This window comes from Deinococcus sp. HSC-46F16, from assembly GCF_024171495.1.
In the GTDB taxonomy this organism is placed as follows: Bacteria; Deinococcota; Deinococci; order Deinococcales; family Deinococcaceae; genus Deinococcus.
The window spans coordinates 80,001-137,301 of record NZ_JALJZW010000003.1 but is presented as its reverse complement, the minus strand read 5'-3'; the positions used below and the strand labels follow the sequence as shown (position 1 = coordinate 137,301).

Below are 57,301 nucleotides of genomic sequence, written 5' to 3'. Positions count from 1 at the left end.
CGCGGGCGAGGAGGTCCGGGCGTCCGGCTCCCTCCAGCACGCTCCGGGCACGCCCGAACAGGGCGCGGGCCTCGGGGTAGACGCTGCGGCGGTGCAGGATGCGGGCCTCGGTCAGCAGCGCCGAGCCCAGCAGCACCGGGTCGCCCAGGGTCTCGGCGCGGGCGCGGGCCTCGCCCGCCAGCGCGGAGGCCTGCGCGTGGTCGCCCAGCCGCTGCAAGGTCGAGGCGAGCGCGAGCTGAAGCTCGGTGCGCCGCGCCGCGCCGGGGGCGTCCGCCTCCTCGCCGGGCCGCGCCCGCAGGGCCGCGTGCAGGTCCTCCCGCGCGTCGTACAGGTGGGCGCGGGCCAGGCGGTAGGGCATCAGGTCCAGCAGCGTGCGCAGCAGGGCCGGGTCGGGCGGCGTGGGGGCGTGCAGGTGCCCGGCGAGCAGCGCCCGCAGCGTGGGGGCGTGGAGGTCGAGGTGCGCGAACCACGCCGCGCTCTGCGGCGGGTACGCCCGCAAGACCGCCTGGGCGCGGCGCAGCCCCCGCTGCCGGGCACGCCCCAGGGTGGCGGGGTGTCGGCGCAGGTGGGCCTGCCCCCGGTCCAGCAGTTGCTCCGGCAGGCGGTAGAGTCCGCCGCCCACGGGCCGCAGCAGGTGGCGGTGAATCAGCGCGGAGAGCAGAAAAGAAGAACTGCCCGACACCTCCTGCGCCCAGGCCAGGTCGAAGGGGCCGCCGAAGGTGCTCAGGGCCGCCAGCACGCGCCGTTCCGGTGAGCCGAGTTCCGGCCAGGGTCCCGCGCCCACCTGCCGCGCCCGCCCGCTGCGCTCCAGATGCTCGGCCGCGCCCCTCAGGCCCAGGGTCTGCACCAGGGGCAAGAGGGCCGTCAGGGTGTCCGGCTCGCCCGCCGCGTAGCGGGTCAGGGCGTCCAGGGCGCCCTCGTCCTCGCCGTCCGGGGCCTCGGCCTGCGCGGCCAGGGCGGCCCTGAGGCTGACGTCCGGCAGGGGGGCGAGCGCCAGCACCGCCTCGCCCCGCACGCCCAGCGGCGCCCGCGAGGTCACGATCAGGCGGGTGCCCGGACTGCGGGCCAGCAGCGCCTCGAGCAGCGGCGCGGGAAGGGCCGCGGGCGCGGCGTCGTCGAGCAGCAGCAGGGTGGGCCGCCGACCCAGCAGCCGGGCCACCGTCCCGGCGGTGACGGGAGCGACCGCCGTGCCCAGCAGCACCTCGCTGATGCGGGCCAGGGCCAGCTCGGGCACCCGCACCCCGCGCAGGGGGACCTCGTGGGCGCCGCCCGGAGCCTGGGCACCCAGCTCGGCGAGCAGTTGCCGGGCCAGGCGCGTCTTGCCCCGTCCGGCCGGGCCGGTGAGGGTCAGGAGCGCGTGCCCGCCGAGCCGCCGCGCCGCCTCCCGCACCTCCGGCCCCCGGCCGTGCAGGTAAGGGTGGGGAGGCGGGGGCGGGGACGGCACTTGCCGCGCCGCGGCGTCCTCCCAGTCGCGTAGGCCGCTCCCGGTCAGGGCCTCCACGCTCTGGCCGCGCAGTTCCGCTTCCAGCCGCAGGGCCGAGAGCCGCGGCGCGAGCCGGGCAGGCAGGCCCCGCACCTGCCCGCACAGCCACGCCGCGCCCCGCCCCTCGCCCAGCGGCCCGACCTGCGCCTCGGCCAGCGCCAGGACGGCCCGGTCGGTCAGCGGCGGCAGACTCAGCACCTCCGGCCCCGAGTCCGGCGCGGGTCCCCCCGGCGCCGCCGCCTGCCCGGTCAGCACCGCCTGCGCCCCCGCGAGCAGCGGGGCGAGTTCGGCCAGCGCACAGGCCCCCAGGAACTCGGGCGCGTCGAGCAGCAGGGCCAGGGGTCGGCCCGCCCCCCCGCCCACGTCCGCCGGGTCCGGGGGGCCAGCCAGGGGCACGCCGCTCAGCGTGGCGCCCTCCCAGGCGCCATGCGGCCGCGCGGCCCGTCCGGGGTCGCCCCGCACGTGCAGCGTCTGGTAGCCCAGGTGCTGCGCGATCCGGTCGGCCTCGCACAAGAACGCGCTCAGGCCCCCGCCCGGCGGGGCCTGCACGGTCAGGCGGGCGCCGGGCCGGGCCAGGGCCTCTTTCCAAAAGGCCACCGTCCGGGCGCGGGCCTCGTCCCGTTCCAGCAGCCGGGAAGGCCCGCTTCCGGCGCCCGGTGCGGACACCGGATCCCGGACCACGACCTGCCCCCGGCCCAGGCGCTTGGCCGCCAGGAGCCGGGCATCGGCCCGCGCAAACAGGGCCTCGCGGTTCAGGCCCGGCTCCCAGGCGGCGACGCCCATGCTCACGCGCAGGGGCCGCCCTGGGCGCTGCGCGAGCTCCCGGAGCCGGGCCTGGCCCCACTCCGCGAGGGCCGCCTCCGGGCCGCCCGCCAGCACCGCGAACTCGTCGCCGCCCAGGCGGTACACCTCCCAGCCGGGGCGCCGCTGCCCGTGCAGGGTCTGCGCGAGCGCCCGCAGCGCCTCGTCGCCCGCCAGGTGCCCGAAGGTGTCGTTGATCAGCTTGAGATAGTCGAGGTCGCACAGCAGCAGGGCGCAGCCTGCCCCGTCCGACAGGCGCCGCCGCAGGTCGGTGTCGAACGCAGCGCGGGTGGGGAGCCGGGTGAGGTCGTCCCGACTCACGAGCGGTGTCATCCCCTCCATAGTGGGGCGGCTGGCGGCGCCCGGCAAGCCCCGGCACGGGGGGGATGGGGGACGGGGTGGCCGCCTTGCGGGAGCGCGGCGGCGGCGGGGCCGCACCCGCGTGAGCCACTTCAGGTCCTCAGGTGCCCGCAGGCCTGCAGGGGCATCCAGGCTGAGGCGCTGGTCTTGCGCGTCTGGGCCGTCTTCCAAGGCGATGGCCCCAGGACAGCCTGGGCTCGGGGGCCGAACCCAGGGTGATCCCGCCAGGCCCGCGCGGTGTCCCGGGCGCGGGCCGGGTCGGCGCGCTGTGGCTGGTGGGGGCCTTCGGGGTGCTCCTCCCCGCGCTGGTCCTGGCGGTCACGCGGGGGTCGGTGACCGTCTCCCTCGCGCAACTCGTGCAGGTCCTGCGCGGGGGCGGGAGTGACCTCGCCCGCACCGTGATTCTGGACCTGTGGCTGCCCCGGGCGCTGCTCGCGGCGGTGGTGGGCGGCAACCTCGCGGTCGCCGGGGTGCTGTTGCAATCGGCGCTGCGCAACCCGCTGGGCGATCCCCACCTCGTCGGCGTGAGCGCGGGAGCGGGGCTGGCGTTCTCGTTTTTCGCGGGGAGCTTCGCGGCACTGGCCCTCAGTGCCTTTGCCGGGGCGCTGCTCAGCGCGGTCACCGTGTACGCGCTGGCCTACAGCGAGGACGCCCAGCCCCTGCGCTTGATTCTGGGCGGCAAAAGCACGCTGCTGCGGCTGCTGGCCCGGCAGCTCGTGCCGCGCGGGGGCGCCGTGCTGCTGGAGGGCCGCGACCTCGCCCGGCTGGGACGGCGGGGGCGGGAGGCGGCGCGGTCGCTGGGCCTGCTGCCGCAAGCGCCCGCCCTGCCGGAAGCCGTGACCGTCCGTGAACTCGTGGCGCGGGGCCGCTTTCCGCACCGGGGGCTGCTGGCGGGAGGTGGGGCAAGCGACCGGGACCTCGTCGAGCAGGCGCTGCGGGACACCGGCATCACCCACCTCGCGGAACGGGAGGTCCACGGCCTCTCGGGCGGCGAGCGGCAGCGGGCCTGGATCGCCATGGCGCTGGTGCAGCAGCCGCGCGTGCTGCTGCTCGACGAGCCCACGACCTACCTCGACCTCGCCCACGCGCACGAGGCCCTGGGGCTGCTTCAGCGCCTCGCCACCGGGCGCGGAATGACCCTGCTGATGGTCCTGCACGACCTCTCGCAGGCCAGCCGCTTCGCCACGCGGGTGGTCGCCCTGCGGGGCGGGCAGGTGGTCACCCAGGGCCGCCCCGCCGAGGTGATCACGCCGCCCTTCCTGCGGGAGGTGTACGGGCTCGACGCCCGCGTCCTCCCGGACCCGGAGACCGGGACCCTGCTGATCATTCCGCGTTCCTGAGGAGCGGGGGGGGAGGTTCGTCGGCGGGGGACCCGGCCCGGTCAGGCTGGCTCCTGGCCTCCGGGGCGCCGGGACACGCGCCCGCGCCGCGGCTTGCGGGCGTACAGGCGCCTGTCGGCGAGCTGAAAGAGGGCGGGCGCGTCGGTGGCCTCGTCGGGAAAGCTGGCCCACCCCACCGCCGCCCGCAGGGCGCCGCCGTCGAGTTCGGTGAGGGCCGCTTCCAGGGAGGGTTCCAGCGGGGACGGGGCAGGGGGCAGCAGTGCGGCGAACTCGTCGCCGCCGAGGCGGTAGGCGGTGCCGGGCAGGGGCACCTGCCGGGCGAGGCAGCGGGCCACCTCGCCCAGCAGCGCGTCCCCGGCGAGGTGCCCGCGCTCGTCATTGACCCGCTTGAAGTCGTTGAGGTCGAGCAGCACCAGCCGCACGGGCTCGCGCCGGGCCAGGTAGCCCGCGAGCGCCTCGTCAAAGGCGCGGCGGTTGCCCAGCCCGGTCAGGCCGTCGAGGTAGGCCCAGCGCTCCAACTGGCGCTGGGCGGCGTGCGCCTCCGTGAAGTCTTCTTGAACGCCCACGAAGTAACGCACCTGCCCTTCCTCGCGCAGCGGCCGCACCCGCAGGCGGTAGTGCAGCAGGCGGCCGTCCTTGCGGTAGTTCACCACCACCCGCGAGAAGGGTTCGCCCCGGTCGAGGGCCGCACGCATCGCCAGCACGTCGGCGGGATCGGTGGCCGGACCCTGAAGAAAGCGGCAGGTGCGGCCCCGGGCCTCGGCGAGCGAGTACCCCGTTTCCCGGGTAAAGGTCTCGTTGACGTAGAGGATGCGCCGCTGGGCGTCGGTGACCAGCAGGCCGATGTCGGCGGTGTCGAGCACCCGCCACAGCAGCTCGCCCGGCAACTCGTCCGGCAGCCCGCCGCCTCCCAGGGCCGGGGGGGCGGGTTCGGGCGGGAGCGGCCCGGCAGGGCACTTCACCCCTTCTCCCACACCCGGGCGGCGTCCGGGGTCACCCCGGCAGGCAGCGGGGCGGGACGGCCCAGAAAGTAGCCCTGGGCGTAGTCGGCCCCGAGCTCACGCACGAGCCGCAGCTCGGTTTCGGTCTCGATGCCTTCGGCGACCACCCGGATGCCGAGGTCGTGGGCGTACTCGACCAGGGCGAGCACCAGCGGCGTGCGGCGGTCGCTGCCGTGCAGCCCGCTGATCAGGGCGCGGTCGAGCTTGACCACGTCGGGGCGCAGCTCGGCGAGGTACGTCAGGCTGGTGTGCCCGGCTCCCAGGTCGTCGAGGGCCACCTGCGCCCCCTCGGCGCGGTAGCGGTCGAGGATGCGCCGCAGCAGGCCGAGGTCGGGAAAGGCCTCGCTCTCGGTGACCTCGAACAGCAGGCGCGAGAAGTCGGCGCCCACCTCCCGGCAGGTCTGAAAGGTGGTTTGCAGGCACACGTCGGGGTTGTAGACCACGCCGGGCGCGAAGTTGATAAACAGCACCTGCCCCGGCGCGAGCTGCGGGTAGATCTGCCGAATCGCTCCGCGCCGGGCCTGGGCGTCAAAGGCGCGGGCCTGCCCGTGGGTACACGCGGCTTGCAGCAGCGGCCCCGCCCCGATCAGCCCCGCGCCGCCCTCTCCCTCGGCCCGCACCAGCGCCTCGTAACCGTAGACCTCGCCCCCACGCAGGGCCACGATGGGTTGCAGGTGAAAACGCAGCCGCTCGCTCGCCCCGAAAAACCAACCGCTGTCCAGCCGCTGTACCCAGCGCTCCAGCGGCGCCATCTGCCAGGCGTCGGGCGACCCGTCGGTCCGGCAGGGCGCGGCGAAGAGGTCGGCGCGTTCGGTGGGTGAGAACATGTCCAGCAAGGCGGGCAGGGTGCCGAACGCGTCCGCCGTCACCAGCGGGCCTTCGGGCCGCCGCTCGTGGGAGAGCCCCAGGGCGGCGAGCCACGCGCTCAGGCGCCGCCGCACATGCTGGGAGGCGGCATGCAGGTACAGGCCGCCAGCGGCTGACCCGGCCTCCGCCGTGATCACATCGCAGTCGCAAGCCACCTTGGATAACCCTGAATGGAGAAGAAAAGGGCCGGAGGGAGACGACATCCCTCCGGGTCTATCAGGTCGAGGCTTACGCAATCCTGGCACCTTTCCGCACGGGGGCTGAGGCCCCTCTCATTCACCGCCCTCGGGCTTGAGGGAAGCTTCATCCTGTGGGGTCCCCCCCCGACCCGCCGCGACGCCGCCCCGGCGGCCGATTTCGGCCATGTGGCGGCGGTCCTCGCTGACGGCGCGGCCCCCCTTGCGCCCGGCGGCGCGGGCTTCTTCCGAGGTGAACTGGTGCGCGTTGCCGCTGCGGTGGGCAGCGCGGCCCCCCTCACGGGCGATGTCCTGGCGGCGCTGCGGGTCCATCCCGGCAAAGCCGCGCCCAGGCCTCTGCGGCGCCTTGTCCTGATTCTGGGTCATGGATCACTCCTCCCCCCTGACAGGGGTGACCGCACTGTGCCCGCTGCCCCGCGCTCTTCCGTGGGGATCGGTCCAACAGGGCCTCCATATGAGTTGTGCGCCGCCTAAGCAGAAGGTAAAGGTGTCTTCATTTTCCCCTCAGTTCTGAAGGAGGTGGGTCAGGGGGAAACCTGCACCACCGTTTTGCCCCGCGCCTGTGGCCCCTCCACGTGGCGGTGGGCGTCCGCGATCTGGGCCAGGGGAAAGGTGCGGTCCAGCGGCACGCGCAGCTCGCCCGAGGCGACGAGCCGGGCCAGGAAGGCGAGGTCGGGCGAGCGCTCCTGGGTGCGCACGGCGGCGAAGCGGGGGCGGGGGCCGGGGGGGCCACCCAGACTCGCGGCAAGTTCGGCGGGGCGCAGCGGGAAGGGCTGGGTGGTCACGTAGACCCCGCCCGGAGCGAGGCTGGCCCGCACCCGCGCGAAGTCGAGGGCGGGCGGCGTGTCGAAGATCACGTCCCAGGTGCGCTCCCCCCGGCCCAGGTCGAGGTCCGCCGCGTCATGCACCTCGTCGGCCCCCAACGCCCGCACGAAGTCCAGCTTGGCCGCGCGGGCGACGCCCGTCACCACGGCGCCGAAATGCCGCGCGAGCCCGACGGCGAAGGAGCCGATGCCCCCCGCCGCCCCGTAGACCAGCACGCGGGCACCGGGGCGGCGGTGGAGCGCGGCGCCTTCCCGCAGGGCCTGGAGGGCGGTGAGGCCCGACAGTGGAATGGCCGCGGCTTCGGCCCAGTCCAGCCTGTCCGGCAGGTGGGCCAGGCGCGACTGCGGCACGGTCACGTATTCCGCCGCGCCGCCGCCCCCGTGCCCCAGCAGCCCGAAGACGCGCTCGCCGGGCTCGAAGGCCGTGACCCGTGGCCCCACGCCCACCACCACCCCCGCCACGTCGAGTCCGGTGGTGTAGGGGCGGCGCACCGCCAGGGCTGCGGGACCGCCGCCCGCCCGGACCCGCAGGTCCGAGCCGTTGACGCTGGAGGCCCCGACCCGGACCAGCACCTCGTCACGGCTGGGCCAGGGCCAGGGAATTTCCTCGACCCGCAGGATCTCGGGGCCGCCGAACGCATGAAACCGGGCTGCGAGCATGGGTCACGGTAGGGCATGGGGCGGCCGGGGGGGGTGAGTGCCGGGCGGCCCGCCCTCAGGGCGGCGGAGCGAGTTCCTCCTCGCCGCGCCGGGGAAGCACCCGGACCCCCGGCACGCCCCCGGCAGCGGTCCGGGCCACCCCTTCCCACGCGGAAGGCACCCGCAAGTCCACGAGGGCGCCGCGGGCCAGCAGGGTCAGGAGGGGGCCAAGGGTGGTCCGCAGGGCCTCGGCGGGCGTGCGGCCGCGTCCCGGCGCGGTCCCCAGGTCCAGCGTCAGGCTGAGGGTGGTCGGCCCGGCGCCCGGCGCAGGCGGCAGGCCGGAAACCCGGAGCTGAAGCGGTCCGGCTTGTCCGGGAAGACGCTGGGCCTCGCCCAGGGGGAGCGGGGGGTCGGCTGGCCCGGTGCGGGCGAGGCCGAGGGCCTCCTGGGTGGCGTGGGGAAGGCCCGTGCCGCCCGGGGGCTCCCCCGCCCGCGCGTCCGCCTCTTCCGCGCGGGCGACCCGGTGCATGTCGGCGGGGTGACGGCCCCGGTTGCGGGCGACGGGCTGGACCCACACGTCCGCGAGGTGGGCGCGGGCGGCCTCCCCCGCCGGGGAGTGCAGCACCTCCAGCAGCGTTGCCAGGTCGAGGTCGCTGTGCAGCCGCGCGGGAGCGCCGCCGGGCACCAGCCGCAGTCCGGCGAGGACGGCTTCGGTCTCGGCCTCCAGCGAGGTGCCGCCGGGCCGGGCACCGCTGACCTGACGCACCTCGCGCGTGTGGGGCTGCACCGCCCGCGCCGCCCAGCCCGAAAAGGTCTGCCGCCGCTCGTGGCGGGTGCTGCCGTCGGTGTAGACGTGCCACAGCCCGCCCGCGCCGGGGGGACCGGGGTCAGGCGTCATCGGGGAGAAAGGTGAAGTCGGGGAGGGCAGGCAGCCGCCCCACCACCCCGCGCAGCACCTCCAGGGCGCCTGCGGCGTCGCGCAGGTCGGCGAGTTCGAGGGGTGAGTGCGAGTAACGCCTGGGGAGGGTCAGCGACCCGGCCGCGATCCCCAGCCCGGCCCAGGCCATCGCGGCGGAGTCGTTGGAGCCGCCGCTGAAGGTGCAGGCTTGCAACGGTACTCCGCGCTCCCCGGCCACTTCTTCCAGAAAGTCGCGCACGCCGGGGTGCAGCAGGTTCGCCCGGCCCCCCGGACCGGCCATGACCTGCAACGCCGGACCCGCGCCCAGCCGCACATTCAGGTCACGGTGTTCGCTCATGTCGGGCGTATCCCCGGTGGGCATGGTGTCCAGCGCGAGGGCGAGGTCGGGGCAGAAACGCTCGGCGGCAAGCTTCGCGCCCTTGAGGCCCACCTCCTCCTGGGCGGTGAAGGCGTAGACAATCGTTCCGGCGGCGGGTGCCTCGCCCAGCGCCAGCGCCAGCAGCACCGCGCAGCCCAGGCGGTTGTCGATGGCCTTTCCCGCGACGAGGTGGGGCTGGCCGCCGATCTCCAGCAGGGGGCTGACAAAGGCGACCGGGTCCCCGACCCGCACGCCCAGGGCTTCCACCTCGGCGGCACTGGAGGAACCCAGGTCGATGTAGAGGTCGCTCGCTTTGCGGCCCTGGGTGCGCTCGGCTTCCGACTGGTAGTGGCCGGATTTCATGCCGATCACGCCGTTCACGCCCCGCACCCGCACCGCCCGCGCGGGAAGCAGGCTGTCGATCACGCCGCCGATCTTCTCGAAGCGGAGAAAGCCGCCGGGTTCGATGCTTTTCACCATCAGGCCGATTTCGTCGGTATGGGCGGCGATCAGAACGGTGGGGCCGGGGGCAGGGCCGCGCCGCACGGCATAGGCGTTCCCCGCCACGTCGATCTGGAACTCGTCCACCCGACCGGCGAGGGCGGTGCGGAGGAAGCGCAGCAGGGGCCGTTCGTCGCCGGAGACGGCGTCGATGTCGCACAGCTCGCGCAGGCGGTCGCGGAGGGCAGGGAGCATGGGAGGCATCCTAGAGGTTCTGCCCCGGTCCGTCCCTTCCGGAGAGACGCCGCGCCCCACGGTCCGGGAGGCCCGGCTGCACTAGGCTGTCTCCCCGCATGACCGCCCCCGCCGACGCTGCCGCCGCCCTGCGGTTCCCGGAGTTCCGGGCGCTGCTGCTCTCCTCCACCTTTTCCTCGCTCGCGAGCCGGATGCTGGCGGTCGCCATCGGGTATCAGGTGTACGAGCTGACCCGCAGCCCGCTCGCCCTGGGGCTGCTGGGGCTGGTGGAGGCGATCCCGGCGCTGGGGCTGGCCCTGATCGGCGGGCACTACGCCGACCGGCTGGACCGGCGCTCGATCCTGCTCGTCACCCGGCTGATCTTCGCGGCGTGTGCCCTGGGGCTGGCGCTGGCCTCGCGTGGGGCGGACGCGGGCACGGTGGGCGTGCTGTTCGGGCTGGTGTTCGTGGCGGGGGTGGCGCGGGGGTTCGGGGACCCGGCGTCGTCGGCGTTCGAGACGCGAATCGTTCCGGCCTCCGCCTTCGTGAATGCCTCGGCGTGGCTGGGCAGCGTGGGGCAGGCGACCGGAATCGTCGGCCCGGCACTGGGGGGCCTGCTGCTCGCCTCGTGGAGTGCGAGCGGCACCTACGCCCTGATCGCGGGGCTGACACTGACGGCATGGGCGGCGCTGTGGCGCATCGCGCCCAAGCCGCAGCCTGCTCCCCCCCATCGGGAGAGCATGGCCGAGAGCATCCGGGGCGGCCTGAGGTTCGTGCGGCGCGACCCGGTGATTCTGGGGTCGATGGCGCTGGACCTGTTCGCGGTGCTGTTCGGCGGGGTGGTGGCGCTGCTGCCGGTGTTCGCCTCCGACATCCTGGGGGTGGGGCCGCGCGGGTTGGGGCTGATGCTGGCGGCCCCGGCGGTGGGTGCCCTGCTGGTGATGCTGTGGGCCACCCGGCACCCGCCGCTGCACAACAGCGGGCGCACCCTGCTGCTGGGGGTGGCGGGGTTCGGGGTCAGCATCATCGTGTTCGCGCTGTCGCGGGATTTTTACCTGTCGCTGGTGGCCCTTTTTTTCACCGGGGTCTTTGACGGGATCAACATGGTGATTCGCAAGGCGATCCTGCGGCTGCGGACCCCGGACCACCTGCGGGGGCGGGTGGCGGCGGTCAGCCTGCTCTTTATCGGGTCGAGCAACGAACTCGGGGCGCTGGAAAGCGGCGTGGCTGCGAGTGCGCTGGGCACGGTGCGCTCGGTGTGGGCGGGCGGGCTGGTCACGCTCTTGGTGGTCGCCCTCGTCGCTTGGCGGGTGCCCGCGCTGCGCTCGCTGCACCTGGGCGAGGCCGGGCCGGGGGACGAGGGGGCGCGGCCCTCCCCCACCCCCACCCCGCCTAGGGCACCGCGTCAACTCTGACGGGGCAGCGGGGCCGGGCGCGGGGTGAAGCTGGGGCCGTCCACGCGGGGGCCGTCCGGCGTCCACTCGATGGCGTCGATGCACATCCGCCGCGCCGTCTTGGCCGGGTCCCAGGCGTGGTAGACGAGGTAATCGCGCCCATCGGGACCTGTCACCACCGAGTTGTGGCCGGGGCCGACCACCTGGCCCGGCACCGAGCGAAGCAGGGTGGGACCGTCCGACTCGGGCTCGGTCCAGGGGCCGAGGGGATGGTCGGCCACCGCCCAGGACACGCCGTAGTTGGGTTCCTCCCACGCGCCGCCCGAATAGAAGCAGTAGTAACGCCCGCCCCGCTTGACCACAAACGGCCCTTCCAGCGTGTACCAGTCGTAGACGGCCCCGTACATCTCGCGGCTGCGCCGGAAAATCTGCCAGTCGTTGCTGGCCCGCAGCACCGTGCGGGGCTCCCCGGCCAGCCGGGTCATCCCCTCCAGGCGGTCTACCGCGAGCGCGGTGCCCACCCGCTCCCCGTCGAGGAAATCGCGGGCGTAGTAGAGGTACCACTCCCCGTCCTCGTCCTGAAAGGGGCTGGCGTCGATGGTGAAGGGGTCTTCCGGCGTCAGGATGACCCCGGCGTCGCGGAAAGGACCCTCGGGGCGCCCGGAGACGGCGACCCGGAGCTGGTGGCCCTTATCGCCCACCCCCGCCGAGTAGTACATGTAGAACTCGCCCGCGTGAAAGGCCACCTCTGGCGCCCAGTAGTCGCGGGCATTCTCGCCTCCCAGGGGCTCCAAGGCCCCGCCCAGCGGCGTCCAGTGCAGCAGGTCGCGCGAGTGCAGCACCTCGAAGACGCGGCCCGACTCGTGGGGGCGCCCGCTGGTGCCGTAGGCGTAATAGCCGTCGCCGTGACGCAGCACGAAGGGGTCGGCGAAGTAGTGCGGGTAGACGGGGTTGGTATAGGTGCGGGGCCGGGCAGCGTCGGGCATGGGGTCTCCGGGGCAGAAGGGGGGCGTTGGGGGCGTCTGGGTGGGAATAAAGATTCGGTCAACCTGACAGGGGCAGTGTCGCAGGAGAGGGGGAGGGCCGGGTGCTATGCTCCCGCCAAGCAATCCTTTAGAAACGGCTTTGCTGGGCCTGCCCGTCCCAGCCCAGTTGCCTGGCCCCATGCGGGAAGGAGGCCGGAACCGACTGAAGGTTGCGCCACCTCACCCCTTTCTCAGCCTGGAGGCACCATGAACCGGACCCTTACTGTCACCGCCCTGCTGCTCACCGCCGGTCTCGGCGGAGTCGCCGCCGCCCAGACCCAGACCTCGTACAAGGGACCGAAAGTCACCCTGACCTATCTGCACGGCTTTACCGGCGCCGACCGCCCGGTGATGGAGCGCCTGATCGCGCAGTTCAACGCGGCCAACCCCAACATCGAGGTCAAGGCGCAGGCCCAGCCCTGGGGCACGACCTGGCAGCAGCTTCCCTCGCTGGTGGCCTCGGGCCGCGCGCCCGACGTGGTGGTCATCAACGAGGACCAGATCACCAACTTCATCGCGCGGGGGGCCGTCTCGCCCCTCACGAACGCGGAGCTGCAAGCGGCGGGCATCAACAAGTCGCGCTTCTACGGCCCGCTGTTCAAGACCGCCGACTACGAGGGCAAGTCCTACGGGGTGCCGATCTCCTCGGTCGCGTACGTCATGTTCTACAACAAGGACCTGATGAAGAAGTCGGGCGTGACCAAGGTGCCCACCAACCGCACCGAGCTGCTCGCGGCGGCGCGGGCCTGCACGACCGACCGCAATGGCCGCAAGCCGGGGCAAGCGGGCTTCGATTCCAAGAGCCTGAACACCTGGGGCATCAGCCTGTACAACAACTGGGTCGGCTCGCGCATGGCCTACGCCGCGATCCTGCAAAACGGCGGCTCGCTGGTGGACAAGAACCTCAATGCCAGCTTCAACTCGCCGCAGGCGGTCGAGGCGGTGCAGTTCCTCGTCGACCTCGTGCAAAAGCAGAACGTGGCCCGCCCCAACAGCACCGAGGAGGCCGAACTCGCGGCCTTCAGCCAGGGCAAGGTGTGCTTCTTTCCCTCGGGGCAGTGGTACCTCGACCGCTTCGAGCAGCAGAAGATGAACTTCGGGGTGGCCTTCGTCCCGCGCATCGGCACCAAGCAGGACGCGGCCTGGGGCGGCAGCAGCCACATGACGCTGCCCAAGCAGCGGGCCGGGTACGACGCCAACAAGCGCCGCGCCGCGCTGGCCTTTGTCAACTGGATGACCTCGCCCACCCAGAACCTCGCCTGGACGGAAGCCGGGAGCCTCCCGGTGATGCCCGCCGTGGCGAACAACAAGAAGTTCGAGAACCGGCCCATCGCGGGCGTGTTCGAGAAGCTGGGCAACATCTACGCGACCTCGGGCTTCCCCTGGGGCGGGCAGGTGCTCGGCCCCTTCGACAACGCCTGGGCCAACGCCTACAGCGGCAAGCAGAGCGTGAAGGCGGCGCTGGACGCCGGGGTCAGCGAGGCCAACAAGCAGATTCAGCAGGCCCGCAAGACCTTCCAGTAAGCCCTGTGGCGGGGTCCGGCAGAGAGGGCCGGGCCGGACCCCACCTCCCCCGCACCCGAGGAGGTGCCCCATGACCCACCCGCAACCCATGCCCCCCCTCGCCCGCGAGCGCCGCCTGATCCGGTGCTCGCGGCGACCTTTGGCGCCAGACCGGAGAGCGCCATGAGTCTCAGCCTGCCGGGAGAGGCGGCCCGCCCCCGCGAGGCCCGCCGCCGCCGGGGTGGGCGCGAGGGCAGCGCCCTGACGCCCTACCTGTACCTGCTGCCCTTCATGGCCCTCTTTCTGGTGTTCGTGGTGTACCCGGTGGGTTACGGCCTCTTCGTGAGCATGCACCGCTGGGACCTGCTGGCCGAGACGCGGCCCTTCGTGGGGCTGGAGTACTACCGCAACCTCTTCGACCCGGAGACGCCGCAGTCGCAGTTTTTCTGGAACTCGATGAAGAACACGGGCTTTTTCACGCTGGTGAGCGTGCCCCTCCTCATCGGCACGTCGCTGGGGTTGGCGCTGCTGCTGCATAGGCCCATCTTCGGGCGGGCCTTTTTCCGGTCGGTGTTCTTCCTGCCGGGCATCCTGACCGTCTCGGTGATGGGCATCCTGTGGCGCTGGATGTTCGACAACCAGATCGGGCTGGTGAACGCGGTGCGGACCGACCTGCTGGGCATGCAGCCGCTGCCCTTCCTCTCCACCGAGGGGCTGGCGTGGGTGCCCATCATCGTGGGGACGGTGTGGTGGACCATCGGCTTCAACATGACCCTGTACCTCGCGGGGCTGGGCAACATCTCGCAGAGCTACTACGAGGCTGCCGAGATCGACGGGGCGACTCCCTGGGCCAAGTTCCGCTTCATCACCTGGCCGCTGCTGGCCCCGGTCACCCTGTTCGTGTTCGTGACCACCGTGCTGGCGAGCTTCCAATTGTTCGGTCAGACGCTGGTCATTACCAACGGCGGCCCCAACCGCACCACCCAGAGCACGATTCAGTACATCACCGAGGAAGCCTTTTCCAACAACCAGTTCTCCAGCGCCTCCGCGATGGCGTTCCTGTTCGGGCTGGTGATGCTGATCTTTACCTACCTGCAATTCCGCATCATGGCGAGAGATGCCAGAGGGGAGAATTAGGATGGTGACACCCTCGACCCGTGCCGGGGCGCATGCGTCGGCCCCGGTCGCCACCGCGACCGCCCGGCCCCCCCGCCGCTTCCGGCCCCCGCGTGATATCCCGCGCTTCGCGCTGCTGTGCGTGCTGGCGGTGATCTTCCTGGCCCCGGTGTACTGGATGCTGGCAACCTCGGTGAAACCCGAGGTGGACGTGATCTCCACGCCGACCCAGTGGGTGCCCGCCAACCCCACGCTGGACAACTACCGCGAGGTGCTGACCTCGCCCGACGGCAACATCCTGCGCTGGATGTGGAACTCGTTTTTCGTGGCGACGGTGTTCACGGTGCTGCATGTGGCGCTGTGTGCGCTGACGGCCTATCCGCTGGCCCGGATGCGCTTTCCGGGGCGCGAGGCCATTTTCTGGTTCATCCTGGGTTCGATGATGATTCCGGGGATCGTCACCCTGATTCCGCAGTACCTGATGATGATCCGCTTTGACTGGATCAACTCCTTCCACTCGCTGATCTGGCCGGGACTGGCGGGGGCTTTCGGGGTCTTTCTGCTGCGGCAGTTTTTCCTGGGGCTGCCGCGCGAGCTGGAGGAAGCGGCGCGGCTCGACGGGGCGAACAGCCTGCAAGTGCTGTGGCACGTGATTCTGCCGCTGAGCATTCCGTCGCTGGTGACGCTGGCCGTGTTCGCCTTCATGGGGTCGTGGAACAACTTCATCTGGCCGACCTTCGTGGTCACCGACGTGGACAAGCTCACGCTGCCCGTCGGCGTGAACACCTTCTCGCAGCGCTACGTGACCGACTACGGCAAGCTGATGGCCTCGACCGCCATCGCCAGCATCCCGGTGCTGATCGCCTACCTGCTCGCGCAGCGCTACCTGATCGAGGGCCTGTCCACCACGGGCCTCAAGGAGTGACATGGGGTTGAAAACATTTCCGGTTGAGCAGGAAAAGACCTGCTCGACCCGAGCGAAGCGAGAAGAAACCGAACGGCTTCCGGGAAAGGAGTTACCGGGTCGGCGTTTTCCCGACGCGGGAACGGATTGGACGGAGGCCGTATGAACTTCCGTACTTCTGCCTCTCCCCTGCTCGCCGCCCTGCTGCTGGGGCTGGGCACGAGCGGAGCGCCCGCCGGGGCGGGAGGAGCCGAGCCGCTCGCGCAGGCGCGGCCCGCCGCCAAACCCGCGACCTACACCAACCCCGTCATTCTCGACGACTTTCCCGACCCCTTCATCCTGCGGGTGGGGAGCACCTACTACGCCTACGGCACGAACAGCGGCGGGGTGGACCTGCCCGTGCTGAAAAGCAGCGACCTCGTGCGGTGGCAGCGGGTGGGCGAGGGCATGGGGCGGCTGGGGGCGTGGGCGACGGGCGGCTACACCTGGGCGCCGGAGGTGGCCCGCACGGGCGCCGGATACGTCCTGTACTACACCGCCCGCCACACCGAGAGCGGGCGCCAGTGCATCGGCGTGGCGGTGAGCAAGCTGCCCACCGGCCCCTTCAACGACGCGAACAAGGCCCCGCTGGTGTGCCAGCTCGACCTCGGCGGGAGCATCGACGCCAGCCCCTTTCAGGACAAGGACGGGCAGCGCTACCTGTACTGGAAGAATGACGGCAACTGCTGCAACCAGTTCACCGGCATCTGGGTCCAGAAGCTCAGCGCGGACGGGCTGAAGCTCACGGGCAAGGCCACCGACCTGCTCTACAACGGGGCGCTGTGGGAGGGCAACCTGATCGAGGCGCCGCAGGTGTACGCGCGGGCGGGCAAGTATTACCTCTTTTACAGCGCCGCCGACTACAACAGCGACACCTACGCGGTGGGCTACGCGGTGGCCTCCAGCCCGACCGGACCCTTCCGCAAGCTCAGCCGCGAGGAACCGTGGCTGGCGACGAAGGGCAAGGTCGCCGGACCCGGCGGGCAGGGCATCATCACGGACGGGAAGGGCAATCCGTGGCTGTACTACCACGCTTGGACAGCAGGACAGGTCGGCTACGAGAACGGCGGGCAGCGGTCGATGCGGATCGACCCCCTGACATGGAAGAACGGGCTGGCGGTGCTGAGAGGCCCCAGCCTGACCCCGCAGGTGGCCCCGGCGCGGCCCTGACGCCTTACGAATGAAGGTCCCTCCGGGCACTCAAGCCGGAGGGACCTAGTTCTTTATTCGTCCAGCGCCACGAACCGCAGGTCGAGGTCCGGCAGCCCCTGCACGAAGCCGTCCAGCAGCTCCAGCGCCCCGAGCAGGTCCGCGAGGTCCAGCACCTCCACCGGGCTGTGGGTGGAGCGGTTGGCGACCGAGACAGCCCCCGCCGGAATGCCCCGGCCCGCGTGTTGCAGCGCCCCCGCGTCGGTGCCGATGCCGCGCAGCAGCTCGGGCTGCACGCTCAGGCCACGGGCCTGGGCGGCGGCCTCCAGCCCCCGGCGCACGGCGGGGTGCGAGAGGGTGGAAAAGTCCATCACCTTGACGGTGGGGCCGCCGCCCAGCCGCAGGTGCGGCGCGGCGAACTCGGGGGTGTCGTCGGCGGCCGTCATGTCGAGGGCGAGGGCCACGTCGGCCCCGTGGGCGCGGGCGACGGCGGTGGCCCCGCGCAGGCCGACCTCCTCCTGGGTGGTGAAGGCCACGATCAGGGTGACGGGCGGGGACGCGTTGCGGTAACGCTCCAGCAGGGCGAGCAGCACCGCCGCCCCGGCGCGGTCGTCGAGGGCATGGGCGACATACCGCCCGCTGCCGCGCCCAAGCTCAGTCAGCTCCCCCACGAAGCCCACCGGGTCACCGATGCGGATGCCCATTCCAGCGGCCTCCTCGGCGCTGCGGGCACCCACGTCCACGTACAGTTCGGCCTGCGGCACCACGCGGGAGCGGTCGGCGTCGGTGAGGAGGTGGGCGCTCTTGGTGCCGATCACCCCCAGCAGTGTCCCCTCAGCGGTGCGCACGTGCACCCGCTGGGCGAGCAGGATGCGGTCGTCGGTGCCGCCCACCTTTTCCAGCCGCAGGAAGCCTCCCGGCGTGACGGCCCGCACCCGGAAGCCCACCTCGTCGAGGTGCGCGGCGAGGATCAGGCGGCGGGCGTCCGGGTCGGCGGCCTCCCGCACGGCGACCACGTTGCCGAAAGCGTCCACCTCTACCCGGTCGGCCAGCGGCAGGGCGGCGCGGTGGGCGGCGCGAATCACGTCCTCCTCGGAGCCGCTGGGGCCGGTCAGGGCCACGAGGCCGCGCAGGTGGGCGAGGAGGCGCTCGGTGTCGGGGGTGGGCTGGGGGGCAGACATGGGGTCAGGATAGGACGGGGGCGCCGATTTCGGCCCTAATTCAGGTCCTCCGGCTGCGTGGACGAGCGGTCCCGCTCCTTGTGGCGGTACATGGCGCGGTCCGCGCGGGCGAGCCAGGTGCCCCCGCTCTCGCCCGGTTGCCAGGGGGCAGCGCCCACGCTGGCCCCGGCCTGGGGGTAGGTCCGGCGCACCTCCCCGGCGACGGTCTCGACGAGGTCTTCCAGGTCGGGAGTTGCCGGGCCGGGAATCAGCAGGGCGAACTCGTCGCCGCTGATGCGGTAGGCGCGGCCCCCCGGCCCCACCGCACGGGCGACCCCCCCGGCGAAGCGCCGCAGCAGGTCGTCCCCGGCGGCGTGCCCCAGGGAGTCGTTGACCCGCTTGAGGCCGTCCACGTCGATCACGGCGAGCAGCGCCCCGGTTCGGCGCGGGTGCCCGGCGAGATCCTGCTCGAGGGCGCGGCGGTTGGCAAGGCCGGTGAGGGGGTCGCGGTGCGCGAGGTCATGCAGCAGCCGGGAGCGGGCCTGTTCCTCGGCGAGCGCCGCCCGCGCCTCCGAAAATGCCCGCAGGGCCAGAATCAGCGTGCCGTGGGCAATCAGCAGGGTCAGCGGCAGGGTCCACCCGTCGAAGGGACCGCCCTGATCCCGGCTCATCCAGCTCCGGGGCAGGAGCACCGCCAGAAAGGCCCCCAGCGTGACCCACGACTGCCGGGCGGCCACGCGGGGCGAGCGTTGCAGAAAGAAAAAAACGTACAGCGTGGTCGTGTGCAGCAGGGCGGCGAGCAGGGCCATGGGGGTGGCGGGATGCTGCGGCAACACGTGCAGGCCCACCGCCCACACGCCCAACAGCAGCAGCACGTAGGCGACCGGAAACTGCGCGTGCAGCCGAGCCCGCACCCGCGCGGGACCGAACAGACGCAGCAGCCCGAACGCAATCACGGCCAGCAGCAGCCCCACGTAGAAGGGGGACGCGGTGCCGCACCTCAACAGGAGCACCAGCCCGATCGAGGCCGCCAGCAGGGGCGCCCACCGCACCAACCTCAGCGGATCGGGGGGCAGCAGCCGGAGCCGGGGGCGGCGCATACCGGCGCACTGTAGAAGACCGCCCATCACAGCCCCGTCACACACCTTGCAGTGTGGCGGGGGGCCTGGGCAGACGCCGTGCTGGAGGGGGAAGCGAACTCGACCATGGGCGGGACCGGGGGTCCAGGCGCGGGGAGCGCGGTGCCCGGAAGCCCCCCACCTGACAGAAACCTTGCAGCAGCCCGGCGGGCTGGGTCGGTATGCTCCGGCCCTGCCCACCGCCCACGGCTCCCCTTCCCCACGCCCGCCCACCCCCGGAGGCCCCCCATGACCCGTTACGTCCTCGCGCTCGACCAGGGCACCACCAGCAGCCGGGCGCTGCTCTTTGACCGGGAGGGCACCGTGCAGGCCCTCGCGCAAAAGGAGGTGCCGCCGCACTTTCCCCGGCCCGGCTGGGTCGAGCATGACCCCGCCGAGCTGTGGAGCACGCAGGTCGGCGTGGCGCAAGAGGCGCTGGCCCGCGCGGGGGCGCGGCCCGCCGACGTGGCGGCCATCGGGATCACCAACCAGCGCGAGACCACGCTGCTGTGGGACCGCCGCACGGGCGAGCCGCTGCACCGGGCCATCGTGTGGCAGGACCGCCGCACCGCGCCCCTGTGCGGGGAACTGCGGGCGCGGGGGCTGGAAACCGCCTTCCGGGAGAAAACGGGCCTCCTCCTCGACCCCTACTTCAGCGGCACGAAGCTGCGCTGGCTGCTCGACCACGTGCCCGGAGCGCGGGAGCGGGCGGAGCGGGGCGAGCTGGCCTTCGGCACGGTGGACTCGTGGCTGGTCTATCAGCTCACGGGGGGCGAGTTGCACGTCACCGACGCGACGAACGCCAGCCGGACGCTGCTGTACAGCCTCCGCACCGGGAGCTGGGACGACGAACTGCTCGCGCTGCTGGGCATTCCCCGCGCCCTGCTGCCGGAGGTGCGCCCGAGTTCGGAAGTCTACGGGCACACCGCCGCGCACCTGTTCGGGCACCGGATTCCGGTCGCGGGCATCGCGGGGGACCAGCAGGCGGCGACCTTCGGGCAGGCGTGCCTGACGCCGGGCATGGCGAAAAATACCTACGGAACCGGCTGTTTCCTGCTGCTGAATACGGGTGCCCAGGCTGTTCCCAGCGCACACCGCCTGCTCACGACCGTGGCGTGGGAGCTGGGGGGCGAGCGCACCTACGCCCTGGAGGGCAGCGTCTTCGTGGCGGGGGCGGCGGTGGGCTGGCTGCGCGACGGGCTGGGGCTGATCCGCGAGGCGGGGGAGGTGGAGGCGCTGGCGGCGAGCGTGCCCACGTCGGGCGGCGTGTATTTCGTGCCCGCCTTCGTGGGATTGGGGGCGCCGTACTGGGACCCCTACGCGCGGGGCACGCTGGTGGGCCTGACGCGCGGAACGACCGGGGCGCATATCGCCCGCGCCGCGCTGGAGGCGACCGCCTTCCAGTCGGCCGAGGTGCTGCTCGCCATGCGGGGGGACCACGCCACCCCGCTGCGCGAGGTGCGGGTGGACGGCGGGGGCAGCCGCAACGCCCTCCTGATGCAGGTGCAGGCCGACCTGCTGGGGGTGCCCGTGGTGCGCCCGCGCGTGACCGAGACGACGGCCCTGGGTGCGGCCCTGCTCGCCGGACTGGCGGTGGGCTTCTGGGAGGGTGTGGAGGATGTGGCGCGGCTGTGGCAGGAGGAACGCGTCTTCGAGCCCGCGCTGGCCGACGACGAGCGCGAGCACCGCCTCGCCCGCTGGCGGCAGGCCGTCGAACGCAGCCGGGGCTGGGCGGAGGGGGAGGAGGACGGGGAAGCCTGAGCAGCCCACAGCCGGCCTCCCGGCCCACCCCCTTGCCCCAGGTGCATGAACGGGAGTTTCAGCCCCTTCGGGTCCGGCGGGGGGGCTGCCCCACCGTATCCTGCGGCATGGACCCCCCCGCCCAGTGGACCCTCCCCCTCCCGCCCGAGGAGGTGCGCGTGCTCGTCAGCGGCTACCAGTCGTGGAGCGAGGCCGAACTGCGGCCCCTGACCGAGCGCCAGAGCGTTCCGCTGATGCGCTGGCGGCACGAGCAGGGCCACGACCCCGCCTTTCTCCCCAGCGGCGAGGCGGGCGTGTGGCGCTCGCACACCCTGGTCGCCCTGATTCGCCCGGACGGGGGCGGCTGGGTCGGGTGCGCGGGAAACGCCACGAGTACCTTCACCCACTGGGAGGCCCGCGCCGGGCAAGGGGGCGTCGAGGTGACCTGCACCCAGGAGGGACCGCCCACCGGGGTCGCCTGGGAGGAGACGGACGACGTGATCGGGACCGTGGAAGCCCTGACCGCACTTCTGGGGCAGACCATGAACGCCCGCACCCCGCCCGCGCTGCGGGTGTGGTGCAGTTGGTATTCCTACTACCGGGACGTGACGCTGGAGGCCGTGCTGGACAATGCCCGACTCGCCCGCGACCTCGACCTCCCCTTCGACGTGTTCCAGCTCGACGACGGCTTTCAGGCGGGGATCGGGGACTGGCTGGACCCCTCCCCCGACTTCGGCGGGCACGCCCGCGAGCTGCCGGGGCCGCTCTCGGAGCTGGGCTTCACGCCGGGGCTGTGGCTGGCGCCCTTCCTGGCCGCGCCGACCTCGCGGCTGGCCGCCCAGCACCCGGAGTGGCTGCTGCGGGGAGAGGACGGCACGCCCCTGCTGGCCGGGCACAACTGGGGCACGCCGCACCACGCGCTGGACACCACCCACCCGGAGGTGCTGGCCTGGCTGCGCGACCTCGCGGCGACGGTGCGGGGGTGGGGCTACCCGTACCTCAAGCTGGATTTTCTGTTCGGAGGGGCGCTGCCGGGGGTGCGGCACGACCCCACGGTGAGCCGGGCACAGGCGTACCGGATGGGCCTCCAGGCGCTGCGGGACGGGGCGGGCGAGGACGCCTTCCTGCTGGGCTGCGGGGCACCGCTGGCCGCCTCGGTGGGCCTGGTGGACGCCATGCGGACCGGGCCGGACGTGGCCCCCTACTGGGAGGAGGAATCGCGGCGGGTGTGGCTGGGAGACGCGACCGGCCCCTCGGCCCGCAACGCGCTGCACACCGCCCTCTCGCGCTGGTATCAGCACGCGTGGTACCAGCCCGACCCCGATGTCGCCATCGTGCGGCGGGAGCGCAGCCTGCTGAATGACGAGGAGCGCGGGGCGGTCGCCGGGATGCTCGACGTGATCGGCGGCCTGCGGGCGAGCAGCGACCCGCTGGGCGGACTGGACGAACGCGAACTGGCCCTCCTGCGGCAGTGTGTGGAGATCAGCCTCCCCGACCGCCCCCGCACCCTGGCCCGCAGCCTCGGCGGGGCCGTGACCCATTTCGGGCGCGGCACCTTCAACCTGACCCAGAAGGCGGCCCAGGGCATTCCCGCCCACGGCTACCGCGAGGAGTTCCATGACTGAAACCGCCCCCCTCCCCTTTCACGCCGCCGACTTCACCAAGCCGGATGGCCGGGCGCTGACCCTCTACGGCCTGGCGCCGGTCGAGGTCTGGGGCGAGATTCCCAGTCCCGCCGGGGACCCCCCGGTCCCGCGCCCCACGATGCGCTGGCACCCCCTGCGCAGCGAGTGGGTGATGTACGCCTCGCACCGGCTGGGCCGCACCTTCCTCCCGCCGCCCGAATACAACCCGCTCGCGCCGACCACCAACCCCGAGCACCCCACCGAGCTGCCGCAGGGTACCTATGACCTCGCCGTCTTCGACAACCGCTTTCCCAGCCTGACGCTGGACGCGCCGCCGCCCGAGCATCCAGCCCACCCCTCCGAGCGGGCAGGGACAGGCAAGTGCGAGGTGGTCGTCTTTAGCCAGGACCCCGCGGGGCGGCTGGCGGACCTCCCGGAAGCGCAGATGGCCCTGCTGCTGACGGTGTGGGCCGACCGCACCACCCGGCTGGCGGCGACCGGGAAGATTTGCAGCGTCCTCGCCTTCGAGAACCGGGGCGTGGAGGTGGGCGTGACCCTGCACCACCCGCACGGGCAGATCTACGCCTACGACCATGTCCCGCCCGTGCAGGCGCGAATGCGGGAGGGGGCGCAGGCGCATCTGAAGGAGCATGGGCGCCCCTGGCTGGCGGACTTCGTGGCGGCGGAACGGGAGGTTGGAAGCCGAATCCTCCGCGATGAGGGGAAGGCCCTCAGCGTGGTGCCCCCCTTCGCCCGCTACACCTACGAGACCTGGGTGCTGCCGACGCGCCCGGTGGGGCGGCTCTCGGAGTTGACCGACCCGGAGCGGCTGGCCTTCGCCCGCGTGCTGAAAGACGCCCTGCTGCGGCTCGACGCCCTCTTCGGCGTGCGGATGCCCTACCTGATGACGGTCCATCAGGCGCCGCTGGACGGGGAGGCGCATCCAGAATTCCCGCTCCACATCGAACTGTACCCGTACCTGCGGGCACCCGGCCGGATGAAGTACCTCGCCGGAACCGAGCAGGGCGCGGGTGAGTTCGCCAACGACAAATTCCCGGAAGCCGCCGCCGCCGAGTTGCGGGCGCTGGAGGTCCAATGAACAGCTTTGAAGACGTTTTCGGCCAAGCGCCCACCGTCACCGCCCGCGCTCCGGGCCGCGTCAACCTGCTGGGCGAACACACCGACTACCAGGGCGGGTACGTCCTGCCCACCGCCATCCCCCAGCAGGCGACGGTGCGCCTCGCGCCCAACGGCACGGGCGAGCACCACGTCTACGCCGCCGACCTGGACGAGCACGCGACCTTCGGGGTCGGACAGAACGCCGCCGGGGGCTTTGCCCGCTACGTGGCGGGAGCGCTGGCGCTGGGGGGAGCGCGAGAAGGCCTGAACGTCCACGTGACGAGCGACGTACCGATGGCCGCCGGACTCTCCAGCAGCGCGGCGCTGGAGGTGGCCTCGCTGCGGGCGCTGCGCGAACTGGGCGTGCTGAACGCGGACGACGAGGCGCTGGCCCTCCTCGCCCAGCGGGTCGAGCACGAGTACGTGGGCGTCAAGTCGGGGATTCTGGACCAGATGGCGAGCACCTTCGCGCGGGCGGGGCAGATGCTCTTTCTGGACACCCGCACCCTGCACCGCGAGACGCTGCCGCTGCCGGGGGACGCGGAAGTGCTGGTGATCGACTCCGGGGTGCCCCGTCAGCTCGCGGATTCCGGCTACAACGAGCGCCGCGCCCAGGTCGAGGAAGCGGCCCGGCTTTTGGGCGTGCCCGAGTTGCGGGACGTGGCGGACCCGGCGGCGGTGGAGGGCCTGCCCTCGCCCCTGCGCGAGCGTGCCCGGCACGTCGTCACCGAGAACGGGCGGGTGCTGGAGGCGGTGGTGCCGGGCGTGTCCCCGGAGCACTTCGGGCGGCTGATGAACGCCTCGCACGCCAGCTTGCGGGACGACTACGCGGTCTCGCACCCGGTCGTGGACGCCCTCGTCGCGGCCCTGCAAGCCCACCGGGACGTGTACGGGGCGCGGATGACCGGAGCGGGCTTCGGCGGGTCACTCGTCGCGCTGGTGCGATCGGGGACGGCGGCAGCGGTCGGAGACGCGGTGATGGGGGCTGGGGACGGCCGGGCGCGGCGGGTGGTGCCGTAGGGGGATGGGGAACTGTCAGACCCCTGTGAGGGGGGGGCGGGCAGCCTGGGGGTGAGGTGACCGGAGCGCGGAAGGACAACCTGTGGCCGGCCGGGACCCGCGAGACGCCGGGCGCCGCCCCTCCCGCTGGCGCCCACTCCGGACCGCGCCGCTGGGCCGCCGCGCTGCTGGGCCTGACGCTGATGACCGGGGGGTTCACGCTGCTGCTGCTGCGCTCGGCCGAGCACGAGCGGGCCACCCTGCTGCTGCTGGCCGACACCACGGCGGCGGTGCAGCACCACCGCGCCCTGATCTGGCAGGCCGCCGGGACCGGGACGGCGCCGGGGCTCCCGGAGGAGGTGCGGGAGTGCCGGGTGCGGCTGCGGACCCTGCACGCCCGGCTGCTCTCGGCCGAGGAGCGCGAGCGCACGGCCCCGGTGCCGCTCACGCTGCCGGGCTTTCCACCCAGCCGCACGCGGGAGGGGCCGTGGTCGCTGGCCCCGGTCGCGGCGGAACTCGGCGAGCTGCTGCGGGGAGACGGGCTGCTGCGGGAAGGCGGCGAGGTGCCCGCCAGCCTGCACCCCGCCCGGCTGGGCCGCCTGATCGCGGGGGTGCGGGCCGCGCGGGAGGCCGAAGCGCGGCGGGTGACGGCCCTGGCGGCGGGCGTGAGCCTGCTGGCGCTGCTGTTCACGCTGCTGACCGTGGCGCTGCTGGCGCGGCGCTCACAGCTCAGCCGCCTGCGGGTCGAGGCGCTGGAACGGGAGCGGGAAGAAGAGCGCGGGCGCGAACACCGCGACTCGCTGACCGGGCTGCTCAATCGCCGGGGGCTGGCGCGGCGGTACGGGGAGCTGTCGGCAGCGGGCGACCTCACGGTCACCATGCTGGACCTCAACCGCCTCCAGGCGATCAACGAGGCCGGGGGGCACGCGGCGGGCGACGAGCGTCTGCGCCAGGTCGCGCAGGCGCTGGGCCGCGCGGCCGGGCCGGGGGCCGCGCTGGCCCGCTGGGGCGGCGACGAGTTCGTGATGCTGCGGCCCGGCGGCGAGCTCGCGGGGGCGCAGCAGGTCGCCGCAGAGGTGCGGGCGGCGCTGCGGGAGGAAGGTGACCTGCCCCCCTTCGCCCACGGCACGGTGGCGGTCGGCCGGGGCACGCCCCTGGGCCGCGCCCTGGCCCTGGCCGACGCGGCGATGTACGAGGACAAGGAGCGCCAGCGTCAGGCCCTCGCGGCGGCGGGAGCAGGCGCCGAGCCGGGTCCCACCGTCGAGGACTTCACCGCCCGGCTCGAAGCCCTCGAAACCCCTCAGGAGGTGGTGCAGGAGGGCCTCTCGCTGGCCCGGCGGCTGCTGGGTTTCGAGGTCAGCGCCCGGCTGGAGTACGGGGGAGAACGCTTCGTGGCGCGGCATGTCGACGGCACGCTGGAGCCGCAGGCGCTGGCCGTGCTTCAGGGCATGGTCTACCGCGAGGGGGTGGGGCTGGCGGGGCAGGCCCTGCTGCGCGGCACGACCGTCTGGAGCAGCGACTACGCCTCCGAGCCGCTGTCGCTCGCCTGCTGGCGGCGCTGCGGCCTCAAGAGCGTGGTGATCGTGCCGGTCCGCAGCGGCGGGCGGGTGACCGGCGCGGTGGGCCTGCTCAACTTCAGCTCGTGGCGGGTGATCACCCCGCAGGTGCGCCGCTTGCTGGAGGCGGTCGCGTTCCGCCTGGGCCACGCCGCCGAGCAGCAGCGGGCGGTGCAGGAGGTGCGCCACGCCCTGCACAGCGGCGTGCTCGCGCTGGGGGTGGCGCTGGAAGCCCGCGACCTCGAAACGGCCGGGCACACCGAGCGGGTGGTGGCCCTCAGCGTGGCGCTGGGCGAGCGGCTGGGGCTGGGCGGGCAGCGGCTCGAGGCCCTGCGGCAGGGGGCTTCCCTGCACGACATCGGCAAACTGACCATTCCCGACGCGGTGCTGCTCAAGCCCGGCAAGCTCACCCCGGAGGAATGGGCGGTCATGCAGGAACACGCTGGGCGCGGCGCCGCCATCGCCGGTCGCCTGAGCGGACTGCTGCCCGGCACCCTGGACGTGATTCGCAGCCACCACGAGAAATGGGACGGCAGCGGCTACCCCGACGGCCTCGCGGGCGAGGCGATTCCCCTGGTGGCCCGCGTCTTTGCCATCTGCGACGTGTACGACGCCCTGACCCAGGCCCGCCCCTACAAGCGGGCCTGGACCCACGAGGAAGCGCTGGCCGAGTTGCGGACGCAATCGGGGCGGCACTTCGACCCGGCGGTCGTGACGGCCTTCCTGGAGATCGTGGACACGGTGGACCTCCAGGCCGCAGGTTCCAGCGGGGCGCACCGGGACGCCGCTTTCCAGGGCGGGTCCTGAGCGCGACCTGTGGCGGCGCCGAGGGAAGACGTGATCCTGTCCTCCGGCTCCCCCCGGACCCTGCCCCGCCAAACGCCTTCAGCCTCGCCAGGCGGCTGGCGCCGAATCATCCGGACTCCGGTTGAACAGTTTGGCAACCGTTCAATTCGAGCGGAGCGAGTGGGCACACAACGGTTGCCGGGAAAGGAGTTCTCGAACCAGGAGAGCGCCGATTCGAGAGCGGATGGGACGGACCCCGGATCAGGCTGCGGGGCCTTCTTCCTCCAGCAGCGCGACGAACGCCTCCACATAGGCGGGGTCGAACTGGCGCCCGGCCTGTGCCCGCAGTTCGGCCACCGCCTCAGGGTGTGTCCAGGCGGGCTTGTAGGGCCGGGGGCTGGTGAGCGCGTCGTACACGTCGCACAGCGCAAAGAGGCGCCCGCCGGGGCTGATGGCCCCGCCCGCCTTGCCGTGCGGGTAGCCCGTGCCGTCCCAGCGTTCGTGGTGGTCGGCGATCACGGCGAGCGCTCCCGGCGGCAGAAAGGTGAGCGCCCCGGCGAAAGCGACCCCGGCGGGCACATGCGAGCGCATGGTGGCCCACTCCTCGGGGGTGAGGCGGCCGGGCTTGAGCAGCACCGCGTCGGGAATGGCGATCTTGCCGATGTCGTGCAGGTACGCGCCCCACTTCAGGGCCTGCTGTTCCCCGGCGCTCCAGCCCTGGGCGGCCGCGAAGCGCAGGGCGAGGGCGGTGACCCGGTCGGTGTGGCCGTGGGTCTCGCCGTCGCGGGCCTCGAGCGCCAGCCCCAGTGCCCGCAGCGCGGCCTCGCGGGCCTCGCTGGCCTGCTCCTCGGCGGCGAGGCGCCCGGCGAGCGAGGCGATGGTGCCCGACACCAGCGAAAACAGCGCCGCCTCGCCCGGCTGCCACACGTGCGGCTCGAAGGTGTGCATCAAAAAGGCCCCCAGCAGGTGCCCGTCTCCCCGGCGCACCGGGGCCGCCGCGAGGCTGGCGACGCCCAGCTCCGGAAAGCCCGCCGCACGCGGGTCCTGGGCGGTGTCGTCGAAAAACAGCGGGCCGGACGTGGCCTCCAGCGCCCGCAGCAGCGGCGTGTCGGCGGGGAGGCCGTGCGCGGCGACCGCCGCCATGCCCGCCGACGACGGCAGCTCGCCGGTGGCCGCGCGGACGTGATAGTTCAGCGCCCCGCCGCCCGTCTGGAAGTAGGCCGAGCCCACGGCGGCCGTCTCCCGCACGAGCTGCTCCAAGGTGGGCACCACCCCCGCCGCGAGGTCCCCGGCCCCCAGCGCGAGGCGGGTGAGCGAGACAATGGTTTCGGCGGTCTGCGAACGGTCGTGCAGCCGCGAGGCGGGGTGGGGAAGGTCGGCAGCGGAAGGAGGCACCGTCATGACCCCACCCTAGGGGGGCAGCCTCACAAAACTGGCACCCGCGTGAGCCTGCGGTGAGGTGCGGGCGCGGCCCGGCTTGGCCACTTGGCCAGTGGGCGCCGGGGCCTGGGCAGGCCTAGACTCCGCCGATGAGTTCGCCCAACGCGCCCTCCGGCGCCTTTCGGCGCTGGTTTCTGGAAACCGACACGCCCGAGCCGGAAGGCTTTTACGAGGGCGAACAGGAAGTGAAGCAGGAACACCGCACCCAGCCCTGGTGGAAGGTGATGTGCCTGACCGGGGTGGACTATTTCTCCACCCTGGGCTATCAGCCGGGGATCGCCGCGCTGGCCGCAGGTGCCCTCGCGCCCGTGGCGACGCTGGTGCTGGTGCTGGTCACGCTCTTTGGCGCCCTGCCGATGTACCGCCGGGTCGCGGGCGAGAGCCCGCACGGGGACGGCAGCCTCTCCATGCTCGAGCGGCTGCTGGCCTACTGGCCGGGCAAACTGCTGGTGCTCTCGCTGCTGGGCTTCGTCGCCACCGGCTTTGTCATCACCATCACCCTCTCGGCGGCCGACGCCACGGCGCACCTGCTGGAAACGCCGCTGCTGCGGGAGGCGCTGGAGGGGCGGCGGGTCGTGGTGACCCTGGGGCTGCTGGCGCTGCTGGGCGCCGTGTTCCTGAAAGGCTTCAAGGAAGCCATCGGGCTGGCGGTGGGCATCGTGGCCGCCTACCTGGGCCTCAGCCTGGTCGTGGTGGGGCACGGGCTGACCGAGGTCCTCGCCCGGCCCGAGCTGCTGAGTGGCTGGTGGGGGGCGCTGAGCGGAACCTACCTTTCGCCCCTGGCGCTGGCGGGGGCGGCGCTGCTGGTCTTTCCGGCGCTGGCGCTGGGGCTCTCGGGCTTCGAGACGGGCGTGGTCGTGATGCCGCTGGTGCGCGGGGAAGCGGGGGACCGGCCGGAGAAGCCGCGCGGCCGCATCCGCAACACCCGCAAGCTGCTCACCACCGCCGCCCTGACCATGAGCGTGATGCTGCTGGGCTCCAGCCTGGTGACCACCCTGCTGATTCCCCGCCACGAGTTCTGGGCGGCGACCACCGTCACCAAGACCGTGAGCACGGCCGACCTGCGCTCGGGCCGCGCGGTGGCGAACGTGCCGCTCGACCACCCCACCCGCCCGCGCGAGGTCCACGCGCTGACCTTGCCCGCCGGGCGCACCGGCACCTACACGGTGGATGCGGACACGGTCGGGGGCCGGGTGCCCTTCACGGTCACGGTGACGCCGCAGGGCGGGACCGCGAGCGTGACCGTGCAGACCCCCCCCGGCAAGGCGAACGGCCGCGCCCTGGCCTACCTCGCGCACGAGCGGCTCGGGGACGGCTTCGGGAGTCTCTACGACCTCGCCACCATCCTGATTCTGTGGTTCGCGGGGGCGTCCGCGATGGCGGGGCTGCTCAACATCGTCCCGCGCTACCTGCCGCGTTACGGCATGGCCCCCGACTGGACGCGGGCCACCCGGCCGCTGGTGGTGCTGTTCGTGGGGGTCAGCGCCGTGGTCACGGCCCTGTTCCGTGCCGACGTGGACGCGCAGGCGGGGGCCTACGCGACGGGCGTACTGGCCCTGATGACCTCGGCGGCCATCGCCGTCTTCCTCACCGAGCGGGGGCGGGGGCACCGGGGAGCGGCCCTGGCCTTCGGGGTGATCAGCTTGCTGTTCATCTATACGAGCGTGGTCACCATCCGCGAGCGCCCCGAGGGGCTGTGGATCGCGCTGCTCTTTGTCCTTGCCATCGTCTTGGTCAGCGCGGCCTCGCGCGTGCAGCGCAGCACCGAGCTGCGGGTGCAGAGCGTGGTGCTCGACGAGGAAGCGCAGCGGATGGTCCGGGACGTGGTCGCGCGGGGGCTGCCGCTGCGCTTTATCGCCAACCGCCTCAACGAGGGCGACGCCGAGGAATACCGCCTCAAGGCGCTGGAGGTGCGGCTCGACAACCACCTCGCGCCGGGGGATACGGCCCTCTTTCTGGAGGTGGCGGTCACCGACGCGAGCGAATTCAGCGCGGCCGTTCCGGTGTGCGGGGTCCGGGTCGGGCCGCACCGTATCCTGCGGGCGCGGGGCAGCAGCGTGCCCAACACCCTCGCCGCCGTGCTGCTGTGGATGCGCGACCACACCGGGGTCCCACCCCACGTTTATTTCGAGTGGAGCGAAAAAGGCCCCGCCCAGAACGCCCTGCGGTTCCTCCTCGCGGGCGAGGGGGACATTCCGCCGCTGACCCACGAGGTGCTGCGGGTGGCCGAGCCGGACATGACCCGTCGGCCGATTGTCCACGTGGGGGGATGAGAACCCTCCCGGGCTGTGCCCACAAGATGAAGGTTTCCTCAAGCCGGTTTCGAAAGTCCGCCGCCCGGAGCGGCCGAGCTTGCTAGCGTGATGGACGGTTCAGGCCTGTCCCCTCCCCGGCATCCCGCCGACCACCGGGAACCTCGCTGTTTCCGGCGCTCCACCCGGCGCTGCCCCCACGCTCCCCCGAAGACTCAAGGAGCCTGCATTTCCTGAACCGAGTCCAGGGGGACAAGGTGGGTTAGGATTCTGAGAAGCGAGTTGGCTCTGCTGGTCAATTCTCACGGAGGTTGTCATGGTCAAGCGCTCCACTGCCGCACTGCTCATCCTTTCGGCCCTCGCCCTGGCCGGCTGCTCCCAGCAGGCTCCTTCCGCTGCTGCCCCGCAGGGAGCGGCGGCCCGGCCCAGCCACGTGATGCAAGTCCGTGTTCCGGCGGGCACCACCCGCGAGCAGATCGAGGCCACCTACGGCGCTCCGGCGGTGATGTTCGACGCGGCCGAGGGCTACGCCGTGCTGGCGCTCTCGGCCGCGCAGGCGAGCCCGTCCGGCCTGCGGGCACTCAGCTTGACGGAGACGCCCGAGAGCAACCTGGGTGCGTTCTCGGCGAGTGCGGTGGCCACGGTGCAGGGACGCTCGATGTGGATCAAGGGCGACTTCAACCTCTGGACGGCCGAGGGGCGCTCGATGTGGATCAAGGGGCAGTACGACCTGATTCCGGAGAACAACCTCAATTTCCAGATCATCCGCCTGGAACAGGCCCAGACCCTGGCGCCCAAACTGGGCCAGGGGATCAAGGTCGCGGTGATTGACACGGGCGTCGACGTGGAGCACCCGGCGTTTGCCGGATCGCTCGCCCCGGCCGGGGAGTGGCGCGACTTCTATGCGGGAGACACCAACCCCGACGAGGAAGGCGTGCTGGGCGAAGGCGGCTACGGCCACGGCACGGGGGTCGCGGGGGTCGTGTTGCAGGTGGCGCCCAAGGCGACCATCCTGCCGCTGCGGGTCCTGGGGCCGGACGGCTCGGGGGACGTGCTGCACGTCGCGCAGGCCATTGACTGGGCTGCTGCCAAGGGCGCACAGGTCATCAACCTCAGCCTGGGCAGCGACGAGCGCTCGGCCGTCGTGCAAGACGCGATCAAGCGGGCGACCGAGCGCGGCGCCCTCGTGGTGGCGTCGGCGGGCAACGAGAACCGCCCGGCGATCAGCTACCCGGCGCACGACATGGTCTCCGGCGGCGTGGGCGAGCGCAGCCTCAGCGTGGGCAGCGTGAACACGGCGGGCCTGAAGTCCTCCTTTTCCAACTACAGCTCCAACCTGGAGCTGGTGGCGCTGGGCGAGAACGTCTACACCCCCGGTCCCGACGGCCTGCTGGTGTCGTGGACCGGCACCTCGGTCGCCACCCCGATGGCGGCGGGCGGCCTGGCCCTTGCCCTCTCGCAGACCCCGCGCGTGCCCCTCAAGGACCTTACCAGGAAGATGGCCGAAAAGGCCTATGACGTGTACAGCAACGGCATGAACGCGCCCTATAAGGACAAGCTGGGCAAGAAGGGCCTGCTGAACCTCGAGGCCTTCCTCAAAGACGTGCTGTAGCTTCCCACCCCAGACCACGGGTGCGCCGCTCCCTCTCCAGGCGCATCCGGACCCCCTCACCCGCCTCCCCGGTGGGTGGGGAAGTAAGAGAATTGAGAGGAGCACCCGTTACCCTGGCAGGTGTGGGCGAGGATCAGGCTTATCAATCTGCGCTTGTGGCGTTGACCGACGCACAGGACGCTGGGGACCGCCGGAGAGTGGCAGACGCCGCCCTCCGGCTCGGTGGCTTGGAAGCCGCTCAGGAGGAGTACGCCGCAGCCCGCAAGCACTACGAACTGGCCTTGCACCTGTACGGGCAACTGCGCTGCGGCAACGGACAGGCCGAAGCCCACTACCGGCTGGCCGACCTCCTCACCGATATGGGGGAGTGGCCGGGCGCCCATGACCATGCCCAGGCCGCCCTGGGCCTCGGCTCCTCGCTCGACCGGGAAATTGAGATCAGAAATCTTTTGGCGGCCTCCTACCACGCGACCGGCGAGTCGAAAAAGGCCCTGGCTGAACTTGAAAAGGTGCTAGTGTCCTACGAGAGCCGGGGCTCGGTCCTGGGGCAGGTCAAGACCCTGGGCAACATGGGAGGGCTCCTGACCAAATCGGGAGAGTACACCGAAGCGCTGGACTGCCTGACTTCCGCTTTTACCCTCTCGAACAGTGCGCCTGACCCCGACGAGCAGCTTCTCCGGGTGCAGGGAAACCTGCTGCTGAACCTGGGCAACCTGTATCAGGACCTGCGCGACCTGGGCAAGGCCTACGACTATTTTCTCGAAGTGCTCTCCTCGGCCCGGCACTTCAAGAATCAGAGCCTGGAGGCCATCGCCGTCCTCAATCTGGCGGGGGTGGACTACGAGCTGGGGCGCCTGAGCGACGCGCACCTGCACTATGCCCGGGCGCTGGAACTGGCGCGGGTGGTCCAGAACCGCTACGGCGAGCTGTCGGCGCTGGACGGGCTGGCCCGCGTCCTGCTGGCCTGGGACCGGGTGGGCGAGGCGCGGGAGGCGCTGGGCGAGGCCGAACAGATCGCCGTGGAGACGGAGGATGTCGAGGGTCAGTTGGACGTGCTGCTGCACCTGGGCGAAGCCTACCTGCGGCAAGGCGCCCTGCCGGAGGCCATCGGCACCTTCGAGCGGGCGCTGCGGCTGGCCGACGAGATCGGGCGGCCCAAGGCCGCCTGCGACGCGCTGCGCTGCCTGTACCAGCTTCACGCCCGCCTGGGGCAGACGGGGCGGGCCTTTGAACGCCTGGAGCAGCTGTACGGGCGCGAGCGCGGGCTCCTGAATGCCGAGGTGGACGAGCGGATCCAGGGCATGACCGCCCGCTTCGAGGTGGAACGGGCGCAGCACCAGGCCGAACTCCACCGCCTGCGGATGGTGGCGGCCGAGGAAGCCCGCGCCACCGCCGAGGCCGAGGTGCGCTCGCGCACCCACAGCCTGGAACTCGCGCAGATCGAGGTGGTCACCCGGCTGGCGGTGGCGGCCGAGTACCGGGACGACACCACCGGGGACCACACCCAGCGGGTCGGTCAGCTCTCGGCGGCCATCGGGACGCGGCTGGGCCTGTCGCCGGAGGAGGTCGAGCTGCTGCGGATCGCCGCGCGGCTGCACGACGTGGGCAAGATCGGCATTCCCGACAGCATCCTGCTCAAGCAGGGGCCACTGACCCCCGAGGAATACCGCCAGATGCAGCGCCACACCGTAATCGGCGCCCGCATTCTGGCGGGGGGCCACAGCCGCCTGCTCCAGATGGCCGAAACCATCGCCCAGAACCACCATGAGCACTGGAATGGCCGCGGCTACCCCTGCGGGCTGTCGGGCGAGGACATCCCCCTCGTCGCCCGCATCGTGGCGGTGGCCGACGTGTACGACGCCCTGACCCACCGCCGCGCCTACAAGGCCGCTTGGCCCCGAGCCGCCGCGCTTGCGGAACTCCGCGCCCAGAGCGGGCAGCAGTTCGATCCGGCCGTGGTCCGCGAGGCCCTCCGAGTGCTGGGCACGGCGCCCTCCCTGGACGCGGGGGGCGGGGGGGAAGAAGGCCCCCTGATCGTCCGCGCCTTGGCCTGAGCCGCGCGGCTCCGGCGGGTGTCCGGGAACCCAGGGGCCGCCCCTGCGAACTACGCTTCCCGCAACCACACGTCCCGGTAATCCTCCGCGAAGCGGGCGAAGGGGATGGGCGGGCGGCCCAGCGCGGCCTGCACGTCGCCGGTCAGCCGGGCGGCGAGGCCCAGGCGGGCCACCGTATATTCCGCGAGCATGAACAGGGCCAGCCCGCGCGGAGTGCCCCAGCCAGTCACCGTCCGCACGAAGGTGACCGGCCCCGGACTGACGTGCCGCACCGGGCGGTTCAGCGCCACCCCCAGCAGATGCCCCATCTCGGTGAAGGTCAGGGCCTGCGGACCAGTCAGGCTCCAGGCGCGGACCGCCGGGGCCGCCAGGGGCCGGGCCAGTTCGCGCCCGGCGACGGCAGCCACGTCGCGCACGTCCACCACGCTGGTGCGGCCCTCGCCGGAGGGGATGAACAGCTCGCCCCGGCGCACCTCCGGCGCGTGGATGCCCGTCAGGTTCTGCATGAAGTACCCCGAGCGCAGGAGCACCGCGTCCAGCCCCGAGCGTTCCAGTTCCTGCTCGATCTGGCGGTGGGGCAGAAAAGACAGGCGTTCGGCTCCCAGAATCGACAGGAACACCACCCGGCGCACGCCCGCCGCCCGCGCCGCCGCGAACAGCCGCCCCAGGTCGGTGACTCCGGTGCCCGGGGGCCACATGGCAAACAGGACCGCCGCCCCGCGCAGCGCCCCGTAGGTCGCCGGGTCGGCCACGTCGAAGGGCACCGGGCGCACGCCGGGGGGCAGGGTGGCCCGCTCCGGGTCCCGGACGGCGGCCCACAGCTCGGCCCCGCTCGGCGCGAGCTGCCGCACGATCTCGCCGCCCACGGTGCCGGTCGCGCCCATCACGAACACCGGGCCGGGCCAGCCGCCGGGCGCGGGCAGGGGTGGCAGGGCCGCCCGGCCCATCAGTGGCTCACCGCCGGGGCCTGACGCACCCAGCGGCCCTCTTCCAGCTCGCGCAGCATGAAGTCGGCCACGCTGGCCCGCGAGACGAAGGTGCCGATGTCCCCCACCATGCCCACCTTGAGGGGCTGGACCGGTCCGTCGCCCAGCCGGGGCGCCCGCACGACCGTCCACTCCAGCGGGCTGGCGGTGACGGTCGCCACGTGCGCTTCGGAGTCGCGCAGCACGTCGGGTTGCAGGGTCGCCAGTGCCCGGCGAATCAGGCGGTCGCTCATTTTGGGGCGGTCGCCGGGCTGACGCACCCCCGCGCCCGTGAGCGTGATCAGGCGCGAGAGCCCCAGCTCCGGCATCACGGCGACGAGGTGATGCGCCGACTGCGCCATCACGCCCGCCCCGTCCCCGCGCACCGGGCCGAGGGTGCTCAGGACCGCGTCTGCGCCCTCCAGCAGCCGGAACACGTCGTCGGCGTGCCGGGCGTCGCCGGGCACCGGGGTCAGCGCACTGTCGCGGCGGTGCAGCCGCTCGGGGTCGCGGGCCAGCACCCGCAGCGCGTAGCCTTCCGCCAGCGCCCGGTCAATCAGGAGTCGGCCGGTGCGGCCCGTTCCTCCCAGCAGGGCCAGGGTCGCCCCCACGCGCACTTTTCCGGAAAGTCCAGACGTCATGGCCCCAGGGTAGGGGCACCCCGCCCGCCGGGAAAGGGAGGCGGCAAGGTGAAATCCGGTATCCTGCGGGAAAGTCGTAGGCCCGGGAGGAACCATGAAATACGGCAACGCGGCGCTCCGTCGCCCCGAGTGCGGGGTCGAGCGCACCATGGACGTCCTGGGGGGGCGCTGGACCACCCTGATCGTGCGTGAACTGCTGGCGGGCACCCGGCGCTTCAGCGAGTTGCGCCGCGCCCTGGAGCGCATCTCGCCCAAGACCCTGACCGCCCGGCTGCGCGACCTCGAAGACCAGGGGGTGCTCATCCGCACCGTCTATGCCGAGGTGCCGCCCCGGGTGGACTACACCCTGACCCCGCGCGGCGAGGCCCTGGGCGAGATCATCGCCGCGATGGCCCGCTGGGGCAGCGCCGAGGGCCAGGCGCTGGAGAGGGAGGCGCCCGGTCAGCGCTCAGAGAACGCCGTGTAGAGCGGGCCGCCGTGCTCCCCATGTCGGTACAGGGACAGGACGCCTGCAGGGGCCGCGCTGGCGGGGCTGAGGTGGTGGCCGCGTGGGCTCCGGCCCTCCGGCCCCAGACGCCGTGAAGGTCCCCTCCTGAGGCCAGACGGGCTCACACGGAGTCCGCACCATTGCTGAACCCGCCAGGACAGCACCGGTTGCCCGTCGCCCTCCCGGACTCCGTGGCGGTTTCTGCCGCCTGCGGTCGGATGTCCGGGTGTTTTCCACCCCCCCTCCACCGGAAGCCGTGTGACACCCGTGGCCCAACCTCCTCCACCCGAGCGGACAGGCAGGACCACAGCGGCGACCGGAACGGGAATTCACCCACCAGGGAAGCGCCGACGGACGAACGGGGGGGGACGGAGACTGGATCAGTCCAGCAGGGTCGGCGACTTGGGCCACGCGAACCAGAAGGTGGCCCCCTGGTCCGGCTTGCCCTCGGCCCAGACGCGCCCGCCGAAACGCTCGCACAGCCGCCGCACGGTCACCAGCCCAACCCCGGTGCCCTCGTAGGAGCGTGAGGGGTGCAGGCGGCCGAACAAGTGAAAGAGGCGGTCTTTCTGGCGCATGTTGAAGCCCGCGCCGTTGTCCTCCACGCCGATGTGGTATTCGCCTTCCGTCTCGCGCACCCGCACGTGGATGCGGGCGATCTCGCGGCCCTTGCTGTACTTCAAGGCGTTGGCAACGTATTCGTCCAGAATCACGAAGAGGGCCTGGCTGTCCCCCTGCACGGTGGGCAGCGGATCGTGGGTGACGTGGACATGGCGGCCCTCCATGACCGGCTGGGCGTGCTTGAGCACCTCGCGCAGCACCCGCTCCAGGTCCACCCGGCGCAGCCCGAGCCGCATCCGGCGCATCTGGAGGTAGCGGTCCACCGAGGCGAGCAGCGCGATGATCTGCTGCACGGCCCGCTCGCTCTGGAGCAGGGGCCGGGCGACCTCTTCGGGCACGCTCTCCCCCAGGGCACGCCGGGTCAGCCCCAGATAATTCATGGCCCGCGCGACCGGAAGCTGGAGCTGGCGCAAGACCACCGTGACCACGCCTTCCAGTTCCTGCTGGGCGGCCCGGAAGCGGGTGGCCCCGGCCTGAAGCTGGGTGTCCTGGGTGGCCGCCTGGTCCAGCAGGCTGCGGTGCGCTTCCTTGTACGGCGTGATGTCGGTGACGACCAGCCGCAGCGGTCCCGGCGCACTGCCCGGCGCCGGGCCGGCGAGGTCAAACAGCACGTCCAGAACGGTGCCGTCCGCATGCAGCAGTTGGCCCTCGGCGCGGACCCGCCCCCTGACCCCTTCCGCCTGCCCCAGCAACCACTCGAAGGTGCCCTGGGTGCCCGGCGTCAATAGGCGCGTGACGGGGCGGCCCCGCAGCGCCTCCGCCCCCACTCCCAGCAGCGTACAGGCCGCCGCGTTGGCCTCCTGCACCCGGCCCCGCGAATTCAGCAGCAGGTAGGGCACCGGCGCCTCGCTGAACAGGGTCAGGGCCTGCGCCCAGGACAGGCGCTCACCTTCCGGGCCGCGCCCATGAGACTGGAGGTCAGTGGTCTTTTCGTCGGACATCTTGCCAGATGCTATCCGAGGGCGTCTGGGGAAAAGCGGACGGGCGGGTGAGCGAAGTAGATTCCAATCACGGCCTTCATCTGCTGCTCATGATTAGATGTTGATGAGAAGCGGGTTGGACCTGAAACTTCCACGTTGAACGGGCTTCTGACATTCAGGCGATTCAGCAGGCGCTGAACGACAGTTGCCGCCTCATCACAGGCTCATCACACGTGACAGATGTGTGATCGGCCTCTTTTTAGAACTGTGCGCAGTCCATTCGGGAGTTCGCCCCCGCGTGACCGGGGACACCGTCCCCCCGCCTCCCCGAGGCAGAAAGGAGTTGATATGGCCCTCTTCGGCGATTTGCAAGACCACGCGCTCGGTGACCTGCTCAAGGTGCTCGCCGTTCAGACGGGCACCCTCTATTTCCACGAGGCGTACCAGGGCCGCACCCTGGAACTCATCCTGACACGCGGGCAACTCCGCGCCCTGTACTTGGACGGCTTTCCGGTGATGGAGGGCGAGCGGGCGCGGGACATCCTGCGCGAGCTGGGAGCGCAGGGCCGGGGCGCTTTTGAGTTTCAGCGCCGCGAGCACGCCCCCGGCACCCTGACGTTCTACGACCTGCCGCTGTCGGGCATGCTGGACACCGACGCCGCCGTTGCCCCGGAGCACCTGCCGCACGCGGACACCCGCTTCGGGACCGTGCCCGGCAGCCCGCCCGTGCCCGCGCCTCTGGCCGGAACGTGGGCCGTGCTGCGCCCCGCGCTGCACACGGGCGCGAGCGCCGCCGAGCTCTCTCGGCAGGTGGGCTGGAGCGAGGACGACGTGCGGGCCGCGCTGCACCGCCTGCGGTCGGCGGGGCTCGTCGCGCCGCTGCGGGCCGCCGCCGTGCCGGGACCGGTCGCCGCCGTGAGCGCCGCGCCCGTGCCCGCCGTCTCCGCACCCCTGGTGCAGCGGCTGCTGGGTGCCCTGCGCCGTCTGGGCGGGGGGGCGCGGGCATGACCCTGCTTTCTCCCCAGGCCCCCCTCAAGCTCGTCGTGTCCGGCCCGGTCGGGGCAGGCAAGACCACCTTCGTGCAGACGCTCTCGCAGACCCCGGTGGTCGCCACCGAGGCCGAGGCCAGCGAGGACATCGGCAAGACGAACACCACCGTCGCCTTTGATTTCGGCACCCTGCACCTCGGCGGGCACGACCTGCACCTGTACGGCACCCCCGGCCAGGACCGCTTCAGCTTCATGTGGGAGGTGCTGTGCGAAGGGGCGCTCGGCCTGGTGCTGCTCGTCGCCGGGGACCGCCCGCAGGACTTCGCCCACGCCCGCAGCATCCTCGACTTCATCACCAGCCGCATCGCGGTGCCCTTTCTCGTCGGGGTGACCCGCCAGGATCAGGCCCGCGTGTGGGACCCCGCCGACGTGGCGCTGTATTTCGGACTGCCCGAGGAGCAGGTCGTCGGGCTCAACGCCACCGACCCCGCGCAGGCCCAGGGCGTGCTCGCCCGGCTGCTCGAATCCACCCTCTCGCCTCAGCCCCTGCGCGGCTGAACCCCCCCCAGGAGACCCCCATGACTGCCATCCTCAGCAAGCAAGACCGCCTCAACGCCTCCCTGACCAACCTGCGCACGTCCATGCCCGAGCTGCGCGGCGCCTTGATCGCTACCGTGGACGGCCTGCCCATCGCGCAGGCGATGAGTGACGGCACCGACGCCAACCGCGTGGCCGCGATGGCCGCGACCGCCCTGGGCCTGGGCAAGCGCATCAACGACACCCTGGGCTCGGGCCAGCTCACCGACATGAGCGTGAGCGGCGCCTCCGGGCAGGTGTACATCTACGCGGCGGGCACCAAGGGCGTGCTGGCGGTCGTGACCCCTCCCGGCATGAACCTCGGGCTGCTGCATATGGAAGCCCGCGACACCGCGCAGGACGTCGCCAGCATCCTGTAACCCCCTGCCAGGTCCAGAGGTCCGAATGACGCCTCGGCCTTCCCCCCCTTCCTCCCCCCTCAGCCACCTGCTCGCCACCCTCTATCCCCACTCTGCCAGGAGACCCCCCATGACTGCGACTGCTGCCCAGCCCCTGCGTCCCATCGTCGGAGACTTCAACTCCATCGTCTGCTTCAAGGCCGTGATCGTCGGCGTCGAGGACACCCTCGGCGAGGACGGCGCCGCCGTGGTCTTTACCCGCGCCGGGAAGGTGCGCGGCCGCAACCTCGCCAGTGACCTCGGCGTCGCGGGCAGCAACGTGCCGGTCGAGGAAATCGCGCCCCTGCTCGACGCCGCCATCGGCAAGAACGGCACCTGCCTGGCCGCCGTCACCCGGTCCTACCGGCAGGGCGAGGACATCGTGATCGAGACCCAGGACACGGCCTGCTCGGCGGGTGAGCCGATGGGCAGTGACCGCAAGTGCACCTTCACGCTGGGCGCGGTCTGGGGCGCCTTGGAGGCCATCACCGGCCAGACCTACCTGGGCGAGCACACCGAGAGCGTGCTGCGCGGCGGAAGCTGCGACAAGTTCGTCTTCAGCCCGCTCTGATCCCGCCCGGCCTCCTTCCACCCCCTCTGACCGGGGACCGTGGGAGGAGGCCTCGTTCGGCCCCACGCCCCAGCTCCCCGGAAAGGTGACCTTCCTCCATGCCGCTGTGCCCGACTGCCCCCACGCTGCCCGCCCGCCCCTTCCATACCGCCCCGCCGCCACTGGAGCGCCCCGGCTGGCGGTGCCGTGCCTACCGGGAAGTGGTGGACCGGGCCATCGGCTGGCCGCCCACCGCGCACGCGGGCCGGGTGGCGTGTCTGGCAGGCGCGGTGGCCCGCGACCTGGGCCTGAGTCCGGCGCAGATTCGCGAAGCGTACCTTGCCGGGCTGCTGCACGACAGCGGCAAGCTGCTGATCTCCAGGCGGGTGCGGCGCAAGGCCGGGGCGCTCGACCCGCGCGAGTGGCGGCAGATGCAGCGCCACCCGGTGTACAGCGCGGGGCTCTCGCGGCTGGTGCCCGGCCTGTCCTTCACGGTCTGGCAGGCAGTACGCCACCACCACGAGCGGCTCGACGGCAGCGGCTACCCTGGCGGCCTCGCCGGGGACGCCGTGCCGCTGCTGGCCCGCATCCTGGCGGCCTGCGACGTGTACGACGCGCTGAGTTCGCCCCGCACCTACAAGGCCGCGTGGGCACCCGACGCCGTGTGGGCCGAACTCACCGCGCTCGCGGGACGCCACTTCGACCCCCAGGTACTTGCCGCGCTGAGGCGCTGCGTGCCGGAGCCCGCGCCGATGCAGGCGTGACCCGCGCTACCCCCGAAACAGCCGCCCCAGCACCCCCCAGTAGTGCCCCGGCACCAGCCGCGCGAGCAGGTCCACCGCGCGGGCGTCGTTGCCGACGAGGACGCGGGGGGCGCGGCGGCCCGTTGCCCGCAGGATGATCTCGGCGGCCCGCTCGGGAGGCAGTCGCAGGAGGCGGTCCTGGGCGCGGCGCCCGGCCTCGATCTCGGCGGGGCTGGCGCCGGGAGCGACCTCGGCGCGGCGGGCGATGTTCGTGCGGACACCGCCGGGATGCACGACCGTCACGCCGATGCCGTGCCCGGCGAGTTCGTGGCGCAGCGCTTCCGAAAAGCCGCGCACCGCGAACTTGCTCGCGCTGTAGGCCGCCTGCCCCGGCGGGCCGATGATGCCGTAGAGGCTCGACAGGTTCACGATCTGCCCCCCCAGTGACGAGCGCAGCGCGGGCAGCAGCGCCCGGCACAGGGCCACGGTCGCCCCAAAATTGATCGCCAGGACCCGGTCAAACTGTTCCGGCGTGACCTGCTCGAAGGTGCCGCCGAGCGCGACCCCCGCGTTGTTGACGAGCAGGGTGATCCGGCCGTGCGCCCGCAGCACCTCGTCCGCCAGGGCGGGAATGCCGTCCGTGTGCGCGAGGTCGGAGATGTGGGCCGTGACCCGCAGGGCCGGATACCGGGCGCGGAGGGCCGCCGCGACCCGCGTGAGCCCCGGCCCGTCCCGGTCAATCAGCGCGAGGTGGCTGCCCCGCGCCGCCAGCCCGTGCGCGAGCGCCTGCCCGATGCCGCTCGCCGCGCCCGTGAGCACCGCGACGCCGCCCGCGAAGACGTAGGGCTTCACTCGGCCCTCCTCTGGGAGCACGCCACGCGGCGGCCACTGGGGCGGGGGTCGACGGGGGCGGCGGGCGGCCGCTGCGTGACAGGGGGGGTCATGCCTGTTCCTCCAGAAAGTCCAGCACGAGACGGTTGAATTCGGCCGCCCGTTCGAGCTGCGGGACGTGGCCGGTGTCGGGAAAGAGGTGGGTGCGGGCGTGGGGGGAGAGGCGGCGGGCCTCCTCCAGATGGACGGCGGGCAGGATGCGGTCGCGGTCGCCCCAGACGATCAGGGTGGGGAGGGCGCGGCCCGCGAGGCCCCCCGCCAGCGTGCGCCGCCACTCCGGATGCAGGCCGCGCCACGCCCCCAGATGCCGCGCCACCCGCAAAAAGGCCCGCGCCGCGCCGGGTTGCCGCCCGAGGTGCTCGGCCCAGCGCACCCGCTCGGGGGTGACGTGCCGGGGGTCATGAAAGAGGCTCGCCACCGTCCGCCGCGCCGAGAGGGGTGAGGGCCGCAGCAGCACCTCGCCCAGCCGGGGCACGGTCGCCAGCCGCAGGGCCAGGGCGACCCTCCCCCCGAAGCCCGCGCTGCTCACCAGCACCAGCGCCCGCGCCCGCTCGGGATACAGCAGCGCGAACTGCGCCGCGACCGCCCCGCCCAGCGAGTTGCCGATCAGGGTGACGGGCCGGGTCTCCCCCACCGCGTCCAGATAGTGCCGCACGAACCGGGCCAGCCCCGCCAGCGTGTAGGGCACGTCGGGCTTGTCGGTCAGGCCGAACCCGATCAGGTCCGGGGCATAGACCGAGTGCCGGGCGGCAAGCGGCCCCACCGTCTCCGACCAGTCCTCCAGGCTGCGCCCGATGCCGTGCAGCAGGACCACGGGCGGCCCGGTCCCCGCCTGAACGTGGCGGGTGCGGACGCCGGAGACCTGCAGCAAGGTGGGTGGGGGCAGGGCCGGGGCCAGCCCGGCGAGCGGGGGGGCAGGTTGCACGGTGGGGTCAGTATAGGGCGGCGGTCGGCGGCCTGCCGCTTCCCCTCAGGGCTTGAACCCCTGCACGCTGACGGTGAGCACGTAGCCGCCCCCCTCCTTTTCCCAGGGGCGGATGCCCAGGGTGCCCAGCGCCTCGCGCCCGTTGAGGTCCCGCAGGCTGTAGGTCACCACCCGCAGGGGGCCGTCGGCCGTGTCGGTGCGGGCCTTCCACCCGGCGGCCTTGAGCTGCGCCGAGTAGAAGTTGAAGACCTCGCCCGCCGGACGGGTGGTCTGCACGTGCGCGGAGCTGATGGCCCCATTGGGGACGGTCGGCGTGTACCCGCCCTTCACGGTCGCGCCGGGAAAGGCCTTCAGCAGCGGCAGGCTGGACTGTGGGCGATAGGTGGGCGCCTTTTTCAGGTTGGCGATGGCCTGCGCGGGCACCACGTTGACGCCGAGTTCGACCTCGGTGCGGCCTCCCCGCTCGACAAGGTTGGCATTCAGGACGAAGTTGGTGCCCCCCTCGCGGTAGTACCCCTGATTGCGGGCCGTCTGCTGGGTGGCAAAGCCGATGGGCTGGCCGTAGAGGGGCTGGGGCTTCCAACCGCCCGCCTCCAGACTCTTTTGCAACGCCGCGCGGGTCTCCTCGGCGGGAAGGGCGCTCCCGGCCAGAATGCGCCAGTAGACGTAGCCGCCCCCCTGCTGGCCCGTGCGGACGCTGGCGAGCACCTCCAGCGGCGCGTCCAGGCGCAGCGGCAGCGTGCCCGGCACCGCCCCGTAGGTGACCTGGGTGTCGCCACTCGGCCCGGCCATGCTGCGCAGCAGGCGCTCGACGAGCTGCGCGGCCTGCTCGGCGGTGGGGGAAGACTGGGCCGGGGCCGTCTGGGCGAGCGCGGGCAGGGACGTGGCCCCCACGAGGAGGGCCGCCAGCAGCGTGGGTTTGGGCATGGTCCCAGCCTACCCGGCGGGCCGGGCAGGTCATCCGCCCAAAGGTGGAGCCGCCTCCCCCGGCCCGGCGGGCAGGGTAAAGAAGAAGGTGCTGCCCTCGCCCGGCGTGCTCTCGACCCACAATCTCCCGCCGTGGCGCTCGACGATCTTCTTGCACACCGCCAGCCCGATGCCCGTGCCTTCATACTGCTCGCGGCCGTGCAGGCGCTGGAAAATCTCGAAGATGCGCCCGAAGTACTGAGGCTCGATCCCGATCCCGTTGTCGCGCACCGCGAAGCGCCAGAAGTCGCCCTCGCGCTCGGCCCGGACGTGGACTTCGGGGAGAACGCCCTCGCGGCGGTACTTCACGCCGTTGGAGATCAGGTTCTGGAGGAGCTGGTCGAGCTGCTGCGGGTCGGCCAGCACGCGGGGCAGCGGGTCACGGGTCAGGCGGGCGCCCGCGAGGTCGGCCCCCCGTTCCAGGCGGCGGCGCACCGCGTCGAAGACGGCGCCGCTGTCGACCGTCTCCGGCTCGCGCTGGGTGGTGTGGACCCGCGAAAAGGTCAGGAGGTCGTCCACGAGGCGCTTCATGTGCTCGCCGCTTTCCACGATCTGGGCGAGGTACATCCGGCCCCGGTCGTCGAGCCGGTCCCCGTAACGGCGCTGGGTCAGCCCGGCGAAGCTGGTCATCGCCCGGATGGGCGCTTGCAGGTCGTGCGAGGCGACGTAGGCGAACTGTTCGAGTTCGGCGTTGCTGCGTTCCAGTTCGGCGTTGGTCTGCTCCAGTTCGGCGGTGCGCTCGGCCAGCAGGGCGACACTCTCGGCCCGCTCCAGCGCGAGGCCCAGGCTGCTCACGACCGTTTCCAGCACGGTGCGGTCGGTGGCGTTCCAGGGCCGCCCCTCGAAAATCACGGCGATGAGGACCCCCACCACTTCGCCCCGGCGAAGCACCGGCAGCGAGGCGACGGTGCTGACGTGCTGCACGATCTCCTCGGGAGTGTCGCTGCCCCGCGCGTAGGCGTCCTGATAGTAGGGGCGCCGGGTTTCCCAGGGCACGTCCACGCTGGGGGTCACGCCCACCCGCGGTCCGGCGTCGATAAAAGCCTGGAGTTCGGCATTCCCCACGTCCCCGACCTGCACCCGGTTGCGCCAGCGCTCGCCCTCGCGCTCGTAATACAGCGCGTAGCCGGGCGGCAGCAGCGAGAGGATCACCTCCTGGGCGCGGCGCACGAACAGCCGGGGATCACCCTGCGCGGCGAGGTCGCCCGTGAGGTGCGCGAAGCCCTCCAGGGCGCGGGTCCGGGCCGCGAGTTCGCCGTTCTGTCGCTCCAGCAGGGCGGTCGCCCCGGCACGCTCCAGGGCGAGCTGAAAGCTGCGGCCCACCGCCCGCATCACGGCGCGTTCGTGCTCGGTCCAACGCCGGGCGACGAGGGTCCCCACCGCGAGCAGCGACCGGACCTCACCCCCGGTCACGACAGGCACAAAGGCCGCCGCCCCGTACTCCACGGCGCTGGGCAGGGCGTTGGCCTCGGCGTCCCAGGCGTCCACGAAGACCGCCTCACTGGACGCCGCCGCCCGCGCCAGATCGGGCGCGTCCACCGGAACACCCCTGCGGAGCTGCACGACGACCTCAGGGTCGATGTCCTCTGACCACACCCGCCCCCACCAGCGGTCCTCCGCCAGTTCGTAATAGGCCACGCTGACGTGCCCCAGCGTGGTCCGCATCACCCGGATGGCCTGCTCAGCCAGCGCCGCCACATCGGTCTGGGTGCCCACCGCCTCGCCAAAGGCCACGAAGGCGTCGAGCGCCGCCGCCCGGTTGGCGAGTTCGTGGGTGGCGGCCCCGATCCGGCCCTCCAACTCGACGTTCAGCACGCGCAGCCGCGCCTCGGCCCGCTGGCGGCGCTCCAGCTCGGCCTGCGCAAGTTCGATCAGGCGGGCATTCTCGACCGTCACGGCGGCGAACTGCGCGAGCTGCACGAGGATGTGTTCGTCCCGCGCGGTGAACTCGCCCCCCACGCGGTCGCTGAGCTGAATCAGGCCGATGTTGCGCCCACCCTTGCCCACCAGCGGCACCGCCAACCAGCCGCGCATGGGGGGGTGCTCGGCGGCGTGCGCCCCGAAGCCCCGCCACGCCGGATGCGCTTCCAACTCGGCCTGGGTCAGGCGCAGGGGCCGGTTGACCCGGCAGACCAGCGCGTAGATGCCGCTGCCGTCCGGGGGCACGGCGTAGTCGCGCCACGCCGCGTACTTGTCGCTCAGGGACACGGCCGTAATCGCCTGCGCCCAGTCCTCGCTCACGGTCAGGCTCACGACCGACTGGTGCGCGCCCACCAGCGTGCGGGCCTCCTCGGTGATGACCTCCAGCGCTGCCTGGAGTCCCCGCGCCTGCCCGATCCGCAGCGCCGCCCGCGCCAGCCCCCCCACCGGATCGCTCTCCCTGGCCGGGTCCGGGCCGCTCGCCCAGGCCAGCCGCCCGAGGTGCAGCGCCGCCTGCCCCGCCAGCAGCCGCGCGAGCCGCTCCTCGGCCGCTCCCATCGTCCCCGGCCACGCCAGCCCCAGCAGGACCAGTGGGGCCGCCTCCCCGGCCTGGAGGGGAAAGAAGGCGGCGCCCCCCTCTCCCGGCTGCGGGAACTCGCGGCGCTCCCACACCGCCCGCAGGGTCGCCGCGTCCGGCCGCTCGGCCCAGTCGCCTGCCTGCGCGGCGGGCTCGGGGGCGATCTCCCCTTCTCCTCGCGGCACGAGCCACGCGGCGGCCGGAACGTGCAGGGCCGCGTGGGCGTGGGCGAGCAGCGTCTGCACCACCTCTTCCGGGCGCTGGGCCGCCGCGAGGGCCTCGGCGGCGGCAGCAAAAGCGTCACTCTGAACGGGGGAAGTGGGCGGGCGGACCATGCGGGCAGGATACGGTGTGGGGTGATCCGGGGGGCGAGGGGAGGGTGTCCCGTAACCCAGAGCGGCCGAGGAGGTGTTCGAGGGACACGCAGCGCGGCCGGACACTCCCTCCTTGCGGCGGCGTTCCCCGGACGAATGCACTAGGCTGGGGGCCTGATGGTTTTCCGGCTCGCCCGCCCCGCCCCGTTCGCCTCCCGCCCCGGCCCGGAGCCGCGCCCGTGAGCGGCGGCCTCGTCGCGCTGCTCGACGACGTGGCAGCCATCGCCAAGCTCGCGGCGGCGTCGGTCGACGACATCGGCGCGGCGGCGGCCAAGGCCGGGTCCAAGGCCGTGGGGGTGGTCGTGGACGACACGGCGGTCACGCCCCGCTACGTGACGGGCTTTACCCCCGACCGCGAACTCCCCATCATCTGGCGCATCGCGCGGGGGTCGCTGCGCAACAAGGTCGTCTTTATCCTGCCCGCCGCGCTGCTGCTCAGCCAGTTTCTGCCCGCCGCCATCACCCCAATCCTGATGCTGGGCGGGGCCTACCTCTGCTACGAGGGAGCCGAAAAGGTCTACGAGGCCCTCAGCGGCAACAAGAAGGGTCACCACGGCGAGGAACCCGCCGCCGTGACTGGGCAGGCCCGCGAGGAACAGATGGTCGCGGGCGCGATCCGCACCGACTTCATTCTCTCGGCCGAGATCATGGCGATCTCGCTGGCGGAGGTGGCCGACCAGACCTTCTGGCTGCGGGCCGTCACGCTGCTGGTCGTGGCGCTGCTGATCACGGCGCTGGTGTACGGAGTCGTGGGCTTGATCGTGAAGATGGACGATTTCGGGCTGCGGCTGGCAAACCGCGAGTCGGGAGTCAGCCGCTCGGTCGGGCGGGGGCTGGTGCGGGGCATGCCGAAGATTCTGTCGGCCCTCTCGGTGATCGGCACCGCCGCCATGCTGTGGGTCGGCGGGCACATCCTCCTCGTCGGGCTGGAGGAGTTCGGCCTGGGTGCTCCCCTCCACGCCGTGCACGACCTCGCGGTGGCGGCCGGACACGCCGTTCCCTTTGCGGAAGGGGCCGCCGAATGGCTGGTCGAAACGCTGGGGTCGGGCCTGCTCGGGCTGCTCGTCGGGGGCCTGATCGTGGGCGTCATGCACCTGCTGCCGCGGCGGAAAGTCCCCGCACACTGAGCCTGGGAGCGTGGGGCGAGGTAGGGGCCTGGAGGCGAATACCGTGAAGGGCGGACCATCCCCACGCCCGTGGGGAACTCCCTTTCGCGCGCGGGCCGCGCCGACGACAATCCGGACCATCCCCACGCCCGTGGGGAACTCCGCCATCTGCTCTGCAAAGGCGAAGCTCTGCGCGGACCATCCCCACGCCCGTGGGGAACTCAGGTGCTACGCGGCGAATACGCTCCACCACGTCGGACCATCCCCACGCCCGTGGGGAACTCTGGCCGCCGAACGGAGCGCCCTACCTGCATGTCGGACCATCCCCACGCCCGTGGGGAACTCATTCAAAAACTGTTTAGCGCCTTTGCCGCGCTCGGACCATCCCCACGCCCGTGGGGAACTCCCCGCCTCCGCATAAGCGACCAAGCCGAAAACCGGACCATCCCCACGCCCGTGGGGAACTCGTCACGCCCTGGCCGCCCTGCGGGGGCACGGCCGGACCATCCCCACGCCCGTGGGGAACTCGAGCCGCCCAAACTCCCGCACGTCAGCGCGGGCGGACCATCCCCACGCCCGTGGGGAACTCGGGAGTGGCGGCGGGCGAGGTCTACCGCGTAACGGACCATCCCCACGCCCGTGGGGAACTCTGGAAGCGGGCGGGAGCGGTCATGCCCCGCACCGGACCATCCCCACGCCCGTGGGGAACTCTTCTTCGGGCAACCACTCGGGGAGGATGAGATCGGACCATCCCCACGCCCGTGGGGAACTCTCCTGATTGAGGAAGGCATCGGCCAAGCCCTCCGGACCATCCCCACGCCCGTGGGGAACTCCCGTCCCAGATCGTCTGCAAGGTCTCGTCGGCCGGACCATCCCCACGCCCGTGGGGAACTCGTGAGCAGCGAAGCCGACGGCAAGGGCACCGTCGGACCATCCCCACGCCCGTGGGGAACTCGACCCCTGCACCATCGAACTGGTCGAGAACGCCGGACCATCCCCACGCCCGTGGGGAACTCCCGCCGGGCACTGCCTACCCGACTGGAACCACCGGACCATCCCCACGCCCGTGGGGAACTCGCCTCGGTCAGCGGAAGGAAGTGACGCGCCTGCGGACCATCCCCACGCCCGTGGGGAACTCAGGGCCACCATGCCCGCGCCCGTGAGGGCATCCGGACCATCCCCACGCCCGTGGGGAACTCCCCTCGGCCAGTTGGCGGTACTGATCGCGCAACGGACCATCCCCACGCCCGTGGGGAACTCCCCGCCCTGCCCCTGCCTCCCGTGGACGTGAGCGGACCATCCCCACGCCCGTGGGGAACTCCCTTCAAGGGCCCGGTGGCAGTTTTCGCACCACGGACCATCCCCACGCCCGTGGGGAACTCGGGGATGCACGCGGCCTCACGCCGCTGGAGAACGGACCATCCCCACGCCCGTGGGGAACTCACTTGAGCCACCCGGCCTTCAGCCCAGTTCCCTGCCCCTGACCCCCACGCCGGAGGTCGGGTCCGGCACACATTGTCATGCGACTCGGGGAAGCCCGCTCCCAGTGTAGGGCGCGTGCACTCGGCACAGGCGTGGTTGTAAGCGGTCAGGAGCGTAGGCCGGAACGGGGCGACACCGGACGAATCCTCTCTCAGACAATCCGGCGCAACGTGGCGACCGGTTTCGTCGCGGGCCTGGCCCACAGTGCGCGGCGTCACCGCCAGGAGCGCCCCGGAGCGCGGCCAGGGGCGGCGACCCGCCCGGCACGCCTGGCCGCGTGCCCCAGCCCCGCCTCTGCCCACCACAGTCAGGACCCCCAGGGGGTGCCTGAGGGGGAGGCCTGTTGTCCCAGGAGGCCCGCCCATGCGTGTCCTGTGCTCTGTCCTGACCGCGCTGCTCGCCCTCACCCCGCTCTGCGCGCCTGCCCGCGCCGAGGCCGCCCCGCCCCCGCCCCCGGTCGCCACCGGCATGGCCGACTCTCCTCCCACGCTTCCGCAGGGGGACGATCCCAAGGGGGGCGGCGGCCTGGGCTGAACCCGGCGCCTAGGCCAGGCCCCGCTCCTGCAGCCAGTGGGGGCTGGCCTCTCTTTCAGGGCGGGGCGGACCGTCCTAGACTCGCACGGATGTCGCCCGCCGACCGCCGCCCCCCCGGCTCTCCCGTCACCGTCAGTCCCGCCGAGTGGGACGCTTCCGTTCAGGCCCTGCTGGCGGCGGGGCGAGCGCAGGACGCCCTCCAGACCCTCGCGCGGGCGGCGGAGGCGGCCACGCAGCCTGCCCGCTTCGGGGAACTGCTGGAGCTGTTCCTGACGCTGCCCCCGGAGGCGCGGGAGAGCCGGGAGGGGGTGCGGCTGCACCTGCGGCTGCTGGGCAACGTGCGTCCGGCGGGCGAGGTGCGGCAGTTGACTGAGTGGGCGCTCGGGGCGGGGCTGGAGGCTCCCTTCGTGCACGCCATTCACGCCTGGGCGCTGGCCCAGGAGGGCGAGTATGCCGGGGCACTCGCGGCCGCCGACCGTGCCCTGGCCGGGGAGACGGAGCTGGCTCCCCACGAGGCGGGCGCAGCGTGGCGGGTGCGGGGCCGCTCGCTGGCGCACCTGGGGCGGGAGGGCTGGCAGGCGGCCTTTACGCGGGCGGCGACCTTTGCCCAGGGCCGGGCGCTGGGCATCCTGCGCATGGAGGAAGGGGCGCTGCTGGGCCGCTCCGGAGACCAGACGGGAGCGCTGGGGGCCTATGCCGAGGCGCTGACCCTCTTCGGGCACGACGGGCACCACCGCGCCTGGACGCTGCACAACATGGGGCTGGCCTGCCTGGTTTCGGGGCGCTTCGAGGAGGCCGAAGGCTATTTCGCGCGGGTGGCGGCGATCCGGCGCGGCGCCGAGGGTGCCCGCGCCCGCGCGTGGTGCGGGCAGGCGGCGGCGCGGCGGGCGCTGGGCGAGTGGGCACGGGCGGCGGCCCTCTACCGCCAGGCGGCGGCCGAGGCCGAGCGGCGGGGCGACCCCGACGACGTGCGGCAGGCCCTGCGCGGGCTGGGGCACACCCTGCGCCTCTCGGGGCAGACCTTCGCGGCGCTGGAACCGCTGACCCAGGCCACCCGCGCCGCACCGGGCGACCGCGCCTCGGGCACGTCCTGGGTTTACGTGGACCTCGCCGCCGCCCACGCCGCGCTGGGGCAAGCCGAGCGGGCCGAGGCCGCGCTCGCCCTCACCGGCCCGCTGGAGGGCGAGGACGAGGGCCGAGCCCGCATCGTGCGGGCCGAACTCGCCCGGCAGCGGGGGGACGGGGAGGGGGCGCAGACCCTGCTGCGGACCCTCGACCCCGGCACCCTCTGGGCGCGGGAGGAAGCGCACGCCTTTCCCGAGCTGTTCGCGCTGCTCTCGGCGGCGGGCCTGTCCACCCCGGCCCCCCTGCCCCGCCCCGCCCGCACGGTGGTCCGGGTGCGGGCGATGGGCACGCCGCGCGTGGAAGTCGGCGGGCGCCCGGTGCCCCTCGGCGGCCCCGGCCTCGCGGTGCTGTGTGCCCTGCTCGACGGCGGCGGCGAGGGTCTGACCGACCTGCTCGCGGAGGTCGTGGAAGACGGCACGCCCCGCCCGCCCCGGCTTCAGCGCCAGCGCGTCTCGGCGGCAGTGCGGGCGGTGCGGGACGCGCTGGGCTGGCCGGGGAGCGTGGGGAGCGTCCCCGGCGGCTACCGCCTCGACCCCGCCGCCGGGTGGCACTACGACGTGGGGGAGGCGCTGCGGCGGGGCGAAGCCGTGGAAACCTTCCTGCCCGGCCTCGCCCTTCCCTGGGTCCTGGCCCGCGAACAGGAGTTGAGGCAAGCGGACGCAAATCGGTTGAGCACACAGGTCGACCGGGCCTAGGAGTGACACTCGTGCGACAGCCGCCCGGCATCCTCCGCGTTGGAGGACCACCGTGGGCGAGCCCCAGCAGACACATCCCGAGACTGACCTTCCGACCCCCCGGCCCCGACCCCTGCCCCGTCAGCCTCTGGTCTGGGACCGCGCCAAACGCCTCGCCGCGCTGGCCGACAAGCTCCGGCAGGCGCCGCGCACCACCGAGCAGCTCGCCGCGTACTTCGGCGTGACCCGGCGCAGCATCCAGCGCGACCTGCTGGCCCTGTCGCAGATGGAACACCGGGTCATCCGCGACCACCAGGGGGCCTACCACATCCCGGAGGCGGGCCGGGCGCTCAAACCCGCCGAGGCACTGGCCGTCTATACCGCTGTGCGGCTGCTGCACCACCACGCGCCCGTGACGAGCGGGCATTACCTCAGCGCCCTGGACACCATCGCGGGCGACCTGCCGCAGCACCTGCGTCATCTGCTGCACCGCTCGCTGCTGGACACCGGGGCCACCCACGCGACCGACCGGGCGCTCGACTTCGTGGCCGCTGCGTGGACGAACCGGGAAGTCCTGCGCTTCGACTACCGCAAGCCCGGCGGCGCAGTCGAGCGCGGCAACGAGCTGGAGGTCTACTTCGTGGAGATCAGCCGCGACAACCTCGCGCCTTACGTGATCGGGTGCGAGACCCGGCACCGGGGGGCCATCCGCACCTTCAAGGTGAGTCGGATGGAGAACTTCGCCCGGCTGGAGCGCACCTATGACATTCCCGAGGACTTCGACCCCCGCGACTACCTCTCGGACGCCTGGGGCGTGATCGGCGGGAAAAACCCGGTCACGGTGCGGGTGCGCTTTGCGCCGGAAGCCGCCTACCGCGTGCTGGAGGGCGGCTACCCCAACGCCACGCGGGTGGACACCACCCTGATCCACCGCGACGGCAGCGTCGAACTCGACATCCGCGCCGGGACCGACGCCAGCGGCCTCCCGCGCGAGCTGATTCCCTTCCTGCTGGGCTGGGGACCCAGGGTCGAGGTCCTCTCGCCGCCCCACGTGCGCGAGCACTGGCTGGGGGAGCTGCGGGCGGCCCTCGCGCGGCACGACCCGACCTATCCGGGGATGCTGGTCGATGTGATGGAGGGACGGCGGTAGGGAGCCCCTCACCCCTCGCTCCTGGGAAGAGGGTTGGATGAGGGGTCTTGTCCGCTTCTCTCCCGGCTCACCCCTTCACGTACACCAGCCCCTGCTCCGGGTCCAGCCGCACCTGAAGGCCCTGCACCTCGGCCACCCCGCCCGTGAAGACCAGCGGCACGGCGTCGCGCAGAAGCGGATGCGCCCGCCAGCCCCGGTGTTCATTGCCCAGCGACTGCCCCTGCCCGTCCCACTTCGTCAGGCTGAAGCGCACGAGTTCCCAACGGGAGACGCCGAGGGAGCGGCGGTAAATCTGGATGGCGTGGGCAGTGTCCGCCTTGCCCAGCCGGTCGAACAGCGGCGCGATGTCCCCTTGCCCCCGGTCCCAGAAGGGCGAGCGGCAGACCCGCCAGGCCCCGTTCTCGGCCCGCTCCACCGGCACGACCCGCACCCCCTCCTCGCCCAGGCGGGTGCGGGGGCGCTCCGGTTCCTCCCCGGCTCCCACGGCGGCGGGGTCGTCGCTGAGGCTTTCGCTGTCGGGGTCGGCGTCGGGGCGGCGGTGCAGGGGCGTCTGCCAGAAGTCGGCGGGGCGGCCGATATGGGCGAACATACCCGTCGTGGCCTCGTTGCCGCGCCGGTTCTCCAGGTCCGCCTCGGCCGCTGCCAGTTGCTCACGCTGCTCCGGGGTCAGCTCGGGCGCGGCGAAGCTGGGGGCGTAGACTTCCTGCACCAATTCGTCCAGATCGTCGGGCAAGGTCAGGCCTGCCTCCAGCCGCCGCCGCAGCGAGAGCCACGAGCGGTAGAGCAACGCGGGGGCGTAGACGCGGCCCCAGAACTCGCGCTCCATGCTGGCGTCCGGCCACTCGTCCAGCCCGGCGACGTACAGCACGGCGTCGTCGTGGCCGTGCCGCTTGCCCGCGTTCGCCGCGTGGCGGTGCAGCCGTCCGGCCCGTTGCAGCACGAGGTCGGCGGGCGCGAGGTCGGTGAGCATCACGTCCGCGTCGAAGTCGAGGCTCTGCTCGGCCACCTGGGTGGCGATCAGGATGAAGCGCTCCGGACGGAAAGAGCCTTCAACCTTCTGACCGTCCTCCTCTTCCCTGTACGGCTGCTTGCCCAGGAACTTCCGCACCCGCTTTTCACGCTGCAAGCGCTCGTCCGCCGGGTAGCGGGCGTGGTAGAGCAGCACGCTGACGGCCCGTGGGTCCTTGCCGCCGCCCTTCGTGCAGGTCCGGGCGGTCACCCCCCGCGTCCCCAGCTCGGCCAGCACCCGCGCCTGCACCGCCTGTGCACGCGCCACCGTGTTCACGATCACCGCCACGCACCCGCCGCCCACTGCGAGGTCCACCGCTTGCCGGGCCACCTCCTCCGCCGCGCTGCCCAGGGGCCGCAGGGTGACGTGCTGGGGCGGTCGGCTGGCGTTGCCGTCCTCGTCGTGGTCAGGGATGGTCACGGTCTGGGCCTCTCCTTGCGCCGGGGCCACCGTCAGGCGCGGGTAGGCCGCCGTGGGCGCGTCCTCCACCCCCCAGGCCCGCAGCAGGGCGCGGCGGCCCGACTCGGGAAGGGTCGCGCTCATGATGATCACGCTGGACCCCAGCGCCCGCAGCCACGCGACGAGGGCGGCAATCAACTCGGAGGTGTAGGTGTCGTAGGCGTGAACCTCGTCCAGCACGACCACCCGGTTGCCCAGGCCCCACAGCCGCACGAACTGGTGCGACACGCCCAGCACCCCCAGCAGCGCCTGATCCACCGTGCCCACCCCGTACTCGGAGAGCAGCGCCCGCTTGCGGTTGGTGAACCATTCCTCGGCGCGGATGCCGTAGCCGTGGTCCTCGGCGGGGTCGCGCTCAGCGTTACGGGTACGCTGGACGGTCGCCTGGAACTTCTCGCTGAGCAGCGTGCCCCCGTGCGCGAGTTGCAGGTCGGGCGGGGTCTCGCGGCCCTGCGCGGCCAGGAACTCCGCGAACCGCTCGTACATCGCGTTCCCGGTCGCCTGGGTCGGCAGCGCCACGTACATCCCCCGGTGCCCCGCCGCGTGCTGAAGCTGGATGTGCGCGTAAAAGGCCGCCTCCGTCTTGCCCTCGCCCATCGGGGCCTCCACCAGCACGAGGGCCGGGCCGCTCACGTCGGCCAGGGCCTGCGCCAGTGCTGTCTGAAGGGGGCGGGGCTGGAAGCCGAAGACCTCGGGGAAGGGAGGCAACTCTTCCCGCAGCGGGGCGAACACGGGCCAGCGAATCCCCGCCAGCGTCTGCCGCGCCCGTTCCCGCGCCCGCGCGAAGTAGGCCGCCGGGTCCTCGTAGGCCGAAAAGTCCGTCACTGACGGCAGCGGAAAGGAACTCCCCAGCCAGTCCGCGAAGCTGGTCAGCCCGGCGAGGCGCATGAAGGCGGCGGGGGTGAGGGTGGGGGCGGTGGGGAGGGCGTCGTAGCGGGCGCCGGTGCCCTGCGTCACGAGGCGGCACAATTCCTTGCGAACCTGCCCCCAGCGGGCATCCCCGGTCTGGGCCTGCGCGAGGTTGAGTTCGCGCTCCTCCACCCGGAACCCGTGGTGGCACCCCACCGCGTCCGCGACTCTCCGTGCCACCGGCCCCGGCCACCCCAACCCGGTCAGGAAGTCCGGCAGCACCACCTGGCTCACCACCCCGTGCGGCGCGTAAGGCTCGCGCAAGTCGGCGGGAAAACGCAGCGCCGGGTCTACCCCATTTTTCCCCTCGGCCCACAGCACCTGAAAAGCCGGGCTTGCCTTCCCCAAGTCGTGCAACGCCACCAGCGCCAACGTCCAGGCCAAAGCCTGCTCGCCCTCCAGCCCCAGGTCGCCCTCAGACAGTGCCCGCGTCTGCGGCGGCTCCAGGCTTAAAATCTCCGCCGCGCACGCCGCCACGTCCAGCAGGTGGTTGAGGACGGGCAGCCACGCGCCCTGCGTGCCGTCTGCGTTCTTCTTCGCACTCTTGGCCCACAGGGTCCGCGCCGCCGCCGTGATGGGGTGGAGTTGAGTCATGCGGGGAGGGTAACCGGAAGGGGCGACGAAACCGGTCGCAGAGGCGCGTCCCCGTACCCATGATGGAAGCTGGCTCAACTTTTGTGCTGCCTCTAGCGCGGCGAATTCGCCTGTGACAGTCCAGCGACACCCTTCCCCGACAATGGCCGTGGAGGTGAACCGTTGGACACTTTTTCCCTGCTGGACAGGGAGTGGATTCCCGTTGTCGCCCGAGGCGGCGAGCGGCGGCACGTCTCCCTGCGGGATTCCCTGCTGCGGGCCGCCGACTTCTGCCGCATTGACGCCGGGCACCCGTTGCAGACGGCCGCGCTCTACCGACTCCACCTGACCCTCCTGCACCGGGCGCTTCGGGGACCCAGGGACGCCGAGCAGGGGGCCGACTGGTATCTGGCCGGGCAGTTTCCGGACGACGTGGCCCGCTATCTGGACCAGTACGCCGACCGCTTCTGCCTCTTCGGGCCGCAGCCCTTTATGCAGGTCGCGGGGCTGGACCCGGCCGTGGTGGGCGAGAACTTCCGCAGCCACTGGACCCGCCTCAGCACCGAGGAGGGCAGCCCGAACACGACCGCCCTCTTCAACGTGGAGGCCCGACCCGGCGGCAACCGCAGCGACGCCCTCACGCCCGCGCAGGCGGCGCTGCAACTGGTGGCCCACCAGACCTTCGCGCTGGGGGGCCTGATCAAGCGCTTCACCACGTCGGCGCGGGCGGCTCCGGTGGCGACGGCGGGCCTCTTTCTGGCGGAGGGGGCAAACCTGCACCAGACCCTCTGCCTGAACCTCGTGCCCTACCCAGCGGCCATGCAGGAGCAGGACCTGCCCCCCTGGGAGGAGGAGCCGCTGACCGTGGAGCAGATTCGCGCCCGGTATGATCCCGAAAAACCCCGTGTGGCCGCTGGGTACGCCAGCCGCTACGCCTGGCCGAGCCGCAGCGTCCTGCTGCTGCCCGAGGAGACGCCGGAAGGCGTGGTCGTGCGGTCCATCGGCTTCGGCGCCGGGATTCCGCTGGAGGGGGCGGGCGAGGGCAGCGGCACGGGCACCGACCCGATGGTCAGCCTGCGCCCCAGCCGCGACCCCAAGAACGATCAACCTTTCCCCTACAAGCTGCGGCGTGAGCGGCTGCTGTGGCGCGACATGAATGCTCTGCTGCCTGACCCCGCCGCCCAGGTGTCCGAGGATCGCAAGGGTGGGGTGAAGGTAAAGGCAGGCACGCCGCCCAAGACCGTCACGCACGCCCGCGCCGTGATGCTGGCAGCGGCCGAGCGGCTGGGGCAGATGGGTAAGCCGAGGCCCACCCCCTCCCAGGACGTGCCCGACGACGGTTGGGCCGAGGAAGGCACCCCCGACGCCCGTGCCCCGCACCCGGTCATTCCCGTCGTCGTGTTCGGTCAGCTCACCGACCAGGGCAAAGCCTTTGCCATGCGCCAGGAAACTTACACGCTGCCGGAAGCCTTCATCCAGAACCCGGAGACGTTCCGCGATCACGTGCAGGCGGCCCTGACCGACGCGGGCACCGTGGGCGAGGGCCTGCGCCGCTCGGTTCACCTCCTCGCCCACGCGCTGCTGAAAAAGGACGGCGAGCGCGACCCCCACAAGGACGACGTGGGCAAGCTGGCCGCTCAGATTCCCGCCGAACCGACCTACTGGGCGGGGCTGGATACCCC

The 57,301-nt window shown here is 72.5% G+C and carries 44 protein-coding genes and 1 CRISPR repeat array (2 of these 45 only partly in view); of the genes, 25 read left to right on the top strand and 19 right to left on the bottom strand.

All coding sequences use genetic code 11. The features are described from left to right. On the bottom strand, nt 1–2,617 hold the 5' portion of the coding sequence (locus L1280_RS15740; protein ID WP_305881872.1) for a diguanylate cyclase domain-containing protein. 695 nt of this gene lie to the left of the window's left edge; 2,617 of the gene's 3,312 nt are visible here — the first part of the coding sequence; the start codon lies at nt 2,615–2,617; the stop codon falls past the left edge of the window. A 242-nt stretch (nt 2,618–2,859) separates the two neighbouring features. On the opposite strand from L1280_RS15740, the gene L1280_RS08205 reads away from it, so the two are divergent. Further along, nucleotides 2,860–3,984, top strand: a complete 1,125-nt coding sequence (locus L1280_RS08205) for an iron chelate uptake ABC transporter family permease subunit (RefSeq protein ID WP_253581616.1) — start codon at nt 2,860–2,862, stop codon at nt 3,982–3,984. A 41-nt stretch (nt 3,985–4,025) separates the two neighbouring features. On the opposite strand, the gene L1280_RS08200 is transcribed toward L1280_RS08205, so the two are convergent. From L1280_RS08200 to L1280_RS08175, 6 genes are all read right to left on the bottom strand, one after another. Then, nucleotides 4,026–4,946, bottom strand: coding sequence for a diguanylate cyclase domain-containing protein (locus L1280_RS08200; RefSeq protein WP_253581615.1), 921 nt, complete (start codon nt 4,944–4,946; stop codon nt 4,026–4,028). Further along, complete coding sequence (locus L1280_RS08195) at nt 4,943–5,989, bottom strand: EAL domain-containing protein (protein WP_253581614.1); 1,047 nt, start codon at nt 5,987–5,989, stop codon at nt 4,943–4,945. Before L1280_RS08195 ends, L1280_RS08200 begins: the two co-directional genes overlap by 4 nt. Before the next feature lie 135 nt (nt 5,990–6,124). Continuing rightward, entirely contained in the window at nt 6,125–6,415 is a 291-nt protein-coding gene (locus tag L1280_RS08190; RefSeq protein ID WP_253581613.1) for a KGG domain-containing protein, read from the bottom strand. 158 nt (nt 6,416–6,573) lie between these two features. Next, entirely contained in the window at nt 6,574–7,533 is a 960-nt protein-coding gene (locus tag L1280_RS08185; protein ID WP_253581612.1) for an NAD(P)-dependent alcohol dehydrogenase, read from the bottom strand. A 55-nt stretch (nt 7,534–7,588) separates the two neighbouring features. Then, complete coding sequence (locus tag L1280_RS08180; protein WP_253581611.1) at nt 7,589–8,410, bottom strand: hypothetical protein; 822 nt, start codon at nt 8,408–8,410, stop codon at nt 7,589–7,591. Then, nucleotides 8,400–9,485, bottom strand: a complete 1,086-nt coding sequence (locus tag L1280_RS08175) for a M42 family metallopeptidase (RefSeq protein WP_253581610.1) — start codon at nt 9,483–9,485, stop codon at nt 8,400–8,402. Before L1280_RS08175 ends, L1280_RS08180 begins: the two co-directional genes overlap by 11 nt. A 98-nt stretch (nt 9,486–9,583) precedes the next feature. Between L1280_RS08175 and L1280_RS08170 the strand changes: the two genes are divergently transcribed. Next, nucleotides 9,584–10,879 (top strand): MFS transporter, encoded by a 1,296-nt coding sequence (locus L1280_RS08170; protein ID WP_253581608.1) that lies wholly within the window; start codon nt 9,584–9,586, stop codon nt 10,877–10,879. On the opposite strand, the gene L1280_RS08165 is transcribed toward L1280_RS08170, so the two are convergent. Beyond that, nucleotides 10,870–11,844, bottom strand: a complete 975-nt coding sequence (locus L1280_RS08165) for a glycoside hydrolase family 43 protein (protein WP_253581607.1) — start codon at nt 11,842–11,844, stop codon at nt 10,870–10,872. The genes L1280_RS08170 and L1280_RS08165 overlap by 10 nt on opposite strands. A 246-nt stretch (nt 11,845–12,090) precedes the next feature. Here L1280_RS08165 and L1280_RS08160 point away from each other — a divergent pair, with 246 nt between their 5' ends. From L1280_RS08160 to L1280_RS08145, 4 genes are all read left to right on the top strand, one after another. Then, nucleotides 12,091–13,407, top strand: coding sequence for an ABC transporter substrate-binding protein (locus L1280_RS08160; RefSeq protein WP_253581606.1), 1,317 nt, complete (start codon nt 12,091–12,093; stop codon nt 13,405–13,407). Nucleotides 13,408–13,569: 162 nt separating this feature from the next. Further along, nucleotides 13,570–14,523, top strand: coding sequence for a carbohydrate ABC transporter permease (locus L1280_RS08155; RefSeq protein WP_253581605.1), 954 nt, complete (start codon nt 13,570–13,572; stop codon nt 14,521–14,523). Between the two features lies 1 nt (nt 14,524). After that, complete coding sequence (locus tag L1280_RS08150) at nt 14,525–15,427, top strand: carbohydrate ABC transporter permease (RefSeq protein ID WP_253581604.1); 903 nt, start codon at nt 14,525–14,527, stop codon at nt 15,425–15,427. 141 nt (nt 15,428–15,568) lie between these two features. Continuing rightward, a complete protein-coding gene (locus L1280_RS08145) occupies nt 15,569–16,615 on the top strand; it encodes a glycoside hydrolase family 43 protein (protein WP_253581603.1) in 1,047 nt (348 codons plus the stop codon). Between the two features lie 53 nt (nt 16,616–16,668). Here L1280_RS08145 and L1280_RS08140 read toward each other — a convergent pair whose 3' ends face one another. After that, a complete protein-coding gene (locus L1280_RS08140; protein WP_253581602.1) occupies nt 16,669–17,775 on the bottom strand; it encodes a M42 family metallopeptidase in 1,107 nt (368 codons plus the stop codon). 35 nt (nt 17,776–17,810) lie between these two features. After that, nucleotides 17,811–18,854, bottom strand: a complete 1,044-nt coding sequence (locus L1280_RS08135) for a GGDEF domain-containing protein (protein ID WP_253581601.1) — start codon at nt 18,852–18,854, stop codon at nt 17,811–17,813. A 267-nt stretch (nt 18,855–19,121) separates the two neighbouring features. Here L1280_RS08135 and glpK point away from each other — a divergent pair, with 267 nt between their 5' ends. The 5 genes from glpK to L1280_RS08110 all read left to right on the top strand — a co-directional run bounded on the left by glpK (nt 19,122) and on the right by L1280_RS08110 (nt 26,718). Beyond that, the gene (gene glpK, locus L1280_RS08130) at nt 19,122–20,633 is read left to right on the top strand and encodes a glycerol kinase GlpK (protein WP_253581600.1); all 1,512 of its coding nucleotides are present in this window, start codon (nt 19,122–19,124) and stop codon (nt 20,631–20,633) included. Nucleotides 20,634–20,740: 107 nt separating this feature from the next. Further along, entirely contained in the window at nt 20,741–22,237 is a 1,497-nt protein-coding gene (locus L1280_RS08125; RefSeq protein ID WP_253581599.1) for a glycoside hydrolase family 36 protein, read from the top strand. Further along, entirely contained in the window at nt 22,230–23,336 is a 1,107-nt protein-coding gene (gene galT, locus L1280_RS08120; RefSeq protein ID WP_253581598.1) for a galactose-1-phosphate uridylyltransferase, read from the top strand. Before L1280_RS08125 ends, galT begins: the two co-directional genes overlap by 8 nt. After that, complete coding sequence (gene galK / locus L1280_RS08115) at nt 23,333–24,376, top strand: galactokinase (protein ID WP_253581597.1); 1,044 nt, start codon at nt 23,333–23,335, stop codon at nt 24,374–24,376. Before galT ends, galK begins: the two co-directional genes overlap by 4 nt. A 56-nt stretch (nt 24,377–24,432) precedes the next feature. Further along, nucleotides 24,433–26,718, top strand: coding sequence for an HD domain-containing phosphohydrolase (locus L1280_RS08110; protein WP_253581596.1), 2,286 nt, complete (start codon nt 24,433–24,435; stop codon nt 26,716–26,718). 240 nt (nt 26,719–26,958) lie between these two features. Here the strand turns inward: L1280_RS08110 and L1280_RS08105 are convergent, their stop codons facing one another. Beyond that, on the bottom strand, nt 26,959–28,098 hold the full coding sequence (locus L1280_RS08105; protein WP_253581595.1) for an HD-GYP domain-containing protein: 1,140 nt from the start codon (nt 28,096–28,098) through the stop codon (nt 26,959–26,961). Between the two features lie 128 nt (nt 28,099–28,226). Between L1280_RS08105 and L1280_RS08100 the strand changes: the two genes are divergently transcribed. The 3 genes from L1280_RS08100 (at nt 28,227) to L1280_RS08090 (ending at nt 34,055) form a co-directional block, all read left to right on the top strand. Further along, nucleotides 28,227–30,410, top strand: a complete 2,184-nt coding sequence (locus L1280_RS08100) for an APC family permease (protein ID WP_253581594.1) — start codon at nt 28,227–28,229, stop codon at nt 30,408–30,410. Nucleotides 30,411–30,705: 295 nt separating this feature from the next. Beyond that, complete coding sequence (locus tag L1280_RS08095) at nt 30,706–32,001, top strand: S8 family serine peptidase (protein ID WP_253581593.1); 1,296 nt, start codon at nt 30,706–30,708, stop codon at nt 31,999–32,001. Between the two features lie 227 nt (nt 32,002–32,228). Further along, nucleotides 32,229–34,055, top strand: a complete 1,827-nt coding sequence (locus L1280_RS08090; RefSeq protein WP_253581592.1) for an HD domain-containing phosphohydrolase — start codon at nt 32,229–32,231, stop codon at nt 34,053–34,055. Nucleotides 34,056–34,105: 50 nt separating this feature from the next. Here L1280_RS08090 and L1280_RS08085 read toward each other — a convergent pair whose 3' ends face one another. Continuing rightward, entirely contained in the window at nt 34,106–35,002 is an 897-nt protein-coding gene (locus L1280_RS08085; protein WP_253581591.1) for an NAD(P)H-binding protein, read from the bottom strand. Further along, nucleotides 35,002–35,661, bottom strand: a complete 660-nt coding sequence (locus L1280_RS08080; RefSeq protein WP_253581590.1) for an NAD(P)-dependent oxidoreductase — start codon at nt 35,659–35,661, stop codon at nt 35,002–35,004. The genes L1280_RS08085 and L1280_RS08080 overlap by 1 nt, the downstream gene beginning before the upstream one ends. Before the next feature lie 94 nt (nt 35,662–35,755). Between L1280_RS08080 and L1280_RS08075 the strand changes: the two genes are divergently transcribed. After that, nucleotides 35,756–36,127, top strand: a complete 372-nt coding sequence (locus L1280_RS08075) for a helix-turn-helix domain-containing protein (protein WP_253581589.1) — start codon at nt 35,756–35,758, stop codon at nt 36,125–36,127. A 401-nt stretch (nt 36,128–36,528) separates the two neighbouring features. Here the strand turns inward: L1280_RS08075 and L1280_RS08070 are convergent, their stop codons facing one another. Then, nucleotides 36,529–37,710, bottom strand: coding sequence for an ATP-binding protein (locus L1280_RS08070; RefSeq protein WP_253581588.1), 1,182 nt, complete (start codon nt 37,708–37,710; stop codon nt 36,529–36,531). 327 nt (nt 37,711–38,037) lie between these two features. Here L1280_RS08070 and L1280_RS08065 point away from each other — a divergent pair, with 327 nt between their 5' ends. The 5 genes from L1280_RS08065 to L1280_RS08045 all read left to right on the top strand — a co-directional run bounded on the left by L1280_RS08065 (nt 38,038) and on the right by L1280_RS08045 (nt 40,966). Continuing rightward, nucleotides 38,038–38,697 carry a hypothetical protein gene (locus L1280_RS08065; protein ID WP_253581587.1) on the top strand — a complete coding sequence of 220 codons (660 nt, stop codon included), beginning with the start codon at nt 38,038–38,040 and terminating at the stop codon, nt 38,695–38,697. Continuing rightward, entirely contained in the window at nt 38,694–39,236 is a 543-nt protein-coding gene (locus L1280_RS08060; protein ID WP_253581586.1) for an ATP/GTP-binding protein, read from the top strand. The genes L1280_RS08065 and L1280_RS08060 overlap by 4 nt, the downstream gene beginning before the upstream one ends. A gap of 20 nt (nt 39,237–39,256) precedes the next feature. Beyond that, nucleotides 39,257–39,634, top strand: a complete 378-nt coding sequence (locus L1280_RS08055; RefSeq protein WP_104992504.1) for a roadblock/LC7 domain-containing protein — start codon at nt 39,257–39,259, stop codon at nt 39,632–39,634. Nucleotides 39,635–39,743: 109 nt separating this feature from the next. Further along, on the top strand, nt 39,744–40,223 hold the full coding sequence (locus L1280_RS08050) for a hypothetical protein (protein WP_253581585.1): 480 nt from the start codon (nt 39,744–39,746) through the stop codon (nt 40,221–40,223). 98 nt (nt 40,224–40,321) lie between these two features. Then, nucleotides 40,322–40,966 carry an HD-GYP domain-containing protein gene (locus L1280_RS08045; protein WP_253581584.1) on the top strand — a complete coding sequence of 215 codons (645 nt, stop codon included), beginning with the start codon at nt 40,322–40,324 and terminating at the stop codon, nt 40,964–40,966. A gap of 6 nt (nt 40,967–40,972) precedes the next feature. Here L1280_RS08045 and L1280_RS08040 read toward each other — a convergent pair whose 3' ends face one another. From L1280_RS08040 to L1280_RS08025, 4 genes are all read right to left on the bottom strand, one after another. Further along, nucleotides 40,973–41,797 carry an SDR family NAD(P)-dependent oxidoreductase gene (locus L1280_RS08040; RefSeq protein ID WP_253581583.1) on the bottom strand — a complete coding sequence of 275 codons (825 nt, stop codon included), beginning with the start codon at nt 41,795–41,797 and terminating at the stop codon, nt 40,973–40,975. A gap of 88 nt (nt 41,798–41,885) precedes the next feature. Beyond that, nucleotides 41,886–42,761 carry an alpha/beta fold hydrolase gene (locus tag L1280_RS08035; RefSeq protein ID WP_253581582.1) on the bottom strand — a complete coding sequence of 292 codons (876 nt, stop codon included), beginning with the start codon at nt 42,759–42,761 and terminating at the stop codon, nt 41,886–41,888. A gap of 45 nt (nt 42,762–42,806) precedes the next feature. After that, nucleotides 42,807–43,688 (bottom strand): hypothetical protein, encoded by an 882-nt coding sequence (locus tag L1280_RS08030; RefSeq protein WP_253581581.1) that lies wholly within the window; start codon nt 43,686–43,688, stop codon nt 42,807–42,809. A 30-nt stretch (nt 43,689–43,718) separates the two neighbouring features. After that, on the bottom strand, nt 43,719–46,559 hold the full coding sequence (locus L1280_RS08025) for an ATP-binding protein (RefSeq protein WP_253581580.1): 2,841 nt from the start codon (nt 46,557–46,559) through the stop codon (nt 43,719–43,721). A 218-nt stretch (nt 46,560–46,777) separates the two neighbouring features. On the opposite strand from L1280_RS08025, the gene L1280_RS08020 reads away from it, so the two are divergent. The 4 genes from L1280_RS08020 (at nt 46,778) to L1280_RS08005 (ending at nt 52,669) form a co-directional block, all read left to right on the top strand. Continuing rightward, nucleotides 46,778–47,725, top strand: coding sequence for a DUF808 family protein (locus tag L1280_RS08020; RefSeq protein ID WP_253581579.1), 948 nt, complete (start codon nt 46,778–46,780; stop codon nt 47,723–47,725). Nucleotides 47,726–47,776: 51 nt separating this feature from the next. After that, nucleotides 47,777–49,210: direct repeats of the CRISPR family, unit length 29 nt; unit sequence CGGACCATCCCCACGCCCGTGGGGAACTC. A gap of 339 nt (nt 49,211–49,549) precedes the next feature. Further along, nucleotides 49,550–49,720, top strand: coding sequence for a hypothetical protein (locus L1280_RS08015; protein WP_253581578.1), 171 nt, complete (start codon nt 49,550–49,552; stop codon nt 49,718–49,720). 89 nt (nt 49,721–49,809) lie between these two features. Then, nucleotides 49,810–51,540 (top strand): tetratricopeptide repeat protein, encoded by a 1,731-nt coding sequence (locus L1280_RS08010; protein WP_253581577.1) that lies wholly within the window; start codon nt 49,810–49,812, stop codon nt 51,538–51,540. Nucleotides 51,541–51,592: 52 nt separating this feature from the next. Then, nucleotides 51,593–52,669: a WYL domain-containing protein gene (locus L1280_RS08005; protein WP_253581576.1), complete on the top strand. Its 1,077-nt coding sequence runs from the start codon at nt 51,593–51,595 to the stop codon at nt 52,667–52,669. Nucleotides 52,670–52,736: 67 nt separating this feature from the next. Here the strand turns inward: L1280_RS08005 and cas3 are convergent, their stop codons facing one another. Beyond that, on the bottom strand, nt 52,737–55,640 hold the full coding sequence (cas3, locus tag L1280_RS08000; protein WP_253581575.1) for a CRISPR-associated helicase Cas3': 2,904 nt from the start codon (nt 55,638–55,640) through the stop codon (nt 52,737–52,739). 162 nt (nt 55,641–55,802) lie between these two features. Here cas3 and casA point away from each other — a divergent pair, with 162 nt between their 5' ends. Beyond that, nucleotides 55,803–57,301: the 5' portion of a type I-E CRISPR-associated protein Cse1/CasA gene (gene casA / locus L1280_RS07995; protein ID WP_253581574.1), read on the top strand. Its footprint extends 208 nt past the window's final position; 1,499 of the gene's 1,707 nt are visible here — the first part of the coding sequence; the start codon lies at nt 55,803–55,805; its stop codon lies off the right edge, out of view.

What these genes read in the sequence shown, in the direction of transcription:
- L1280_RS08190 (WP_253581613.1), bottom strand. Translation starts at nt 6,415, where the DNA reads ATGACCCAGAATCAGGACAAGGCGCCGCAGAGGCCTGGGCGCGGCTTT.
- L1280_RS08185 (WP_253581612.1), bottom strand. Translation starts at nt 7,533, where the DNA reads ATGCTCGCAGCCCGGTTTCATGCGTTCGGCGGCCCCGAGATCCTGCGG.
- L1280_RS08180 (WP_253581611.1), bottom strand. Translation starts at nt 8,410, where the DNA reads ATGACGCCTGACCCCGGTCCCCCCGGCGCGGGCGGGCTGTGGCACGTC.
- L1280_RS08175 (WP_253581610.1), bottom strand. Translation starts at nt 9,485, where the DNA reads ATGCTCCCTGCCCTCCGCGACCGCCTGCGCGAGCTGTGCGACATCGAC.
- L1280_RS08170 (WP_253581608.1), top strand. Translation starts at nt 9,584, where the DNA reads ATGACCGCCCCCGCCGACGCTGCCGCCGCCCTGCGGTTCCCGGAGTTC.
- L1280_RS08165 (WP_253581607.1), bottom strand. Translation starts at nt 11,844, where the DNA reads ATGCCCGACGCTGCCCGGCCCCGCACCTATACCAACCCCGTCTACCCG.
- L1280_RS08160 (WP_253581606.1), top strand. Translation starts at nt 12,091, where the DNA reads ATGAACCGGACCCTTACTGTCACCGCCCTGCTGCTCACCGCCGGTCTC.
- L1280_RS08155 (WP_253581605.1), top strand. Translation starts at nt 13,570, where the DNA reads ATGAGTCTCAGCCTGCCGGGAGAGGCGGCCCGCCCCCGCGAGGCCCGC.
- L1280_RS08150 (WP_253581604.1), top strand. Translation starts at nt 14,525, where the DNA reads ATGGTGACACCCTCGACCCGTGCCGGGGCGCATGCGTCGGCCCCGGTC.
- L1280_RS08145 (WP_253581603.1), top strand. Translation starts at nt 15,569, where the DNA reads ATGAACTTCCGTACTTCTGCCTCTCCCCTGCTCGCCGCCCTGCTGCTG.
- L1280_RS08140 (WP_253581602.1), bottom strand. Translation starts at nt 17,775, where the DNA reads ATGTCTGCCCCCCAGCCCACCCCCGACACCGAGCGCCTCCTCGCCCAC.
- L1280_RS08135 (WP_253581601.1), bottom strand. Translation starts at nt 18,854, where the DNA reads ATGCGCCGCCCCCGGCTCCGGCTGCTGCCCCCCGATCCGCTGAGGTTG.
- glpK (WP_253581600.1), top strand. Translation starts at nt 19,122, where the DNA reads ATGACCCGTTACGTCCTCGCGCTCGACCAGGGCACCACCAGCAGCCGG.
- L1280_RS08125 (WP_253581599.1), top strand. Translation starts at nt 20,741, where the DNA reads ATGGACCCCCCCGCCCAGTGGACCCTCCCCCTCCCGCCCGAGGAGGTG.
- galT (WP_253581598.1), top strand. Translation starts at nt 22,230, where the DNA reads ATGACTGAAACCGCCCCCCTCCCCTTTCACGCCGCCGACTTCACCAAG.
- galK (WP_253581597.1), top strand. Translation starts at nt 23,333, where the DNA reads ATGAACAGCTTTGAAGACGTTTTCGGCCAAGCGCCCACCGTCACCGCC.
- L1280_RS08105 (WP_253581595.1), bottom strand. Translation starts at nt 28,098, where the DNA reads ATGACGGTGCCTCCTTCCGCTGCCGACCTTCCCCACCCCGCCTCGCGG.
- L1280_RS08100 (WP_253581594.1), top strand. Translation starts at nt 28,227, where the DNA reads ATGAGTTCGCCCAACGCGCCCTCCGGCGCCTTTCGGCGCTGGTTTCTG.
- L1280_RS08095 (WP_253581593.1), top strand. Translation starts at nt 30,706, where the DNA reads ATGGTCAAGCGCTCCACTGCCGCACTGCTCATCCTTTCGGCCCTCGCC.
- L1280_RS08085 (WP_253581591.1), bottom strand. Translation starts at nt 35,002, where the DNA reads ATGGGCCGGGCGGCCCTGCCACCCCTGCCCGCGCCCGGCGGCTGGCCC.
- L1280_RS08080 (WP_253581590.1), bottom strand. Translation starts at nt 35,661, where the DNA reads ATGACGTCTGGACTTTCCGGAAAAGTGCGCGTGGGGGCGACCCTGGCC.
- L1280_RS08075 (WP_253581589.1), top strand. Translation starts at nt 35,756, where the DNA reads ATGAAATACGGCAACGCGGCGCTCCGTCGCCCCGAGTGCGGGGTCGAG.
- L1280_RS08070 (WP_253581588.1), bottom strand. Translation starts at nt 37,710, where the DNA reads ATGTCCGACGAAAAGACCACTGACCTCCAGTCTCATGGGCGCGGCCCG.
- L1280_RS08065 (WP_253581587.1), top strand. Translation starts at nt 38,038, where the DNA reads ATGGCCCTCTTCGGCGATTTGCAAGACCACGCGCTCGGTGACCTGCTC.
- L1280_RS08060 (WP_253581586.1), top strand. Translation starts at nt 38,694, where the DNA reads ATGACCCTGCTTTCTCCCCAGGCCCCCCTCAAGCTCGTCGTGTCCGGC.
- L1280_RS08055 (WP_104992504.1), top strand. Translation starts at nt 39,257, where the DNA reads ATGACTGCCATCCTCAGCAAGCAAGACCGCCTCAACGCCTCCCTGACC.
- L1280_RS08050 (WP_253581585.1), top strand. Translation starts at nt 39,744, where the DNA reads ATGACTGCGACTGCTGCCCAGCCCCTGCGTCCCATCGTCGGAGACTTC.
- L1280_RS08045 (WP_253581584.1), top strand. Translation starts at nt 40,322, where the DNA reads ATGCCGCTGTGCCCGACTGCCCCCACGCTGCCCGCCCGCCCCTTCCAT.
- L1280_RS08030 (WP_253581581.1), bottom strand. Translation starts at nt 43,688, where the DNA reads ATGCCCAAACCCACGCTGCTGGCGGCCCTCCTCGTGGGGGCCACGTCC.
- L1280_RS08025 (WP_253581580.1), bottom strand. Translation starts at nt 46,559, where the DNA reads ATGGTCCGCCCGCCCACTTCCCCCGTTCAGAGTGACGCTTTTGCTGCC.
- L1280_RS08015 (WP_253581578.1), top strand. Translation starts at nt 49,550, where the DNA reads ATGCGTGTCCTGTGCTCTGTCCTGACCGCGCTGCTCGCCCTCACCCCG.
- L1280_RS08010 (WP_253581577.1), top strand. Translation starts at nt 49,810, where the DNA reads ATGTCGCCCGCCGACCGCCGCCCCCCCGGCTCTCCCGTCACCGTCAGT.
- cas3 (WP_253581575.1), bottom strand. Translation starts at nt 55,640, where the DNA reads ATGACTCAACTCCACCCCATCACGGCGGCGGCGCGGACCCTGTGGGCC.